This is a genomic window from Paenibacillus chungangensis (assembly GCF_042675905.1).
In the GTDB taxonomy this organism is placed as follows: domain Bacteria; phylum Bacillota; class Bacilli; order Paenibacillales; family Paenibacillaceae; genus Pristimantibacillus; species Pristimantibacillus chungangensis.
In genome coordinates, this window is sequence record NZ_JBHTJZ010000018.1 from 1 (window position 1) to 55,664 (window position 55,664).

The 55,664-nt window shown below is 52.6% G+C and carries 47 protein-coding genes, 3 tRNA genes and 1 other annotated feature; of the genes, 3 read left to right on the forward strand and 47 right to left on the reverse strand.

Features of this window, described 5'->3' with window-relative positions; translation table 11 throughout:
• The coding region (locus ACFQ2I_RS12805; protein ID WP_377564711.1) for a transposase at positions 1–635 on the forward strand (635 nt) is incomplete at its 5' end.
• A gap of 437 nt (positions 636–1,072) precedes the next feature.
• Here ACFQ2I_RS12805 and ACFQ2I_RS12810 read toward each other — a convergent pair.
• From ACFQ2I_RS12810 to ACFQ2I_RS12820, 3 genes are all read right to left on the reverse strand, one after another.
• Positions 1,073–1,158 (reverse strand) — tRNA-Leu (locus ACFQ2I_RS12810).
• Positions 1,159–1,178: 20 nt separating this feature from the next.
• Positions 1,179–1,255 (reverse strand) — tRNA-Ile (locus ACFQ2I_RS12815).
• Positions 1,256–1,292: 37 nt separating this feature from the next.
• Positions 1,293–1,369 (reverse strand) — tRNA-Met (locus ACFQ2I_RS12820).
• Positions 1,370–1,766: 397 nt separating this feature from the next.
• Here ACFQ2I_RS12820 and ACFQ2I_RS12825 point away from each other — a divergent pair.
• The gene (locus ACFQ2I_RS12825; protein WP_377564713.1) at positions 1,767–2,294 is read left to right on the forward strand and encodes a 2'-5' RNA ligase family protein; all 528 of its coding nucleotides are present in this window, start codon (positions 1,767–1,769) and stop codon (positions 2,292–2,294) included.
• 46 nt (positions 2,295–2,340) lie between these two features.
• On the opposite strand, the gene ACFQ2I_RS12830 is transcribed toward ACFQ2I_RS12825, so the two are convergent.
• The 16 genes from ACFQ2I_RS12830 to lspA all read right to left on the reverse strand — a co-directional run bounded on the left by ACFQ2I_RS12830 (position 2,341) and on the right by lspA (position 23,330).
• Positions 2,341–3,996 (reverse strand): ABC transporter substrate-binding protein, encoded by a 1,656-nt coding sequence (locus ACFQ2I_RS12830; RefSeq protein WP_377564715.1) that lies wholly within the window; start codon positions 3,994–3,996, stop codon positions 2,341–2,343.
• Positions 3,986–4,885, reverse strand: a complete 900-nt coding sequence (locus ACFQ2I_RS12835) for an ABC transporter ATP-binding protein (RefSeq protein ID WP_377564717.1) — start codon at positions 4,883–4,885, stop codon at positions 3,986–3,988. Before ACFQ2I_RS12835 ends, ACFQ2I_RS12830 begins: the two co-directional genes overlap by 11 nt.
• Positions 4,886–4,891: 6 nt before the next feature.
• Positions 4,892–7,753: an ABC transporter permease gene (locus ACFQ2I_RS12840; protein ID WP_377564719.1), complete on the reverse strand. Its 2,862-nt coding sequence runs from the start codon at positions 7,751–7,753 to the stop codon at positions 4,892–4,894.
• Between the two features lie 3 nt (positions 7,754–7,756).
• On the reverse strand, positions 7,757–8,830 hold the full coding sequence (locus ACFQ2I_RS12845; protein ID WP_377564721.1) for an efflux RND transporter periplasmic adaptor subunit: 1,074 nt from the start codon (positions 8,828–8,830) through the stop codon (positions 7,757–7,759).
• Positions 8,796–9,590 carry an ABC transporter ATP-binding protein gene (locus ACFQ2I_RS12850; protein WP_377564723.1) on the reverse strand — a complete coding sequence of 265 codons (795 nt, stop codon included), beginning with the start codon at positions 9,588–9,590 and terminating at the stop codon, positions 8,796–8,798. The genes ACFQ2I_RS12845 and ACFQ2I_RS12850 overlap by 35 nt, the downstream gene beginning before the upstream one ends.
• A 183-nt stretch (positions 9,591–9,773) precedes the next feature.
• The gene (locus ACFQ2I_RS12855; protein WP_377564725.1) at positions 9,774–11,501 is read right to left on the reverse strand and encodes a methyl-accepting chemotaxis protein; all 1,728 of its coding nucleotides are present in this window, start codon (positions 11,499–11,501) and stop codon (positions 9,774–9,776) included.
• A 120-nt stretch (positions 11,502–11,621) separates the two neighbouring features.
• The gene (pyrE, locus tag ACFQ2I_RS12860) at positions 11,622–12,269 is read right to left on the reverse strand and encodes an orotate phosphoribosyltransferase (RefSeq protein ID WP_377564727.1); all 648 of its coding nucleotides are present in this window, start codon (positions 12,267–12,269) and stop codon (positions 11,622–11,624) included.
• On the reverse strand, positions 12,262–12,996 hold the full coding sequence (pyrF, locus tag ACFQ2I_RS12865; protein WP_377564729.1) for an orotidine-5'-phosphate decarboxylase: 735 nt from the start codon (positions 12,994–12,996) through the stop codon (positions 12,262–12,264). The genes pyrE and pyrF overlap by 8 nt, the downstream gene beginning before the upstream one ends.
• A gap of 15 nt (positions 12,997–13,011) precedes the next feature.
• Positions 13,012–16,230 (reverse strand): carbamoyl-phosphate synthase large subunit, encoded by a 3,219-nt coding sequence (gene carB / locus ACFQ2I_RS12870; RefSeq protein WP_377564731.1) that lies wholly within the window; start codon positions 16,228–16,230, stop codon positions 13,012–13,014.
• Positions 16,217–17,362 carry a carbamoyl phosphate synthase small subunit gene (locus ACFQ2I_RS12875; RefSeq protein WP_377564733.1) on the reverse strand — a complete coding sequence of 382 codons (1,146 nt, stop codon included), beginning with the start codon at positions 17,360–17,362 and terminating at the stop codon, positions 16,217–16,219. Before ACFQ2I_RS12875 ends, carB begins: the two co-directional genes overlap by 14 nt.
• 43 nt (positions 17,363–17,405) lie before the next feature.
• A complete protein-coding gene (locus tag ACFQ2I_RS12880; protein WP_377564735.1) occupies positions 17,406–18,692 on the reverse strand; it encodes a dihydroorotase in 1,287 nt (428 codons plus the stop codon).
• A 43-nt stretch (positions 18,693–18,735) separates the two neighbouring features.
• Complete coding sequence (locus tag ACFQ2I_RS12885) at positions 18,736–19,635, reverse strand: aspartate carbamoyltransferase catalytic subunit (RefSeq protein WP_377564737.1); 900 nt, start codon at positions 19,633–19,635, stop codon at positions 18,736–18,738.
• Positions 19,632–20,207 carry a bifunctional pyr operon transcriptional regulator/uracil phosphoribosyltransferase PyrR gene (gene pyrR, locus ACFQ2I_RS12890; protein WP_377564739.1) on the reverse strand — a complete coding sequence of 192 codons (576 nt, stop codon included), beginning with the start codon at positions 20,205–20,207 and terminating at the stop codon, positions 19,632–19,634. Before pyrR ends, ACFQ2I_RS12885 begins: the two co-directional genes overlap by 4 nt.
• 288 nt (positions 20,208–20,495) lie before the next feature.
• Complete coding sequence (locus ACFQ2I_RS12895) at positions 20,496–21,731, reverse strand: LL-diaminopimelate aminotransferase (protein ID WP_377564741.1); 1,236 nt, start codon at positions 21,729–21,731, stop codon at positions 20,496–20,498.
• A gap of 152 nt (positions 21,732–21,883) precedes the next feature.
• Positions 21,884–22,828, reverse strand: a complete 945-nt coding sequence (locus ACFQ2I_RS12900) for an RluA family pseudouridine synthase (RefSeq protein WP_377564743.1) — start codon at positions 22,826–22,828, stop codon at positions 21,884–21,886.
• Positions 22,809–23,330 carry a signal peptidase II gene (gene lspA, locus ACFQ2I_RS12905; RefSeq protein ID WP_377564745.1) on the reverse strand — a complete coding sequence of 174 codons (522 nt, stop codon included), beginning with the start codon at positions 23,328–23,330 and terminating at the stop codon, positions 22,809–22,811. Before lspA ends, ACFQ2I_RS12900 begins: the two co-directional genes overlap by 20 nt.
• A gap of 180 nt (positions 23,331–23,510) precedes the next feature.
• Here lspA and ACFQ2I_RS12910 point away from each other — a divergent pair, with 180 nt between their 5' ends.
• Positions 23,511–24,224 (forward strand): TraR/DksA C4-type zinc finger protein, encoded by a 714-nt coding sequence (locus tag ACFQ2I_RS12910; RefSeq protein ID WP_377564747.1) that lies wholly within the window; start codon positions 23,511–23,513, stop codon positions 24,222–24,224.
• Here ACFQ2I_RS12910 and ACFQ2I_RS12915 read toward each other — a convergent pair.
• From ACFQ2I_RS12915 to ACFQ2I_RS13050, 28 genes are all read right to left on the reverse strand, one after another.
• Positions 24,221–24,598, reverse strand: a complete 378-nt coding sequence (locus ACFQ2I_RS12915) for a DUF5665 domain-containing protein (protein ID WP_377564781.1) — start codon at positions 24,596–24,598, stop codon at positions 24,221–24,223. The two genes, ACFQ2I_RS12910 and ACFQ2I_RS12915, sit on opposite strands and share 4 nt — an antisense overlap.
• 84 nt (positions 24,599–24,682) lie before the next feature.
• Complete coding sequence (gene ileS / locus ACFQ2I_RS12920; protein ID WP_377564749.1) at positions 24,683–27,772, reverse strand: isoleucine--tRNA ligase; 3,090 nt, start codon at positions 27,770–27,772, stop codon at positions 24,683–24,685.
• 52 nt (positions 27,773–27,824) lie between these two features.
• Positions 27,825–28,128: a binding site (T-box leader), on the reverse strand.
• Between the two features lie 50 nt (positions 28,129–28,178).
• The gene (locus ACFQ2I_RS12925) at positions 28,179–28,676 is read right to left on the reverse strand and encodes a DivIVA domain-containing protein (protein WP_377564751.1); all 498 of its coding nucleotides are present in this window, start codon (positions 28,674–28,676) and stop codon (positions 28,179–28,181) included.
• 113 nt (positions 28,677–28,789) lie between these two features.
• Positions 28,790–29,572 carry a YlmH family RNA-binding protein gene (locus ACFQ2I_RS12930; protein ID WP_377564753.1) on the reverse strand — a complete coding sequence of 261 codons (783 nt, stop codon included), beginning with the start codon at positions 29,570–29,572 and terminating at the stop codon, positions 28,790–28,792.
• A gap of 13 nt (positions 29,573–29,585) precedes the next feature.
• Positions 29,586–29,864: a YggT family protein gene (locus ACFQ2I_RS12935; protein WP_377564755.1), complete on the reverse strand. Its 279-nt coding sequence runs from the start codon at positions 29,862–29,864 to the stop codon at positions 29,586–29,588.
• Between the two features lie 8 nt (positions 29,865–29,872).
• Positions 29,873–30,343, reverse strand: coding sequence for a cell division protein SepF (locus ACFQ2I_RS12940; RefSeq protein ID WP_377564756.1), 471 nt, complete (start codon positions 30,341–30,343; stop codon positions 29,873–29,875).
• Positions 30,344–30,345: 2 nt separating this feature from the next.
• Positions 30,346–31,056: a YggS family pyridoxal phosphate-dependent enzyme gene (locus ACFQ2I_RS12945; RefSeq protein ID WP_377564782.1), complete on the reverse strand. Its 711-nt coding sequence runs from the start codon at positions 31,054–31,056 to the stop codon at positions 30,346–30,348.
• 8 nt (positions 31,057–31,064) lie between these two features.
• Entirely contained in the window at positions 31,065–31,913 is an 849-nt protein-coding gene (pgeF, locus tag ACFQ2I_RS12950; protein WP_377564757.1) for a peptidoglycan editing factor PgeF, read from the reverse strand.
• Positions 31,914–31,983: 70 nt separating this feature from the next.
• Positions 31,984–32,265, reverse strand: coding sequence for a YlmC/YmxH family sporulation protein (locus tag ACFQ2I_RS12955; RefSeq protein ID WP_377564758.1), 282 nt, complete (start codon positions 32,263–32,265; stop codon positions 31,984–31,986).
• Positions 32,266–32,452: 187 nt separating this feature from the next.
• Positions 32,453–33,235, reverse strand: a complete 783-nt coding sequence (gene sigG / locus ACFQ2I_RS12960) for an RNA polymerase sporulation sigma factor SigG (protein ID WP_377564759.1) — start codon at positions 33,233–33,235, stop codon at positions 32,453–32,455.
• A 91-nt stretch (positions 33,236–33,326) separates the two neighbouring features.
• A complete protein-coding gene (sigE, locus tag ACFQ2I_RS12965; protein WP_377564760.1) occupies positions 33,327–34,049 on the reverse strand; it encodes an RNA polymerase sporulation sigma factor SigE in 723 nt (240 codons plus the stop codon).
• A gap of 35 nt (positions 34,050–34,084) precedes the next feature.
• Positions 34,085–34,996 carry a sigma-E processing peptidase SpoIIGA gene (gene spoIIGA, locus ACFQ2I_RS12970; protein WP_377564762.1) on the reverse strand — a complete coding sequence of 304 codons (912 nt, stop codon included), beginning with the start codon at positions 34,994–34,996 and terminating at the stop codon, positions 34,085–34,087.
• Between the two features lie 220 nt (positions 34,997–35,216).
• Positions 35,217–36,341, reverse strand: a complete 1,125-nt coding sequence (gene ftsZ / locus ACFQ2I_RS12975) for a cell division protein FtsZ (protein ID WP_377564763.1) — start codon at positions 36,339–36,341, stop codon at positions 35,217–35,219.
• Positions 36,342–36,358: 17 nt separating this feature from the next.
• Positions 36,359–37,600: a cell division protein FtsA gene (ftsA, locus tag ACFQ2I_RS12980; RefSeq protein ID WP_377564764.1), complete on the reverse strand. Its 1,242-nt coding sequence runs from the start codon at positions 37,598–37,600 to the stop codon at positions 36,359–36,361.
• Between the two features lie 290 nt (positions 37,601–37,890).
• Positions 37,891–38,649, reverse strand: a complete 759-nt coding sequence (locus tag ACFQ2I_RS12985) for a cell division protein FtsQ/DivIB (protein ID WP_377564765.1) — start codon at positions 38,647–38,649, stop codon at positions 37,891–37,893.
• A gap of 84 nt (positions 38,650–38,733) precedes the next feature.
• Positions 38,734–40,017: a UDP-N-acetylglucosamine 1-carboxyvinyltransferase gene (murA, locus tag ACFQ2I_RS12990; protein ID WP_377564766.1), complete on the reverse strand. Its 1,284-nt coding sequence runs from the start codon at positions 40,015–40,017 to the stop codon at positions 38,734–38,736.
• Between the two features lie 15 nt (positions 40,018–40,032).
• A complete protein-coding gene (gene murB / locus ACFQ2I_RS12995) occupies positions 40,033–40,938 on the reverse strand; it encodes a UDP-N-acetylmuramate dehydrogenase (protein ID WP_377564767.1) in 906 nt (301 codons plus the stop codon).
• 249 nt (positions 40,939–41,187) lie between these two features.
• Positions 41,188–42,285, reverse strand: a complete 1,098-nt coding sequence (gene spoVE, locus ACFQ2I_RS13000) for a stage V sporulation protein E (RefSeq protein WP_377564768.1) — start codon at positions 42,283–42,285, stop codon at positions 41,188–41,190.
• 46 nt (positions 42,286–42,331) lie between these two features.
• Positions 42,332–43,780: a UDP-N-acetylmuramoyl-L-alanine--D-glutamate ligase gene (murD, locus tag ACFQ2I_RS13005; RefSeq protein ID WP_377564770.1), complete on the reverse strand. Its 1,449-nt coding sequence runs from the start codon at positions 43,778–43,780 to the stop codon at positions 42,332–42,334.
• Between the two features lie 102 nt (positions 43,781–43,882).
• Positions 43,883–44,839, reverse strand: coding sequence for a phospho-N-acetylmuramoyl-pentapeptide-transferase (gene mraY, locus ACFQ2I_RS13010; protein ID WP_377564771.1), 957 nt, complete (start codon positions 44,837–44,839; stop codon positions 43,883–43,885).
• 7 nt (positions 44,840–44,846) lie between these two features.
• Positions 44,847–46,262 carry a UDP-N-acetylmuramoyl-tripeptide--D-alanyl-D-alanine ligase gene (locus tag ACFQ2I_RS13015; RefSeq protein WP_377564772.1) on the reverse strand — a complete coding sequence of 472 codons (1,416 nt, stop codon included), beginning with the start codon at positions 46,260–46,262 and terminating at the stop codon, positions 44,847–44,849.
• A complete protein-coding gene (locus ACFQ2I_RS13020; RefSeq protein ID WP_377564773.1) occupies positions 46,259–47,746 on the reverse strand; it encodes a UDP-N-acetylmuramoyl-L-alanyl-D-glutamate--2,6-diaminopimelate ligase in 1,488 nt (495 codons plus the stop codon). Before ACFQ2I_RS13020 ends, ACFQ2I_RS13015 begins: the two co-directional genes overlap by 4 nt.
• Positions 47,747–47,864: 118 nt before the next feature.
• Positions 47,865–49,805, reverse strand: coding sequence for a stage V sporulation protein D (locus tag ACFQ2I_RS13025; protein ID WP_377564774.1), 1,941 nt, complete (start codon positions 49,803–49,805; stop codon positions 47,865–47,867).
• A 91-nt stretch (positions 49,806–49,896) separates the two neighbouring features.
• On the reverse strand, positions 49,897–52,221 hold the full coding sequence (locus ACFQ2I_RS13030) for a penicillin-binding transpeptidase domain-containing protein (protein WP_377564775.1): 2,325 nt from the start codon (positions 52,219–52,221) through the stop codon (positions 49,897–49,899).
• Positions 52,222–52,226: 5 nt separating this feature from the next.
• Positions 52,227–52,634, reverse strand: a complete 408-nt coding sequence (gene ftsL, locus ACFQ2I_RS13035) for a cell division protein FtsL (RefSeq protein ID WP_377564776.1) — start codon at positions 52,632–52,634, stop codon at positions 52,227–52,229.
• Positions 52,635–53,600 (reverse strand): 16S rRNA (cytosine(1402)-N(4))-methyltransferase RsmH, encoded by a 966-nt coding sequence (rsmH, locus tag ACFQ2I_RS13040; RefSeq protein WP_377564777.1) that lies wholly within the window; start codon positions 53,598–53,600, stop codon positions 52,635–52,637. It abuts the gene before it with no gap.
• Positions 53,601–53,646: 46 nt separating this feature from the next.
• Positions 53,647–54,084: a division/cell wall cluster transcriptional repressor MraZ gene (gene mraZ, locus ACFQ2I_RS13045; RefSeq protein WP_377564779.1), complete on the reverse strand. Its 438-nt coding sequence runs from the start codon at positions 54,082–54,084 to the stop codon at positions 53,647–53,649.
• Between the two features lie 128 nt (positions 54,085–54,212).
• Positions 54,213–55,346 carry a DUF4349 domain-containing protein gene (locus ACFQ2I_RS13050; RefSeq protein WP_377564780.1) on the reverse strand — a complete coding sequence of 378 codons (1,134 nt, stop codon included), beginning with the start codon at positions 55,344–55,346 and terminating at the stop codon, positions 54,213–54,215.
• Positions 55,347–55,664: the final 318 nt, after the last annotated feature.

The following is a 55,664-nucleotide window of genomic DNA, read 5'->3' on the forward strand; positions in this document are numbered from 1 at the left end:
AAGACTTCTATGATTTCTGGGAATCCCGTCAAATCGGGTATGTCGGCAAATTAAAATGGACCAGTCGTCTTGCCCAGCAAGTAAGTGAATGTAAACACTGGACGCGCTTTGTTGATGAGGATTGGATCATCGAAGGGATTGTTCTGTTCTACAAAGCAAGTACTTGGCTCAAGACGCGGCGTGTGGCTGTCATTCGAAAGATGCAGCGTTACGCTGATGATCATCCACTGCTTGAGCTGGATACGTTCTGGCAATATGAAGCTATGGTCACAACAGAAAGCTGGGAAGCCATCGACGTATGGCGATTCTATAACCAACGCTGCTGTATGGAAAACTACATCAAAGAAGGAAAAAACGGTTTTGCAATCCACCGTATCGCAACACAATCCTTTGCTGCGAATGAGATGGATCTCTTGCTGAAACTGCTGGCTTACAATCTGTTCGAGCGCTTTAAGCTTCAATGTTGTGATCCGATTCAACGATCATTTACCATTCAGCGGTTTCGTCGGGAATTTATCCAGTGTGCTGGCGTACTCGTTCGAAGCGGTCGTCAGTTTACCTTGAAGCTGGCTGAGTCGTTCCAAAACCGCTGGGCGTGGCTTCGAATGGAACGAAAAAGTATTTTATTGGAATGATTGATAATCCCAAAATAAGTATTGGAAACTCCGTTGCCCCTTCATGTGGGGAGGGGGAAGTTGTCTGCAATTTCTACAAAGACTCTAAACTTGTTGAAAAATCACCACCATAACTGGATGATGTTTCCTATCCCGCTTTTAGGAGAAGCTTGTACTTATGCACTTTCGTAATTCAGGTTAATATAACATTCCAGTTCCAAACTTTTAAAAAACCCCAAAAACTCCAAAAAAACTTCATTATTTTTCCTCCGTTTTATTTCTAGATGTAATTTTTTGATAAATACGAATGATATGATAATAAGATTCATAAAATTTCTTTTATCCATCCAGAATTAAGAAAGCAAAAAAGTGCGCCAATCTTTGGTAGAATGGTGTTTGACTAGATCATTCTCAACACAAAAGAAAAAACCTTGATTTCTCAAGGTTTCTTGCTTGTATGCCGAGGACGGGAATCGAACCCGTACGGTGGTCACCCACCGCAGGATTTTAAGTCCTGTGCGTCTGCCAGTTCCGCCACCCCGGCACGGTAAATCCTTCTACAAATGGTGGGCCCTGAGGGACTCGAACCCCCGGCCAATCGGTTATGAGCCGACCGCTCTAACCAACTGAGCTAAGGGCCCTCGCTTCTATAAATGAGTACACATTTAGTCGAAAGTTTGGTTGCGGGGGCAGGATTTGAACCTGCGACCTTCGGGTTATGAGCCCGACGAGCTACCGAGCTGCTCCACCCCGCGTCATCCAATATTTGCAGAAGAATTTTAACGGCGACATAAAATAATATACTATATAAACAGTCTTATAGTCAAGCATTTTTTTCTAATTTCGTTTATGGCAAGTATCTGACTCCGTATCTTCCCTTTTTGGACCGGAATATTTCCGCTTCTTGCGGACAATCATAGCCGTAAATCCACCAATCGTTTTCCATACGCCTTAACAAGCAACCGGCCTGAAATTTCGTATCATATAGCCGAAGCCAATAGACCCATCTCAACATTGCCCTCTCCCTCACTTGCATCTTATCGGTTAACAATTAGATTACCCAAATACAGTCAATTGCAAGCATGATTTGTTCTTAGCATAACAGCGATTAGGGTATACTATAAGAAAGTAATGAACGAAGGAGCTGATGGGATGCAGTACGGTATAGCTATCTTCCCGGATCGAAGTGTCCAGGACGAAGCGAATAATTGGAGAATACGCTACGATCCGCATTACTGCCATATTCCGGCTCATATGACGCTTCGCGATCCGGAAGAATGGAACAAGGCGACGCTTGAGGCGGCCATCCGGCATTTAGAACAAGTAGCTACCGCTTTTCAGCCATTCACTGTTCATTTTAACCGTGTTTCCACCTTTTTCCCGGTCAATCATGTACTCTACTTCGCCCTTGAAGACCCTACTCCCGTTGAGAATCTTCATAACGCTATATGTGGGGGGCCGCTCGCATTATACGAGGAACGATACGTATTCACACCGCATGTCACCATAGGCCAGAATATGGCTTCTGATGAGCTACATGATATTTACGGTAACCTCCGCTTGAGAGAATTGTCCTTGACTTCGCATATCGATCGGTTTCATTTGTTATACCAGACGGAGCAAGGCGGTTGGACCTCTTATCAGTCGTTTCTGCTTGGAGAGGCGCCTCAAGCGCAATGAGACAAAAATCCGCAAGCGCCGAAACGCTTGCGGATCGTGGTTCTACTTATTCAGAAGCATTGTTCATTGAAGCAGAATTTTCCACTGCGGAGTCATTCGTAACAGCTTCGTCAACCGTAGTCTCCTCCGATGCCGCTTCGCCGCTAGCTTCTGTAGCTGTATCTTCTGCTGGCATCTCTTCCGTTACTTCTTCCGTCACTCTCGGCATTGGCATCGGTTCAATAACGCCGCCCTCACCAGGCATGCGCTGAAGGATTTCATTGCCCCTCACTTCCCATTCCGCAAGCGCTTGACGGGTATCCATCTCGCCGCTCAACACCTTCTGGAACATCTCCCGGCCAACGTTTTGCACTTCCCATATGCCTGGATTGTCTTGATAGATCCTTTCCTCGTCGACAGAGGACGGCGGAATCGGCTTAAGCGTCGTGAATGCATCGACGTTGTAATCCATACCCGCGATTGGCTTCAGGAATTGCTTGCGTGCAACCAGTTCATGCAAGCTTCTGGATTTCAGCTTCGCCCAATCCTCACTGTTGGAGAATTTGATGAAATCCCATGCGCCTTCCGGGTTAGGCGCCTTTGCGTTGATTCCCATCAGCTGGCTCAGATATATATTGCCGCCAATGTCCGGAGCGCTTGAATGCGTCGGCACCGTAACGACATCCCAGTCTACCATTTCGAAGTTTTCAATCTTGTCAGCGCTATCGTTCGCCCTTCTGAGCTCATTGATATAATAATAGCCGTCGATCGTCATCGCAACTTTGCCCTTCAGGAACAGATCGCCACCGAATGGATCGTACTGATATGAGCCGTCACTGGAGGCCATTTTACTATACATGAGTTGCATGAACTCTTCATCAGGAACGATATCTTCTTGGTACAACTTGTGAACGGTATCCCACGCATTGGCCCAGCCATCGCTGTTCACCAGCATTTTCTCGCCTTTGTCATCCCACATTTTCAGCTGCAAGCTCTCGCTATAACTCATTACGCTACTGAAGCCGTCGTTACTCCAGCGATTGAACGAGAAGCCGAATATCCGGTCCTCCCCTTCGCCGCTGCTCACTTGGCGAGCCAGGTTTAGAATATCAGTCCACTGCATTTTATCCTGCGGCGGCTCAATATTGTTGTCGGCGAAAATCTTCTTGTTGTAATAAAGCGCAGAAGAAGTGAAGGTAGGCGTTAAGGCGAATATCTGATTGTCACCGGCTTGCTTGATGCCTTCTATGACGGTGTCTACGTAATCCGTCAAATCGAATTCATCCTTCTGAATATGCGGATCAAGCGGCTGTAGCAAGTTGTCTTGCGTAAATCTCCGAAGCATACTGTAATCGATGACGACGACGTCAACGGGATTGTTGCCGGTCATAAGGTTTTTCATTTCCTCGTAAGGATTGGGCCGCTCTACTTCTTCACCGGGCTTCTGCTGCATATAACGCTGATCGTCGTAATTGACGGCCGTGACGATCTCGAACTGGACATTCGGATTCATCATTTCATACATATCCGTATATTGCTGGCGGAAGTAAGGCTCATTGTCGGGACCGCCATAGAGCACCCCGATACGCACAACCTGATTCTCCTGCTTGCCTGGATCGTTGCCACCGCTGCATCCGGCCAGCAAGCCTGTCGCCAGGACCAGCGACATGCCCGTTGCCGTCCACTTCTTCCACTTTATTCCTGTGCTATCATTACTCTTCATCTCGTTCTCCCCCCAATGATTTAGGTGACGTTATAATAATGCGCTCCCCGTCGAACTCCATCGACGCCTTGTCTTTGATGCCTAGCTCCGACAAAAATTCCTTCGGAACCTGCAGGCGGCCAACGCGATCGACGACAACATAGGCTTCATGCACTTGCTGCAAGCCTTTGCCTGGTGTCTGAGGCAACTCGCCGCCCTCGCCGATATTAGGATTGCGCTTAATAAACTCCGTGCTGGTCAACCCGTCGCGAATCGCCACGACGCGATCCACCTTGCTGGCCAGCGTCATATCATGCGTAACAATGACGATTGTAACGCCCAGCTCCTTGTTCAATCGGCGGAATATGCCCATAATTAGATCTGAAGTTGTCGTATCGACTGACCCCGTCGGCTCATCGGCAAGCAGCAGCTTTGGGCGGTTCGATAAGGATATTGCAATGGCAACGCGCTGCTGCTCGCCGCCGGAGAGCTGGTGCAGCTTATTGTGCATACGCTCCTTCAGACCCACCCACTCCAGCAATTGCTTTGCATATTCGCGATCCACTTTGCCGGAGAGAATCATCGGCATTTCCACATTTTCCAGCGCAGACAGATAAGGCAGCAGGTTCCGGGCATTGTTTTGCCAGATGAAGCCGACCGTCTCCCGCTTATATTTAACGAGATCCTCTTCCGTAATTTTAAGCAAGTCCCAAGGCCCCACCTTCACCTGTCCGGCGGAAGGACGGTCAAGACCGCCCAGCGTATTAAGCAGCGTCGACTTACCGCTGCCGCTATTGCCGATGATAGCCATTAGCTCGCCTTCTTCTACCTTCAGGTTCAAGCCCTGTAGAGCTACGACTTCCAAATCTTCCGTCTTGTATATTTTTACAAGACCTTCGCAATCAATCATTTGCTTTTAACGCTCCTCTCCCATTTTGACTGCCTGATGGACCTTCAGTCTGCGAATGTGAAGGAACAGAAGCATGGCGCCGATAAGCATCATAAAGCCGACAACGTAGAATAGCTGATTCGTATCGCTTGCATTGAAGACGACACGGAACGGCGGCACTGTCTCCGCCACATTCTCCGTCGTCTGCAGGAACGGCAGGAACAGTAAGCTGACTGCCTTCCCGATTAAGACGCCAAGACCGATCGCAAGACCTGCTGTGAACAGCTGCTCCAGCAGCAACATCCCGGTTAATTGCTTGCGGGATAAGCCCATCGCACGCAATACACCGAACTGAACGACTCGCCCGGACAGATTGAAGAACCAATACAGCACATAACCGGCTAGCGTTACGATGACCGATACGAGGAATCCTAGACTCAATATACCGAATACACCGCCTCGGGTCGGATGCTTCGATTGCGTAATCAATTCACTGCGCACATCCTCGAAAGATGCGATCTCAATATTCGCCTCTAGAAGCTTCTCCACAATTGGGGCCGCCGGAGCGTTCGGCTCCATCTTCAGCCATACCTCGTAAGGCATGATCGGCAGCTGATCATACAGATAGTCCAGATTAGCAATCAGGAATGGCGCCTGATCCGGATAGAGAGTAGGCCAATAAGGCAAGATGCCCATGACGGTGAACTCAACCATGCCGTCCGTAAAGCCGACTGATATGATATCGCCTAGCTTCAGCTGATACTTCTCCGCAACGCCGGAAGGGATAATTGCTCCGTGCTCGTAAGTGCCCATATTGTTCAAGAAGATATTGGGATGGTACGGGAACAAATCGTTACGGAACCAAGCCACTTCTGCAAAATCAACATTGTCTATACCCAGAATATTGCCTTGACCGATTGATTTACCGGAGATTATGACATTGCCTTTCGTCTTCAGGACGCGGGCCGCATGCTCCACACCTTCAAGCGAACGGAATATCTCGAACGGCGGTTCGTTGTACAGAATGCGTGTCGGCGGGTTGCCCCCTTGATTGCCGGGATTGCCCTGGTTGCCAGGATTGCCTGAATTCTGCCCATCGCCTTGTCCGGGCGGCTTCGCTTCTGGGGTTCCATCCCATATCGTCTGAATGATAACGTCCGAACCGTATTTGTAAAGCGTTCGTTCTGTTGAATTCAGATCGATCGTACGCGCTGCCGAAGCATTGTATACGCCGAGCCCGAGCGTCAATACAAGCAATATCATAAGCGGATAATAGCCTTTCGACGAACGCGAGAGCTGTGTCAGCGTCAAGTACAGCGGCACGGGGAGAAACTTCCTGCCGAGCCAGTTGAACAGCTTGAGCAGCCATGGGAACAAGCGTAAGAAGAACAAGCCCAGCGCGAATATGGCGAGCGCCGGAACAAAGAACAGGAACGGCTGCACGTTCAGCTGATCCGTCGTCATTCCCGTCTGGAACGTCAGCATCTGCCTCTCATTGAACATATACCAGCCATAGCCCGCCGCGCCAAGCAGCAGCACATCGAGGAACCAGCGCTGCCATACCGGCTTGCGGTCGGAGCGAGCAAGCTCCTGCTTGTAATTCACGATAGAAGCACGAGCGTAGATAATGGCTGGAATGACGGTTGCCAGTATAGCGAGCACCACCGCTGAGACGCCTGCAATGATCGCCTCCGTCGAGAAGCCGACAGGTATCGACTTTCGGTTCACGAACGACAGGAAGCCGTCGGCCGAGCCGATGCTCTTCGCCATGAACCAGCCGATGAACGGGCCTGCCGCCAGCGCGATGGCTCCCAGCAATAGTCCTTCCAGCAGATAAATAAGAATAATCTGCCGAGTGCCGGCGCCGCGGCTACGCAGTACGGCGATATCGCTGCGCTGCTTGTCGAGCGATTGTCGCGCATTCATCGCGATAAAGAAAAATACCATGGCGATCATCGGCGCCGCCAGCGTAAACAGCAGCGTCTGCAGCTGCAAGCTCTGCTTCTTGAATTCCGTCAGCGTATCTGCGAACGACAACTCCACTCGCGTATCCTTCAGGCGCTGATACAATTCAATGTTCATTCGCTCCAGCGTCTTGCCCAGCGGCGTTAGCTGACTCGTCTGAATCTCAGATAGATCGAACGCATAATACCAGACCGCATTATGAATTGGGATATTCAATTGCTTCAGAAGCGTCTGCTGGAACGCTTCTTCATGAATAAGCAGCGAGCCCAGCATGCCTTCCAAGCCTTGATACCAATAAGGATCGGAGTCGTTAAGCGGAGTGAAGGCGCCGACAATCTTCACCCGGAGCGTCAAGTTAAGACCGCCGTATACGGGATATTCGAATATATCGCCGATATGCACATCGTTGCGATACATGGCTTCCTCCAGCATGACGGCTTCAATCAGATCTGTACCCCCTGCCCCGTCCTTGAACCATTGTCCCTGTGCAATCTCGACCTGCTCCTTCAGGCCAGACATTGACTGCAAGGACAGCAGCCGATTCCGTCCTGCATCGACCTTCGATGGATCTTCCGGCACCACCTCCGAGCTGCGGATCGAATAATTCTGAACGAGTGCGTCATAAGCGAACCCGACGTCTTGCGGAATCTGTTCGTTAATATACGTCTCCACTTCCGTCAGATCGGACAGCTCCGTCTTCTCGCCAGGTGTTGACTGATAGCGGATGAGCAGCGAACCAGCCGGCAGACCGGTGCTCTTCTCTTGCAGTTGCTTCGCTACCACACGCTTAAGCGCGCCGTCCGCGTACATCGGAATGCTTGTTGCGAACGCAACCGCCATAATCAAGCCCGCCAGCGTACTTAACGTCATCCATTTGGTGTTCCACATTTTTCGGAATAGAAATTTTAGCAGCGGGATTCCCATAAGCTATCGACCTACTACTTTCTGGCCGGGTTTCAGTCCTTGCAAGATTTCGACGTCCGTCGCAGTCTGCTGCCCCACTTCAACATCTACTTCTGCTTTGTTGCCCTCTTTGTCTATCACTTGAACATATGTACGAGATCCAATATTGCGCAGGGCAGCCGGCGGGATGACAATCGCATTCTCGGTCCGCTTCGTAATGACATGAATGGAGACCGGGGTACCTCGATTCAGATCCTTGGGCAGCTTCGGAATGTCCACAAGCATGAAGTCCTCGGGACGTTCCGGCTTATTATTGTTGTTCGGGTTCGGATAACCGTTATTGTTATCGTTCTCCGTCGACTTCACTGGCAGCTGCTTCACCTTGCCTTCGAAAGCCCCTACACCGCTAATGCTGACGAGAACCTCCATGCCCGGCGCCACCTTCTCCAGCTCCGTCTTGGTCAGCTTGGCCGCGGGTGTGATCAAGCCAGTGTCAGCGACGATCGCTACCGGGTCGTAAGCTTTAATGGAATCGCCCTTTTGCACGCTCAGAGATACAACGGTGCCGTCGAACGGCGCATACAGTGTTGCCTTGTCGATCTCCTCTTGCTTATCTACCAGTTGCTGACGTTTCTCCTCGAACGAGATGCGAAGCTCCTCGAATGCCATCGGGTCCATCTCGTCTCGCTTGCGCAAATTCTCCTTCATCGCATTTTCTTCCCGCTGGAAGGCGATCCTCTCCAGTCTGAGCGACTTTTCCAGATCAGAGACGTCCAATTCTCCGATAAGATCCCCCGTCTTCACTTTATCGCCGCTCTTCACATACAGTTCTTTCAGACGCGCGTCTTTCGTAAAGTACAGTGTCTCCTCCTCCATAGAGATCAGCTTGCCAATGACCTGAACTTTTGTTTCCAGCGTCTTTGTCTTCACTTCGTATTCTGGCTTTTGTGATATTTTCGGCGGGGTAATAATTGGAATCTGCTCCTCTTCTTTCTCCGATGGGAGCAACGAGCACCCGCTTGCGACTAGTAGGGATACACTCATAACGGCAATCAAGGAACGTTTATATAAACTTCCCGTCCACCATTTCATAGACATGGTCGGCAACCTCCATAATTGTAGGATCATGTGTAGTCATGCAAATAGATACATTTTCTGTTTCGATAATATTTTGAAATACCGACATAATTTGCGCAGACATTGCGGTATCCAGCTCTGCGGTCGGCTCATCCGCCAACAGCAGGATCGGACGATGAGCGATCGATTTGGCAATGGCAACGCGCTGCTGCTCACCGCCTGACAACTCAAAAGGACGATGATGCATGCGCTTCGCCAGCCCTACCAGCTCCAGGCATTCCTCCACGCGCTTCTTCCACTCCGATCGCGGCTTGCCTGCCATGCGGAGCGACAGCTCTACATTCTCGTAAGCGGACAACAGGGGCATAAGTGCAAACGCCTGGAAAATAAACCCCATCTCTCTACGCCTCACCAGCGTTCGTTCATCGTCACTCATCTTGCTGAACGGCAAGCCATTAAACCATATCTCGCCTTTGCTAGGCGTATCCAGACCGCCCAGACAATTCAGCAGTGTCGTCTTGCCGGAGCCCGATCTGCCCTTGAGCATCACCAGTTGACGCGGCTTGATATCCATCTGTATGCCCTTCAATACGTGAAGGGTGCTTCCGCCCACAGGGAACGACCGTTCAACCATGTTGACGGCCATCAGCTTCTCATTGGTATCGTTGCTAGCTCCCGACGCCCTTGCGCGATGCTCTTTCTCGGAGTGGTTACTGTGGTCACTGCGAGAACCCAGTTCATCAGCAGTATGGGTATCCTCTCTTTTCTTTGTATCGGTCATACTCTGCACTCTCCACCCCTTCTACTCTTCATTTCATAATTCTAATCTTACCACCATAGACGTTGATATGGCGCAAAAAGTTACTGCAACCGACAACAACTTGCGAACATTTTTTACGAATATTCGAAATAGGATGATAAAAGCTGTACAGAATGAGGATGCATTCCGTACAGCCGGAGTTTATTATTTCACTTTAAATTGATCTACCGCTTCGTTCAGCTGAAGAACGACCTCGTTGAGCCCGTCTGCCGACGCCGAGATACTTTCTATGAGCGCGAGCTGTTCTTCGGTAGCGGCAGCTACACTATCAGCCTTTTCCATATTGCGTGAAGCACTCGTAGCACTCTCCGCTACCGACGCGCTTACTTGCTCGGAGCCGGCCGACAACTGCTCGGTTATTGCCGAATTCTCCTGAAGCTGCTCGGATACTTTAGTAATCGCCGTAATAATAGAATGAAGATTTTCACTTACGTCGCCGAGCCTTGCACTGCTATTCTCTACCTCCTCCATCGTTCGACTCATATAGCCGGACGCATTGGATATGTCACTGCGCGTCATACTCACTAGCTGATCGATTCGTTCCGCAGACTGCAGCGAGCTGGCGGCAAGCTTTCGGATTTCATCCGCTACGACGGCGAAGCCCTTTCCATGCTCGCCTGCCCTAGCTGCTTCTATCGAGGCGTTCAATGATAATATATTCGTCTGGTTGGAGAAGGCCGTAATATTCTCCACGATCGTTCCAATATCCTTTGAGCGCTGCTCCAGCGTTCCAATCACGGTCGACAGCTTGCCAATGACGCTCTTCACTTCCAACATTTGCTCCGACAGGCCAGACAACACAGCTTGTCCTTGATCCGCTTGCTCAGTCGTGGCGCTAGCTTCATCCGCTACTGCGGAAGTGTTCTCAGCAATGCGGTTCACTCCTGCCGTCATCTCTTCAATCGCACGCGCGATTTCATCGGCGCCTCTGGCTTGCCGTTCCGAGCTGCCGGCTACTTCTTCGATCTGACTAGCCACATGTTCGGCGGCGGCCGACGATTCCCTGGACACGCTTGACAGCTTCCCTGCTGATTCATTGACGCGCGCCGTACTGTGTTTAATACCAGATATAAGATCCTTCATGGCGTCGATCATGCTGTCTACGGAACGGGATATGTCTCCCAGCTCATCCTTGGAATAATATTGTTCCGCTGTCGTAGTCAGGTCACCTTCACTCACTTTCTTCGTTTTATTCATGACATTTCTGACCGTGACCATTATCTTCCATACAACATATAACATAAATACAATTAATAACACGGTAACGACTGCCATCCCAATGAAAAAAGACAATTGTGTCCCCTTTAGCTGCTCGTCTATATCCGTTAGTGTATCATAAGCGTATTTGTCCAGCACTTCGCTGATCTGATTCATTCCTTCTCGGCCATTTTGAAAGTGCTCATCGTAAACGCTGGCCAGCAACTTCGCATTCCCGTCACCAGTTGCCTTTAGCACTTCCTCGTACCAGATCGTAAACTGATCAATCGACAGATCGAAGGTGTCTTGCAGTGTTTTACCGGAATTTTCATACGTAAGACCAAGGAGCTCGTGCTTATCCAATAACGCTTTCGCCTCTTCTACACGGTTGAAGACCTGATTCCGGTTCTCCGTCAAGTCAGCCAAATTCGCTTCCTGCTCCGATGCTTGAGCATTTCCTGATTCCAATCTCAAATAAGCGACATAGGCTTGATACATGTCACGGTCCGCATTTAATATAAGCGATTCCACCTTGGCAGTTGATTCGTATATCGAACTTGACATTTGCACGAATATCGCTCGGTTTTCCCCAAGGAGGTACAGCCCTGTAAACAAGTAAACCAAAATTGGCACCATGGCCAGCATTAACAATTTCACACGCAACGTTAATCTCACCCGAAAGACCCCTTTTCGTTAAAATTAATCCTGATATTTATATCGGAAATAATAAAAAAAGAGTGAACCCTGCTGATGATCATCAGCAGGGTTCACTCTCTTTTCGCTTGCAACGATTCGTTATTTACCAAATGACTGTGGATCTTTGCGCCACGCCTGCAGTGCGGCAACGTCGGATTCAGCCACTTTGCCCAGCTTCACCGCCGTATCAATCAACGCAGAATAATTAGAGAGCGTCTCCAGCGGCATATTTTCTTGCAGAAAAGCATCGGAAGCCTGCTGGAACTGATAAGTGAAGATTGCCAGCACTGCCAGCACTTCCGCACCTGCTTCGCGCACAGCGAGCCCCGCTTTCAACGAGCTTCCACCGGTGGAGATCAAATCCTCAATTACAACAACTTTTTGTCCCGCCATGATGCGGCCTTCGATCTGATTGCCCTTACCGTGGCCTTTCGCCTTATCGCGAATGTAAGCCATAGGCAAATTCAGCTTCGACGCCACCCATGCGGCATGAGGAATACCGGCGGTGGAAGTGCCTGCGATAACCTCCGCCTCGGGGTAACGTTCCTTAATGAGTGAGACGAATCCCTCCGCAATCATATCGCGGATGTCGGGATATGTCATCGTCAGACGATTGTCGCAATAGATCGGAGACTTCAGTCCTGACGTCCATGTGAAGGGCTCATTCGGCGACAGAGCAACCGCTTCTATGTCCAGCAAGCGCTCTGCAATTTTGTTCGGAAGCTCCGTCAACGTTGTACTACTCAATTCCGATCAACTCCTCCAGAATAGATTCAAGCGCCGCTCTCGGGTCCTGGGCCGCTGTAATCGGACGACCGATGACCATATAGTCGGTGCCTTGGCGCAGCGCTTCTCCCGGCGTCATAATACGCGACTGGTCTCCAGCCGCAACACCGAGAGGACGAATGCCTGGCGTGACCGTCTTGAAGGAAGCGCCGCATGCCGACTTCACGGCGATTACCTCGGATGGAGCGGCGACGACGCCGTCCAGCCCGCTGGCATGCGCCTGCTCCGCATATCGGAGAACGGCTGCCTCCACAGAACCGCTTATGCCGATCTCTTCGTTCATCATCGTCTTACTGGTGCTGGTAAGCTGCGTGACCGCAATGACATCAGGCTTCTTCTGCCCGGTTCCGATCGCCGCATCCACGCCTTCCAGCGCCGCTTCCATCATCGCTCTGCCGCCGGCGGCATGGACATTGAACATGTCCACGCCCAGACGCGTCACACTTCCCGATCCGCCCTTAACCGTATTGGGAATATCGTGCATCTTCACATCGAGGAACACATGATAGCCCTGTTCCTTCAACGATGCCACGAAGGAAGGGCCAGCAGCGTAGAACAGCTGCATGCCCACCTTCATGTAACAGGGAATGCCTTGCAATTGCTTGATCAGCGTCTCCGCGGCAGCCGAGTCGGGATAGTCAAGCGCGACCATAACCTTTTTGGCGGCTTGTTCTCTTGTCAATGCCATAGCTGATTCCCCCTCTTACTTCTGCAGAACCGGCATAGAGCGAGAGGAGAAGTTGATCGTCTCCAGCATGACCAGCAATGCGCGAACCGTATCCAGCGAGGTCAAGCATACGACGCCGTTCTCTACCGCTTCACGACGAATCCGGAAGCCGTCGCGCTGCGGCGTCTTGCCTTTCGTCAATGTGTTGACTACGATCTGCACGCTGCCTTCGCGCACGAGATCCAGAATGTTCGGCGAACCTTCGCTCAGCTTCTTCACTTGCGTCACATGCAATCCAGCTTGCTCCAGGGTGGCAGCCGTTCCGCCTGTCGCGTAGATCTTATAACCGATATTGGCGAAGCCGCGCAGCAATTCCGTCGCTTCTTCCTTATCCTTGTCAGCTACCGTCGCGACGATCGAGCCTGCGGCAGGTATTTTCATGCCTGCGCCGATCAATCCCTTGTACAGCGCCTTCGCGTATTGAACGTCGCGGCCCATCACTTCGCCCGTCGATTTCATCTCCGGCGTCAGGGTCGGATCGACGCGGCGCAGCTTGGCGAAGGAGAATACCGGCACCTTCACCGATACATATTCATCTTCAGGCCACAAGCCGTCCACATAACCGTTGTCCGCCAGCTTCTCGCCCAGGATGGCGCGCGTCGCCAGATTGGCCATCGGCAGATTCGTCACCTTGCTCAGGAACGGCACTGTACGGGAGGAGCGTGGATTCACCTCAATCACATACACTTGCTCGTTGTGAATGACGAACTGAATGTTAACCAGACCGATTACTTTCAATTCCTTCGCAATCTTGACCGTTACATCAACAATCTGCTTCTTGATCTCTTCCGACAGCGATTGCGGCGGATAGACTGCGATGGAGTCGCCAGAGTGAACGCCAGCGCGCTCCACATGCTCCATGATGCCAGGAATGAGAACCGTATCTCCGTCGCAGATCGCGTCGACTTCCGCTTCCTTGCCCAGCATGTAGCGGTCGATTAGAACAGGATGCTCCGGATTGATCTTGACTGCTTGCTCCATGTAGCTCAGCAGCTCCTGATCCGAATAGACAATCTCCATAGCGCGTCCGCCCAGGACGTAAGACGGGCGAACAAGCACAGGGTAACCAAGCTTCTGTGCGGTTACGACCGCATCATCAACCGTAGTGACCGTGCTTCCTTCAGGCTGAGCGATGCTCAGCTTGCGAAGCAGCGCTTCGAACTTCTTCCGGTCTTCCGCCGAGTCGATGCTCTCTAGGCTGGAGCCCAGAATACGAACGCCCGCTTTCGCCAGCGGCGCCGCCAGATTGATAGCCGTCTGTCCGCCGAACTGCACGATAACGCCGATCGGCTGTTCTTGCTCAATGACGTTCATGACATCCTCGAAGAACAGAGGCTCGAAGTATAACCGGTCGGAAGTGCTGAAGTCGGTCGATACCGTCTCAGGGTTATTGTTAATAATGACCGCTTCATAGCCGGCCTTCTGAATTGCCCATACCGCGTGAACAGTGGAGTAGTCGAATTCGATGCCCTGACCGATCCGGATAGGGCCGGAACCCAATACCAACACCTTCTGCTTGCTCGTCTCCGTCACTTCGTTCTCCACTTCATAAGTAGAGTAATAGTAAGGCGTAGTTGCTTCGAACTCGGCCGCGCAAGTGTCAACCATCTTGTAGACCGGCTTGATGTTGTTCTCCTGACGGAAGCTTCTCACTTCAGCTTCGATGGTATGGTTGCCGCTCGGGAAGCCTTCCTTGCGAATTTCTGCAATAGAGCGGTCAGAGAAGCCCATCCGCTTCGCCTCATACAACGTTTGGACAGACAGGGTCGCTTCCTTGCGCAGTCGATCCTCGAAGGCCACGATTGCGGCGATTTTGTCCAGGAACCACCAGTCGATGTTTGTTATATCTTGAATATCCTGAAGCGCATAGCCGCGGCGGAACGCTTCCGCGACAAGGAACATGCGCTCATCATCTGGTTTCTCCATACGATGGCGGAGCGTCTCGTCGTCCAGCTCTGCAGCTTCCTTCAGATGCAAGCGGTGTGCGCCGATCTCCAGTGAGCGGACAGCCTTGTGAATCGATTCCTCGAACGTGCGTCCGATCGCCATCACTTCGCCGGTCGCTTTCATCTGCGTGCCCAGCTTGCGATTGGCGTCCACGAATTTATCGAACGGCCAGCGCGGGATTTTCGATACGATATAATCCAACGTCGGCTCGAAGCAAGCGTAGGTCTGACCCGTAACCGGATTGACCAGCTCGTCAAGCGTATAGCCTACAGCAATCTTAGCTGCCATCTTCGCGATGGGATACCCCGTAGCCTTGGAAGCGAGCGCAGATGAACGGCTGACGCGAGGATTCACCTCGATGACATAATATTGATAGCTATGCGGATCCAGCGCGAACTGGACGTTGCAGCCGCCTTCGATATTCAGAGCGCGAATGATCTTCAGAGATGCCGAGCGCAGCATCTGATATTCGCGGTCGGACAGCGTCTGGGAAGGCGCTACGACGATGCTGTCTCCGGTATGAACGCCGACAGGGTCGAAGTTCTCCATGTTGCAGACGACGATACAATTGTCGCCCGCGTCGCGCATAACCTCGTATTCCACTTCCTTCATGCCTGCAATCGACTTCTCGATCAGACATTGGCTGATCGGGCTGTAGCGAATGCCGGAAGCGACCACCTCGCGCAGCTCTTCTTCGTCTGCGCAGATGCCACCACCTGTGCCGCCAAGCGTATAAGCAGGACGAACAATAATGGGATAGCCGATCTCATTGGCGAATGCAACCGCGTCTTCAACTGTTGTGACGATGTCGCTTTCAGGCACCGGCTGCTCCAGCTCACGCATCAGCTCACGGAACAAGTCGCGATCCTCCGCCTTCTCGATAGCCATAAGCTGCGTACCAAGCAGTTGTACATTCTCCTGCTCGAGAACGCCTGCCCGCGCCAGTTCTACCGCCATGTTCAGGCCTGTCTGGCCGCCCAGCGTCGGCAGCAGGCCGTCAGGACGCTCCTGACGAATGATTTGGGAGACGAAGTCTAGCGTAATCGGCTCGATATACACCTTGTCCGCCATATTCGTATCCGTCATGATGGTTGCAGGGTTGCTGTTGATTAAGACAACCTCGTAGCCCTCTTCCTTGAGAGCTTGGCACGCTTGCGTGCCGGCATAGTCGAATTCTGCCGCTTGTCCGATGACAATCGGTCCGGAGCCGATCACCAGAATTTTTTTCAGCTTATTATTTTTGGGCATATTGTAACTCTCCTTTCAGCGTCTCCGATAGCAAGACTTGACGAGGTTTTTGCGGGTTGTTGGCTTTATAATCTGCGATCATGTCCAAGAACTTGTCGAACAGATAGCTGGAGTCGTGTGGGCCGGGAGCCGCTTCTGGATGATACTGCACCGAGAATGCGGGATATTGCTTGTGCTTAAGTCCTTCAATCGTCTTGTCGTTATTGTTGATATGCGTAACTTCCAACTTCGTGTCGGAGATCGAAGATTCCAGAACGGTGTAGCTATGGTTCTGCGAAGTGATATAGCAGCGGTTCGTCGCCAGTTCTTTAACGGGATGGTTGCCGCCGCGATGGCCGAACTTAAGCTTGGTCGTATCCGCTCCGCATGCCAGGGCGAACAACTGATGCCCGAGGCAGATACCGAAGATCGGATACTCGCCCAGCAGCTCCTTAATCATCGCTATGGCATGCGGCACATCCTTCGGATCCCCAGGGCCGTTGGACAACTGGATGCCGTCTGGCGCCAGACGGCGAATCTCATCCGCAGTCGTATTGTGAGGAACGACAACTACATCACAGCCGCGCTTTGTCAGTTCGCGCAGAATGCCGTTCTTCGAACCGAAGTCGACAAGCACGATACGCGCGCCGTTGCCTGGGCTAAAGAATAGATTCTTCGTAGATGTACGGGCGACCTGATCTCTCATCTGGCTTGTAGCGGCCAGACGCTCTTGTAGCTCTTCCAGCTTCTCATTACCGGTCGTCAGCAGTCCCCGCATCGTTCCGTAATGGCGCAGCTTGCGAGTCAGCATGCGTGTGTCGATGTCGCTGATACCAGGAATACCATGCTCCTTCAGCAGTTGTCCTAGCGAATATTGAGCGCGCCAGTTGCTCGGTACGGGCTCATGACGGCGAACGACGAAGCCGTGAATAAAGGGGTGGATCGACTCGAAGTCATCGCGGGTAATCCCGTAGTTGCCGATGAGCGGATACGTCATTGTGATGATCTGCCCGCAGTAGGACGGATCGGAGAGCACCTCCTGATAGCCTGTAATCCCTGTATTGAATACAACCTCTCCTGCCATTTCGGTCTCTGCACCGAAGGACAGGCCGGTGAATAATGTGCCATCTTCCAACAATAGTCTAGCTTGCATCCCTTTCACTCCTCCAGTTGTTAATGATCTTCTTGATACTTGTCTATTCGCTCCATACCAATTTGCCGTCTACAATCGTCGCAATCGGCCAGCCCTTCAAGCTCCAGCCGCCGAACGGAGTATTCGTCCCTTTGGAGAGGAACGAAGTGGGATCTACAGCACGCTCGCTCGTCAGATCTACGATCGTCAGGTCGGCAGGCGCTCCAACTTCAAGCCGCCCCGAGTTCAGTCGGAATACGCGGGCCGGATCGGATGTCATCCGCTGCAGCAAGAAGCCGAGCGTCCAACGTCCCGTCTCTACGAATTTCGTATACAGCAGCGGGAATGCCGTCTCGAAGCCGACAATTCCGAACGGCGCCAGATCGACTCCGCGCGCTTTCTCCTCGGCGCTGTGCGGCGCATGGTCCGTTACGATCATGTCAAGCGTACCGTCCTCCAGCGCTTCGATGACCGCCTGCACATCGCGCGGCGAACGCAGCGGTGGGTTCATCTTCCAGTTCGCATCGTTCAGCCCCGGGATATCCTCATCCGACAGCAGCAGATGGTGAGGACACACTTCCGCCGTCACCCGAATGCCGACTTGCTTGGCTAGTCTGATCAGGCGTACAGATTGCTCCGTGCTGACATGGCAGACGTGGTAATGTACGCCTGTCGCCTCGGCCAGCAGCACATCGCGGCCGACGTGTATCGCTTCGGATTCATTCGGAATCCCCTTCATGCCGTGCTTCCGTGAGAATTCACCTTCCGTCGCCCATGCGCCTTTCACCAGTGAGTCGTCCTCGCAGTGAGCAATTACCGGCATATCCAGCGATTGTGCCAGTGCCATTGCATCCTTCATCATCTGTGCATTCTGCACACCGACACCGTCGTCGGTAAAGCCAATCGCTCCAGCTTCCTTTAAGGAAGCGAAATCCGTCAATTCCCGTCCAAGCTCGCTCTTCGTGATCGCTGCGTACGGAAGCACCTTGACTATCGCTTGGTCCCTCGCCTTGTCTACGATATAGCGCACCGTCTCCGCCGTGTCCGTAACAGGACGCGTATTCGGCATGCAAGCGATCGTCGTGAAGCCGCCCTTTGCCGCCGAGCGCGAACCGCTCTCGATATCTTCTTTATATTCGAAGCCGGGATCGCGGAGATGGACGTGCATGTCGATAAAGCCGGGAGAGAGCAGCTTGCCGTCCGCATCGATCGTCTCGGAGCCGCCCGCGTCGACAGACTCGGAACCGTTCACGATCGATGCGATTACTCCTTCTTCGATTCGTACATGCTTCCTCTCCAGCTCACTCCGCTCCTCGTTCCACACACTAGCATTCATGATCCATAAAGACATTCACGATTCCCCCTACCAGTCTTTAGTATGAACAAACTTTTATTTATCCGAACGCTCTTTCGATAACGGCCATTCTGACCGGTACGCCATTCTCCATCTGAGGGAAAATACGCGATTGCGGATGCTCGACAAGCTCGTCATCGATCTCCACATTGCGATTGACGGGCGCGGGATGCATGATGATCGAATGGCTTGCGATCTGTCTCGCCCGCTCCACCGTCAGGCCATACTGCTCGCGGTATTGTTCCGCGGAGGTGATCATGCCCTTCTCGTGCCTCTCCAGCTGAACGCGCAGCATCATGATCACATCGGCCTTCAGCGCTTCATCGATGGAGATATAAGGCGCATCCAGCTCCGGCGCGACCATATTCGTCGGTGCGCAGAAGCTAACCTTCGCACCAAGCTTGCGCAACGCGTACAGATTGGAGCGCGCAACGCGGCTGTGAAGAATATCGCCGACAATCGCCACATTCAACCCTCTTATATCGCCGAATTGCTTGCGCATCGTGTATAGATCGAGAAGCGCTTGAGTAGGATGCTCGTTATTGCCGTCTCCCGCATTGATCAGCGGTACTTTAATTCGCTCCGCTAGCTCCGCCAGCACGCCGATCGGCTTCAGCCGTATAATACCGACGTCGATGCCCATCGATTCCAGCGTCCTGACCGTATCATAGATGGATTCGCCTTTCTGCACGCTGGAAGCGGCCGCCGAGAAGTTAATGACTTCGGCTCCTAGCCGCTTCTCCGCCACTTCGAAGGAGAAGCGGGTGCGAGTGCTGTTCTCGAAAAACATATTTGCCGCGAACTTCCCCTTCAGCTTATCGTGCACCTTCTCGACATGTTGTTCCCAGTATGCCGCACGATCCAGTATGGACAGGATTTCGTCCGCATCCAGCTGCTTGAGCCCCAGCAGACTCCTCGTTCCCGTTGTTGTCATCGTCATTTGGCAAGCCCCCTCTGATGTTTAATCGTCACTCTGTCCATCAGGTCGATCTCACTTAAGAAAACCTGAATTTGCTCTTGCTTGGAGGTAGGTACGTTCTTGCCAACAAAGTCGGGTCTGATCGGCAGCTCACGATGGCCGCGATCGACAAGCACAGCCAATTGCACGCTCTGCGGTCTTCCGCTGTCCATAATTGCATCTAGCGCCGCGCGTATCGTTCGTCCCGTATACAGAACATCATCGAACAAAATGACTCTCTTGTCCCTAACTGACAGCTTTGCGTTATTCGCGGCGCCCGGTTCAGCCGCCGCTTCAACACACATGGAAGTGACTTCCAGTCGATCGTCGCGATAGGAGGTAATGTCCAGCTCCTGAACTGGCACCGGCTTGCCTTCAATTTCCGCTATGCGTTCCGCTATTCGCTCAGCCAGATAGATGCCTCTGGTGCGAATGCCGACGATGACACAATTCTCGATTCCCTTGTTCTTCTCGACAATCTCATGGGCAATGCGCGTCAGCGCCCGTCTGATTGCCGCTTCATCCATAATGATCAAGTGTTCAGCTTCCGTCATAACCGAGAACTCCCTTCTCTGGCTTGTTCACCATTGCCCGCCGGCAGCGTCGCACAAAAAACTCCTTGCGGCAAGCGCAAGGAGTTGTGAGATTCAGCCTGAAGAAACGCACCTTCCCCAGTACTCATCCATCAAGAGATACTGTGCGAAGACGCTTCGTTCTTCTTCTTATTGACCTGTGAATCACGCTACCTTGCCAGCCTCACGGGACTGAGTTAAAGGTACTGCTTCGTATCATTAGAATTATCCCACGTTCGACATGTTCTGTCAAGCTTAGATCCGTTACTTCTATAAGGCCAGCTTGCGGATGCGCTCCACTGCCTTCTCTGTATTCTCACGACTGCCGAATGCCGTAAGTCGGAAGTATCCTTGACCGCTCTGTCCGAAGCCGACGCCCGGCGTGCCCACAATGTTCGCCTCTGTCAGCAGCTTGTCGAAGAACGTCCACGAATCCAGGCCCTGCGGCGTCTTCAACCATAGATATGGCGCATTTACCCCTCCGTATACATCCAGTCCCAGCGATGCGAGTCCGTCGCGGATCGTCTCCGCATTGGACATATAAGATCGGACGAGAGACGCAATCTGCTCCTTGCCTTCGGGCGAATAGATTGCGGCAGCTCCGCGCTGTGTTACATAGGATACACCATTGAATTTCGTTGTATGCCTGCGGTTCCACAGGTCGTTGATAAGTACATCATTGCCGCTGGCGTCGAATCCCTTCAGCTCGCGCGGCACGACCGTATAGGCGCAGCGGACGCCGGTGAATCCGGCTGTCTTGGAGAAGCTGCGGAACTCAATCGCCACTTCCCTGGCCCCCTCCACCTCATAGATGCTATGCGGAACGTCAGCTTCCTGAATGAAGGCTTCGTATGCGGAATCGAACAGAATAACGCACTTGTTCGCCCGAGCGTAGTCGACCCATACCTTCAGCTCGTCTTTGGTAAGCGTCATTCCCGTCGGGTTGTTCGGATAGCACAAGTAGATCAAATCCACGTTGTCCTTGGGAAGACTTGGCTTAAACGCGTTTTCAGCAGTACAGTCCAAATATACAATATTGTCAAATCGCTTCGCTGCTTCATTATATTTGCCGGAGCGGCCAGCCATCACATTCGTATCCACATAGACGGGATAGACAGGGTCTTGAACGGCAATGATACTGTCCGCACTGAAAATCTCTTGGATATTGCCGACGTCGCATTTGGAACCGTCGCTGACGAATATCTCGTTACCAGCGAGCTCGACGCCTCTAGTCTTATAATCGTGTTCGATTATGGCGTTGATGAGGAAATCGTAGCCTTGCTCCGGCCCGTATCCGCGGAAGGAGTGAGGTGCGGCAAGTTCGTCGACTGCGCTATGCATAGCTTGAATGACCGCATTGGGTAAAGCTCTCGTCACATCTCCGATTCCGAGACTAATGATCTCCGCATTGGGGTTATCTGCGATATATTTCGTTCGCCGCTTGGCAATCTCGGAGAACAAATAGCTGCCCTGCAGCTCCAGAAAGTTTTCATTAATGTGCGTCATATTGGAATCACCTATCCTTATTCATTATTATCCTCATCATGTCAAGAATAACGCAGAAAGCGGTCTGCCATAATGAATAATATGAGCAAAAGTTTGCACTATTTGTTTTTGCCAAGCACACCACCGCATTCTTCGAACAGAAAAAAGAAAGCTTACGACTTGCGCAAGCTTTCCAACACATGCTTCATATCCTGAGGCATATCAGCCCGAAACTCCAACCGTTCCCCGCTTCGAGGATGGGTAAAACCCAATACACCAGCATGCAGAGCCTGTCCATCCAACACGACCGTCTTGCTCCTACCGTACACCGGATCGCCTGCAAGGGGATGGCCGATGTATTTCATATGGACGCGAATTTGATGCGTTCTCCCCGTCTCCAGCTGCAGCTCTACGAGCGTATAGCCAGCGAGCCGTTCCAACACAGCGAAGTGGGTGACGGCTTCCTTCGCTCCCCTGTCTGTCACGGTAAACATCTTGCGGTCATGCGGGTCCCGGCCGATTGGCGCATTGATCGTACCATTGTCATGCGGCAGATCGCCATGAATGAGTGCCACATATTTGCGAGTTACAGAGTGCTCCTTCAGCTGCTCCGCCAAAGAATGATGGGCCAGATCGTTCTTGGCAGCCATTAGCAAGCCCGTCGTATCCTTGTCGATGCGATGCACAATGCCAGGACGCAGCAACCCGTTAATGCCGGACAGATCTCGGCAATGATGCATCAATGCATTAACCAGCGTACCGGTCATATGCCCGGGCGCGGGATGCACGACCATGCCGCGCGGCTTGTTCACGATAATAACGTCGGAATCCTCATAGACGATATCCAACGCTATGGCCTCAGCCTGAATCTCCGCCGCTTCCGGTTCCGGCAGCTTCAGCTCCACACGATCGGATGTCGCAAGCTTGTAATTGGGCTTCACCGAAGATCCGTTCACTTGCGCCAATCCGCGCTTGACCCAATCCTGAACTGCCGTCCGGGATACGGATTGCTCATCCAGCATATCCGTCAGCCACTTGTCGATTCGCTCTCCGACATCCCCCTCTTGTATGTCCCATTCCATCACTTCGTCTTGCTCCTTATACCGTTTGCTGTTCATGATCCTCTTGCTCCTTGCCGTCGTCTCTTCTCATTCGAGCCTTTTCTTCCTTCATGCCAAGCAGCGTATCCAGCATAATAAGCCCTACGCCAATGACGATCGCGGAATCCGCAATGTTGAAGATCGGGAAGGTATAGCTTCCAAAATTGAATTTAAAGAAGTCCACCACTTCGCCGAACCGGACTCGATCGATGAAGTTGCCGACGGCGCCGCCAAGTACAAGCCCTAGCCCGATCATAAGCACCGGCTTGGCAGACTTTCTCATCATTTGTATGTACCATATCAGACCAATTACAATTATGACGGTAACAATGATAAAAAAAGTTCTCTGTTCCTGCAAAATGCCAAAAGCGGCCCCACGATTGCGGTGTGAAGTGATAAGAAAGAAATTACCGATTATACTTATTTCATCATCGATATTCATTTTTGTTTTCACGATCAGCTTGGTGATGAAATCCAATGCAAGCACCAATAAGCTGATCCAATAAAAGTAATAACGCATCCCATCACTCCTAAAGTCGGTAATCAATTCATCTAAGTGTATCATATTGGGCTGCCAACGAGCCAGCAAGCCTTCAGTCTTTCCTTCGACTTGTCCTTCCATGCATGTCCACTAGTTAAAGAGCTGCCTTGCGGTCAAACTAAGCTTGATTCACAAGCATGCAGAAGGAGGAGCTTCAAGATGAATGATCTATCACCTAATCAGCTCGACTTGCTGCGCAGCCGACTGAAGGATGAATATGAGGCGATACAATCCAACATTATGAAGTCCGAACATGACGGCCTTGCCCGCTCGCTTAGAGACGAGACGGGAGAGCTGTCTCCAATCGACAATCATCCCGGAGACTTAGGAACAGAGCTGTACGAGCGCGGTAAGGATATCGCCCTTCTGGAGCAGCAAGAACTTCACATGCAACGGATAGAGGCAGCATTAAGAGCAATTGAGGATGGCTCTTACGGCCAATGCGCCTCATGCGGCGAGCCGATCCCGTTCGAGCGGCTGAATGCGCTGCCCGATTGCTTGTATTGCATTCAGCATGCTCCCCGTTCCCTGCTGTCCGACAAACGTCCTGTGGAGGAGCAGTTCCTGCATCCCCCATTCGGCCGTACCAGCATGGATGAACATGAGTATAGCGGCTTCGACGGCGAGGACAGCTGGCAGATCGTAGAGAATTGGGGCAACTCCGATTCGCCCGCAATGTCGGAGAATCGGGACGCCCCCGATTACAATCATATCGCCATTGATGCGGAGGAGAATGACGGTTATGTGGAAGCGATGGAGAGCTTTCTTGCCACCGACATTACGGGCAGGCATGTAACCGTCATTCGCAATCGCGAGTATGACGATTATATACACAGCGATGAAGGCGATCATGGCCTTGATGCGGAAGCTTAATAGTTTTTTACATCAAGCTGCATTTGAACGATTCTGACGATATCCGCTATGTAGTCTCCGATTATGGGCAGATTAAGCGCACCCAGAATCTGTAGCACGTACAAAATAGTCGCTGCGAAGAACGTAAAGCCGATCGCAATACCGATTCCTCGGGCCATTCCCGCTAACAAGTTGCGCCACATAAGCTTGAATGGCCGATTCAGAAGATCGATATAATCCGCAATATGCGTTCGTTCCATCTGCGATGCGATATGCTGCATGCGCTTATTGAGCGCTCCGAGCGATTGATGCAATGCTCGGAAATCAGTCTCTTGCTCCTGCTCAGCTTGCTCTGTAAGCTTCACGTTATAGCCTTTTTGCCCTCTCTTTTTCATCATACCGGAAATCTCCTTTGCCACTCTACGGAAATAAGCCCGTTTCGCCGGCATGGCGGGCGGGCTTATTTCTATACTATATCCCTATTTCTTGATGAAAATGCCGATTTCTTTGTCACCTAGCGCGACGCGCTCCATTCCTCCTACTGACTGGTAAGCGACGCTGCGCACCAGCACGTTGTCCTTCAGCACGTCTTCGAAGGAGGCAAGCGCAGCCTCCAAGACGGAGTCAACATCCAGTACGAGGTCGATTCGCTTCTCGATCGGCAGATCCAGCTTCTTCCTCGTATCCTGAACGGCGCGAATCACTTCGCGCACCCAGCCTTCTTGCTCCAGCTCCGGCGTAATTTCCGTATTGAGGGCAACTGTCATGCCGTTCCCCGACGCGGAAGCGAATCCACTCTTCGCTTGCTTCTCCACAAGCAGCTCCTCAATCGCGATGTCCTTCGATTCTTCCGGCGAATCGAAGCGGAACGAACCGCCTCGTACGATTGCAGCGGCCTCTTGGGCTGTCAGAGCTTTGAGCGCATTCTGGATCGGCGACACCAGCTTCCCGTATTTACGTCCGGCCAGCTTCAGATTAAGCTTCAAGCTGAAATCAACAAATCCGCTGTCGGATGTCTCCACCTTGATGGATTTGACATTGATCTCATCCTTAATAATAGCCTCATATTCTTCAATAGCGAACTCCCGATCCAACGATACAATGAGCTCCGACAAGGGCTGACGCGTCTTGATTGAAGTTTCGTTGCGAACGTTGCGCGCAAGCTCGACGATGGTCCGCGCGCTTTCCATGTCGCGCTCCAGCTCCTGGTCGATCATTCCTTCGTCTACGGTCGGATAATCCGCAAGGTGAACGCTTCGCTCACCTCCAAGATTGCGATAGACGTCTTCGGACAGCATCGGCGTATACGGTGCCATCAAGCGGGCCAGCGTCAGCAGCACTTGGCGCAACGTGCCGTATGCGGCTACCTTGTCTTCGGTCAAGCCGCTTCCCCAGAAGCGGTCGCGGGAGCGTCTAATATACCAGTTACTCATCTCATCGACGAATTCTTCAATCGCCTTGGCCGGATTCAAGAAGTCGTTGGCATCCAATCCTTTGGTTACCGTCTTGATCAGGCTGTTGAGACGCGATGTGATCCAGCGGTCCAGCTTGCCGGTCGGCTTCGCTTCACCGTGCTGCTTGTAATCGTAACCGTCGATGGATGCGTAGAGCGTAAAGAACGCATGTGTATTGACGATCGTGTCGATTACTTTGGACTTCGCTTCGCCGACAATTCCGCGCGAGAAGCGCTTGCTGTTCCATGGCGCGCTGTCTCCAAGCAACGCCCAGCGGAACGCATCTGTGCCGAATTCGTTAATGATCTCCCACGGGTCGATCACATTGCCCTTGGACTTCGACATCTTCTGGCCGTTCTCATCCAGAATATGGCCTGTGGAGATGACAGCTTTATAAGGCGCCTTCCCATTGTACAGCGTCGATACGGCCAGCAGGCTGAAGAACCAGCCACGTGTCTGATCGATGCCTTCACATATGATGTCCGCCGGGTACTGCTGCGTGAATTCCTCTTCATTCTCGAACGGATGATGATGCTGGGCGAATGGCATGGACCCGCTGTCGAACCATACATCGATCACTTCCGGGGTGCGTCTCATGACCGCGCCTTCCTGGAACGGGCTCTTCAGCACGATATCGTCCACATAAGGCTTATGCAGCTCGATGTCCTCAGCGACTTCGCCGACTGCGCGCGCTCTCAGATCCGCTATGCTGCCCGGCGCATATTGCTTGCCTGTCGCTTCGCATATCCATACGTTAAGCGGCGTTCCCCAGTAGCGATTGCGGCTGATGTTCCAGTCGACAAGATCCTCCAGGAATTTGCCGAAGCGGCCTTCGCGGATATGACCAGGATACCAGTCTACGCCATTGTTATTGGCAATCAGCTGCTCCTTCACAGCCGTCGTCTCGATGAACCAGCTCTCCGTCGCGTAATAGAGCAGCGGAGACTTACAGCGCCAGCAGAACGGATAGCTATGCTCATAGCGCTCCTTCGCATACAGTAGCCCCTTCTCGCTGAGCATCTTCACAATGTCCACGTCGCAATCCTTGACGAAGCGGCCGGCCAGATCCGTTACCGCCTCGTCGTAACGGCCAGCGTTATTGACGACGCTAAGCATGCTTATACCATTCTGCCGCGCCACCCTGTAGTCGTCCTCGCCGTGTGCGGGAGCAATATGCACGATGCCCGTACCGCTCGTATCGCTGACGAACTCACCGGCAATGACGATGTGTCCCTTCTCAATCGGCACATAGCGGAACGGCGGCTCGTAAGCCTGACCGACAAGCTCTTTACCCGTCAGCACGGAGAGGATCTCATATCCCTCCTTCAGCACATCCTCCGCCAGATTTTTCGCCACAATGTACACTTCTCCGTCCTTACGCGCGCGCACATACTCCAGCTCCGCATGAACGGCAAGCGCTACATTGGCTGGCAGCGTCCATGGCGTCGTCGTCCATGCCAGAATATAATCGCCGGATTCCGCCAGCTTGAATTTTGCCGTTGCGCTGAGATCCTTCACATCCTCATAGCCTTGCGCGACCTCATGCGAGCTGAGCGTCGTCTGGCAGCAAGGACAATACGGGCTGACGCGGTGTCCGCGATACAACAAGCCCTTCTCATGAATGCTGGATAGAATATGCCAGACGCTTTCGATGTATTCATTTTTCAGCGTAATATAAGGATTGTCGAGATCCGTCCAGTAGCCGATCGCTTCCGTCAGCTCGCGCCACTGTTTTTCATACTCGAACACACTGTCCTTGCATTTTTTCACGAACGCTTCCACACCGTAGTTCTCGATCTCCTGCTTCCCTGAGATGCCTAGTTGCTTCTCCACACCCAGCTCCACGGGCAAGCCATGGGTATCCCAGCCTGCTTTGCGCACGACCCGATAACCGGCCATCGTCTTGTACCGACAGATGAAATCCTTGATTACCCTGCCCAACGCATGGCCGATATGAGGCGCACCGTTAGCGGTAGGAGGTCCTTCGTAGAATACAAAATTCGGCTTTCCTTCTCGGTTGGCGATGGACTGCTTGAATGTGTCCTCTTCTTGCCACTGCTTCAGTATCCGCAGCTCACGGCTGCGTGCGCGTTCCTTCACATCTACACGCTGCATCTCTCATAACTCCTTCCAGTATTTAAAAAAATAAAAAAAACCCGCCCCTTAATAAAGGGACGAGGTCTGCTCGCGTTACCACCCTTGTTCCGCATGCGTGTCCCGCTTCAATAGAAGCGGTGAATTCATCGCTATGCAAGCGACTATTCGCCATGCGGCGCTCTGGTCACGAACCGCCATGGATTCGTGTTCCCGGTAACGGGGGAATGCCGTCGAAGCTTACTGACCATGCAATATGGCGTTCCGCTTCGCTTCTCGGAGATGATATTCCGCAATAGCTCACACACCGGCTTTCAGCGATGACCGGCTCTCTGGGGAATGAGTCTAAGCGTACTCGTTCTCGTCGACGAAAGTGAAATGTAATGATTGATATTAGTTATAACGCAATTGTCCGTTTCTTGTCAAATCAGCCCCGCAGCAGCTCATGTCTGGCACTCTCGTCCGAATTATCGAGTGATTCCCAGCTGTCCTGCGACAGCAATTCAAGCTGCGCTTCCACAAGCGTGCGGAATCTTGCCCGATAGATAGAAGCCTGCTTCTTCAGTTCCTCCACCTCTAGAGCAATTTTGCGGGACTTGCTTAAGGAATCGTTCACGATGCGGTCGGCATTTTTTTCCGCTTCCTTGATAATCAGCTGCGCTTCCTTCTTGGCATTGTTACGCACTTCATCCGCAGCTTCTTGCGCCACAATAATCGTCTTGCTGAGTGTTTCTTCGATATTGGAGAAGTGATTCAGCTTTTCCTGAAGCGTTAGCATATTGTTTTGCAGCTCTTTATTCTCGCGAATGAGCGCTTCATAATCTTTGATGACCTGATCCAAAAACTCATTCACTTCATCCTCGTCGTAACCCCGCAAGCGACGCGAAAATTCCTTGTTATGTATGTCCAATGGCGTAAGCGGCATTGGCGCACCTCCTATAGACTTGGTCCATTCCTCTATTACAACGGCTTCCCTGAGCAAGCGCTGTCTTCTGAGATGACTCATTCGACAGGGATGAGCATTTTTCCTGCTGACAATTAAATAAATTTGCCGATGGCCAGCCGTATTTTGCCTTTTTTTGTCATACCGTCCACATGCAGCACCTTGAACCGGCCCAGCCCCTTCATGGATACGACATCGCCTTCGCGAAGGAGCGTCGAAGGATTCTCCTCCGTTCGCCAGTTCACCTTGCATCTTCCAGCACGTATCGGATCAACCACCTTGGATCGGCCCATCCTATACACATCGCTCGCTATGCCGTCAAGTCTCATGGAGGCGACGGACAGACTTGTCTCCTCCAGCTTCTGCTGAGCCGGCTTCAGCTTCTCCAGCGGCAGCAATTCTGTCAGCACATGGGTGCGATGCACTTGACGAAGGTGGATAAGCGTATAGTCCGCCATCTCCTCCGTCACGAGAATGTGACAAAAGCTGTCATGGGGATGAATGTCGCCTATACAATCCCGCTTCACGCCCAGCCCAAGTATTGCGCCAAGGAAATCGCCATGATCCAATGCGGAGAAGCTCGTCCCAGGAGCAGTCACTTCCAATACGGCGATTCCCGGCGGTTCGTCCTCCAGATGCCTGTAATCCGGCGCAATAATCGCCCGCTTCCGCTCCGCTCCGGGATGTCCACCTTCCAGCCTGACCGTCACATCGCCGTTGCGGTTCGCCAGCATAGTAACGATCTCCCCTTGTCTGGGGTCCAAAAAATCGGTCCGCCGCAGCTCGTGAAGCTGCGCGGACCGCTCAATCCATTCCTCCGCCCGATCAATAAAGGGCTTCTCCTCGGGATGGAAATGCTCGTATAGGGTTGATTTCATATCGTTATCTTCCTTAACCTACGCCCAGAAGGAATCCAAGCACCGAATATAATCCCAGCTTGATGAAATTCAGGGCAAAGATCGCAATAATGGGCGACAGATCCAGCACGCCGCCGATGGGCGGGATAAACTTGCGGAATATGCTCAAGTAAGGCTCCACAACCTTCGCAAGCAACTGCCCGATCTGGCTTTCGCGCGCATTGGGGAACCAGGACAGCAGGACGTAGCCAATGATCATGTAGGTATAGATGTCTAAAGCATAACGAACAAATTCCAGAATATAGTATTCCAAACCTTAGGTCACCTCATTTTGTTGTAATCGTGCTCTTCCGCCAGCATTTCCGTTATGGCGCCTTGAATTTCCACCGAATCAGGCGTGCACAGAAAAATTTGAGGTCCGAGCTTGGAGATGCTGCCGCTTAAAGCGTACACTGTCCCGCTTAAGAAATCAACAATTCGCAGCGCCAAGTCGCTGCGGACCCTTTGCAAATTGACGATCACGGCTCGGCGAGATCGGAGATGATCGGCAATTTCCTGCGCTTCGTCGTAGGAACGCGGCTCACTTAGCACAACACGCATATTTTTCTGCGAATGGATGCTGACAACATTGCTTCCATGCGCCCCCGAAGATTGGCTTTTGGCATGTTTACGCGCTTCAAAGGGAGTCATCTCAGCCTCTTGCTCCTCGTCTTGCGGCACACGTTGGCGCTCGACCACTTCCTCTTCCTCTTGCAACCCCAGGAAGTTCATAAATCGATTCATTACGCTCACGCTCATTCCTCCTCTTTCCCCATTAGGATGGTTCCAAGCCGTATCCATGTAGCTCCTTCTTCGATGGCAACCTCAAAGTCGTTGGACATGCCCATTGACAGGTGGCGAATGCCGCAGCCTTCGCCGTAACGAGCCTCTATCTCATCACGCAGCCGCCTGAGTGAGCGGAATACCTCTCTACACGCTTCCGGTTGAGATTCGAACGGCGCCATCGTCATTAATCCGATCGGCTTCACGGCGGGGTAATCGCTAAGACATTGTATGAATTCATGCACGTCTTCCCGGTTCATGCCATGCTTGGAAGACTCGCCGGAAACATTGACTTGAATAAAGCACGGAACAATGATGCCAAGCTTGATTGCTTGCTTATGTATAGCTTCTGCGAGCGAAAGCCTGTCCAAGGAATGGATGTATTGGAACTTTCCAACAACGTCTTTCACTTTATTGGTCTGCAAGGAGCCGATAAAGTGCCACACCGGCTTCTTCCCCTGTCGTTCCTCATCCCCGCTCAAAGCGCGCCACTTCTGCTCAGCGTGCTGCCAGCGGTTCTCTCCCAGATGTTCCAGTCCGAGCTCTAACGCCTCTTCGGCTGCAGCCAGCGATACATACTTCGTTACGGCGATAACGGAGATCTCATCCCTCTGCCGCCCCGATCGCTCGGCAGCTGCCGCTATTCGCTCTTCTACAGCTTGCATTCGTTCCTGCAAATTCATCATTTCATTCACCTTTCCGATAAGCCGATCCAGCTAACCATTCTGCCTGTGCGGCCGCCATCCGCCCGATGGGAGAAGAACAAGTCCCTCCGGCAGCTTGTGCACCATTTGCTTATTTCGATATGACTCGGCAAAATTCCTGCTTTTATCATAATCTGTCGGTTCAATTCTTTCAAGTTTATGTTAGCTTTCTCACCGATGAGCCGATCGAGGCATGATTCGGCCGTCTCATGACGGAATCCAAGCTCACGCATGACGGCATCAGCAGCCGAGATAACAGGACCGTCAACTTCATAGCAGCAAGAGCCGATCGAAGGACCGATGGCTGCCCGAATCGACTGCGGCTTCGTGCCGTAAGCCTCTCGCATCGCCTGTACAGTCTCTGAAGCGATGGATGCTACTGTGCCTCTCCAGCCGGCATGCGCCAGCGCAACGGCTCCGTTCTCCCCGTCATAGAAATAAAGCGGAACGCAATCCGCGTAATAGGAAGCAAGCAGAACTCCCCGCTCATTCGTCATAATAGCGTCTGCTCCCTGAATGGCATCCGCATGAAGCGTGCGGCCCTTCCCCCGCTCCTCCCGTGTCACCTTGCGCACCTCACAGCCGTGCACCTGCTCTGCGCAAGTCCATGCCTCGAAAGACCAACCAATGCTGTGAGCTAGAAGCTTGCGATTGCGTATCACGTCGTCCGCTTGATCCCCCACATGCAACCCCATATTATTGCTGTTCCACGGCTCTCGGCTTACCCCGCCCTGACGTCCGGTGAATCCCGCGGTTAGCCGGCTGTCAACTTGCTTCCAAGCCGGTATCAAAAAAAGCGAAGGCAATGATGAACTTGACGCTTGGAATGGTTCCATCCTCTCACCTCTGTCACTAGTGCGCTGTGAATTCCATTAATTCGCACGCTTGTTCTATCAGTTTAGCCTGTCAGGGGTTCATGTGCAAATCGTCAGCGTCTCCTTTAAGCTGTACCCTCTCATCCAGCCGCACCAATACAACATCCGTCCCGATCTTCACAATATTTTGCCAGGGAATGACAACCTCTGTACCTGCGCTTCCGAACAGCCCGAACATTTTGGCATACTGGGGCACGACGATGGAATCGATGCGGCCATGCCGCAAGTCAAGTTCCAAGTCCGTCACTTGCCCGAGCCGCTTGCCATCCACTATATTAATGACGTCCTTCGTTTGAAAATCGGATATTTTCATAAGAGACCACCACTTTTCTGCAGAATAATATCCCTTCCCAAGCTCTTATTATTACTATATGTGCCATTCGCCCAAAATGTCCTGCCCTTTGAAAATTACTCAATCACACCAGAACAACCTGGAACTATACTTTTTAACAACGAAAAAGAGGCCTCCACGAGCGGGAAGCCTCGGCCTCTTGTTCCATTCAAGTCTTCACATGCTTCTGCATCTGCCCAATAGCAGACTTCTCCAGACGGGATACTTGCGCCTGCGAGATGCCGATCTCGTCAGCTACCTCCATCTGCGTCTTCCCTTCGAAGAAGCGCATGGACAGGATCATCTTCTCCCGCTCATTCAGCTTGTGCATCGCCTCGCGCAGTGCAATCTCCTCTATCCACGAGACATCCTTATTGCGTTCGTCGCTGATCTGGTCCATGACATAGATGGGATCTCCTCCGTCGTGGTAGATCGGCTCGAACAGCGACACAGGGTCCTGAATCGCATCAAGCGCGAAGACGACGTCTTCTTTCGGTACATTAAGCGCCTCCGATATTTCGAAAATCGTCGGTTCACGCGAATTTTTGTTCGTCAGACTATCGCGTACCTGTAATGCCTTGTAGGCAATGTCCCGAAGACTGCGCGATACGCGTATGGGATTGTTATCCCGTAAGTAACGGCGGATTTCCCCGATAATCATGGGAACGGCATAAGTGGAAAATTTGACGTTCTGACTCAAGTCGAAATTATCGATCGCCTTCATAAGTCCGATGCAGCCGACCTGGAACAGATCGTCTACAAATTCTCCTCTATTGTTGAAGCGCTGAATGACACTAAGTACAAGCCGCAAGTTGCCGTTCACTAATTTCTCTCTTGCTGCCCACTCGCCTCGGGTTTGCAATGCCGTAAACAGTTCTCGCATTTCAACATTGGTCAGTACAGGCAGTTTCGCGGTATCCACACCACAGATCTCGACTTTATTACGGGTCAACGTGATTACCTCCCAAGGAGAAACATTAATGTACATTATCTCCCGGGGCACGTATTTTATTCTCTGAATGACAGGGTTCGACATTCGTGTGCTACACCATCTTGTTAAACTCCTTACGCAGACGCTTGATAATACGTTTCTCCAACCGGGAAATATACGATTGTGATATACCAAGCATATCCGCTACATCCTTCTGAGTCTTTTCTTCACCATCTGCCAGACCGAATCGAAGCTCCATAATGATACGTTCCCGTTCAGACAGCTTCTCCAGCGCCTTATGCAGCAGCTTTCTGTCCACTTGCTCCTCGATATTGCGATAGATTGTGTCGTTTTCCGTTCCCAGCACATCCGACAGAAGAAGCTCATTTCCGTCCCAATCAATATTTAGCGGCTCATCGAAGGAAACTTCCGTTCTCGTTTTATTATTGCGCCGAAGGTACATCAGAATTTCGTTCTCAATACATCGAGACGCATAGGTAGCCAGCTTGATCTTCTTCTCCGGATCGAAGGTATTCACCGCCTTTATCAATCCGATTGCGCCAATGGATACCAAATCCTCAATATGGATGCCTGTATTCTCGAACTTGCGAGCGATATAGACGACCAACCGAAGATTCCGTTCAATGAGCATGGCGCGAATCGCAGCATCGCCGGATGGCAGCTTCTGCAGCAAGTAATCTTCTTCTTCCCGGGTAAGCGGAGGGGGCAGCGCTTCGCTTCCGCCGATATAATAAATTTCTTCGCTCTTGAGCCCGAATAAAAATAATACACGGTAATAAAATAATTGAAAAAGCAGTTTATACTTGACGAGCATGGCCCATCCCTCCCCGATGAATTGTGCATGCCTTGTTACGTTTGTACCATTGACGGATGGATTATCGCTTGATATGCACCGTCTGATGCAAGCTTGCCGCCGTCCAAACCGATTAGTACCTTGTGTGTCTCATACACGATGCCCTCTCTTGTAATTTTGACCTTATCCGGCTTTAATGCCAACATGAATTGCGATCCGCGATTCACGCCGCGATATGGGATCAGACGCAGACGCTCCTGCCACTTGAAGGGCTCGTCGTGGAGTCCTGCAACCAGACGGTCTACTTGCGACTCCTGAATACTCTTCAGCCATGAGGCAGGCAATTCGTCTTGCCAACTGGATGCTTCCATAATCATCACCGGCGTACGAGACAGCGGGTCGTACAATTGATTGCCGGTATCGATTAGACCGGTGCATTCCCAACATAGATCGTCTATCATTACTTTTACATTTGCCAAATGAGTGTGCACCAGCTCCCGTTCCCTTTTTTGCGTCAAGACAGTGCGATAGATATATAGCCCTATACTGAACGCAGCGATGAAATAAAAAAAACCAAACTTCACTTCCGCTTGAACACTGCCGTCGGCGAAAGATATCGTTCTCCAAACCTCTCCCGAGCCCTGCATGAACAAATAATAACTACCAAGAATCGCTCCGGCGGCTACGAAGTTGACGCTATAGAACGCTCCTATCGTCCTCAAAAAATGCTGCAGCGAATGAAACCCGAAAGCGATCCACAGCATGGCAAGTGAAATGATGACCTTCACGACGACAGTAAACAGGAATGACAACGGTGGAAAAAGCATAAGTACAACATAGCAGGCGCCGAATGCTGCAGCGGCAAGAATACGGAACGGATTCGGTCTGCTGCGTCGAACCCATGCTGTCGTAAGCAGAATCACGCCGTCGAGCAGCAACTCGCGCAGAAACAAAATGTCAATATACAAAATAAAGAACCCCTTGGGAGAACGATTGAAACTAGTATATGGCAATCCTATTTCAAAGTCTGTCTATTTATGACGTCACGCCCACTCTTTTTTTGTCGACTTCTCGCCCATGACAAATAGCCCCTCAATGAGTTAGTGAGGGGAACCTGACAAAACAAGCTCTGGATGTGCGAAAACCTCCCCGGCAATGCCGGGGAGGTGGGATCATGCGTCTAATCCTCTATCTGTCGCCGCGTGGTGGCTTACGCAAAAATGCCGGTATCTCCAGCTGATCGCTGGAAAGACCTGTACCGAACGGCTTCACGTTGGAGGAACCGGCCGATTGTGTCGGCTTGGATTCACCCTGTTCCATCGTCCCACCGCCGGTGCGGCGCTGCTCAGACATAGCAGCTCTAGCTTCAAAGCCGGTGGCGATCACCGTCACCTTAATCTCGTCCTTCAAGTTCTCGTCGATGATAGCGCCGAAGATCATGTTCACATCCGGATCAGAAGCGGATATGACAATCTCTGCCGCTTCGTTCACTTCGTACAGCGATAGATTCGTACCGCCTGTAATGTTCATGATCACGCCGCGAGCGCCGTCGATTGATGTCTCAAGCAGCGGACTCATAATCGCCTTCCTAGCCGCTTCCGCCGCACGGCTCTCGCCAGTCGCTTCGCCGATTCCCATCAGTGCGGAACCGCGTTCCGTCATAATCGTCTTTACGTCAGCGAAGTCCAGATTGATCAGACCAGGCACGGCTATCAGATCGGATATGCCTTGCACCGCTTGTCGAAGCACATTGTCCGCTTCGCGGAACGCCTCCAGCATCGGCGTCTTCTTGTCCACGATCTCCAGCAAGCGGTCGTTGGGAATGACGATCAGTGTATCGACCTTCTCCTTAAGCGCCTCGATACCGATTTCTGCCTGGGCGGAACGCTTTCGACCCTCGAACGTGAACGGGCGAGTTACGACGCCTACCGTCAATGCTCCGCATTCCTTGGCTATCTCAGCAATAACGGCCGCTGCTCCGGTGCCTGTACCGCCACCCATGCCAGCCGTCACGAACACCATATCGGAACCCTTTAGCTGATTCATGATTATATCGCGGGATTCTTCAGCGGCTTTCTTGCCCACTTCCGGATTAGCGCCCGCTCCCAGACCGCGGGTCAGTTTATCCCCGATTTGCAGCTTGTGCTCCGACTTGGCCAGATGCAGCGCTTGCGCATCCGTATTGACCGTAATGAATTCCACTCCCTGCACGCCGTTCTCAATCATTCGATTGACGGCATTGCTGCCGCCTCCGCCTACGCCTATTACCTTTATCTGTGCGAGCTGTTCAAGCTCCAGGTCGAATTCCAACATCTCTCATAGTCCCCCAGTCAAATGAATTCATTAAACATATTTTTAATCCGCTCGAACATACCGGGTTTAGATGAAGCTGCGGGACCCGCTTTGCGGCTTGATGCTTTCTTCACAGAACCGGCTCCTCTTGCTCCCATATACTTCGATACATACTGTATCATCCCTACACCGCTGCTGTAGGAGGGATCCTTCACACCGATATAATCAGGCGTAGCAATACGAACGGATGATTCCAGCTCGCCTTGAGCAAGCTGAAGCGTTCCCGGAAGAGATACCCCTCCTCCGGTAAGCACATACCCGTTAACCTTGTCGCCGTAGCCCATAGTATGTATTTCTTGTGAGATCAGATGGAATATCTCCTGCATGCGCGGCTCGATAATGCTGGCCAGATCGCTCTGGGAGAATTCCTTCTCCAGATTGCTGCCCATGCGGGTCACCTTGAATCTTACATCTTCCGCCCCGTCTTCCACACGGGCGCAGCCATACTTTAGCTTGAATTTCTCCGCTTGATCGCTCTGCGTCCTGAGCCCGTAAGCAATATCGTTCGTGACGAACTCTCCGCCGATCGGCAATGTCGTAATGGCTGACAGTCCACCTTGTTCATAGATGGCGATTGTACAGGAGCTCGCGCCCAGATCAATCAGAGCGGTCCCAACCATCTTCTCATCTTTTGTCAGCGACATGACCCCGGAAGCGAGCGACAGCAGAATAACGCCGGAAATACGAAGTCCTGCTTTCTCCACACAGCGCATCAAATTATGTATAGCCGTCTTCGTGCCAGTCACAATTGTCGCTTCCACTTCCAGCCTTACGCCAATCATGCCCCGGGGATCCGAGATGCCCTCAAGGCCGTCTACCAGATACTGCTTCGGAACGAGATTGATAATCTCGCGTTCCGGCGGCAACGCGACAACTTTGGCCGCTTGCAGCACCCGCTCGATATCCTCTTCACCGATTTCTCGATCCTCATTGGATACGGCTACCACACCACGATTCGTCTGTAATCCGATATGATTGCCCTGGATGCCTACATATACATCAGATATTTGAATGCCTACCATGCGCTCGGCATGCTCAACGGCATTGCGGATCGATTGTACGGTTTGATCTATGTCGACGATTGCTCCCTTGCGTATGCCTTCCGAATCAGCAGATCCAACTCCAATAATATTAATGGCGCCACCATTCATCTCGCCAATAATAGCTCGAACCTTGGATGTACCGATGTCCAAACTTACGATGATGTCATTGCTGCTCAACTCGCGGCACCTCCGTTTCCGATAATATTGAGTGCAATTAATGTTGTATCATGATTAAGTCTATCTACATATTCAACGCTATTAATAATTTCCCTCTTTTTTCAACAAATTTTTATGAAACGATTCATCCCTTGTCGAATACGGTCGCACCGGCTTTTATCACCTTCGTCTCTTCTCGCTGCTATCGCCTGATACCCCGTTTTAGGGTATCTAAAATTCTACCATTCTTTGCGTGTATTGAGTAGTATCTTTTTGCTTAGAATTTCATCATAAGTACGAACATTTTTATGCTAATCCACATTAGCAGGACTCTCTTCCGCTCCATCGGTGTTAAAAGGCACGTACGTGTCCGCCAGCAGCATCGTAATTTTGCCAGGCTCCTGATGCTCGATCACCGCATGAAGCGCATCGATCTTGTCCGGCAGCACCGATACTGCTGTAATAACCTCGAACTTCGTGCGCGTGTACATGCGAATGCGGTCGGGGTAAGCCTTGGAAGGTACCGGGGATATCTCCGACAAATCCGCCAGTTGCTTCTCCGGGATGAGAGCCAGTTGCTTCGTCAGTTCCTTCTTCACGGGATCATTCTCCTTCCACCCCGTCAGAATGGGCTTGTCCACAAGCGTCTGCCGCTCGTCCGTGACCACTGCGCTCGTTCCGCTCGACAAGAGCGCTATCAACCCGCCCTCTGGCGCCAGCTCATAGGCCACGACAGGATATTCCTGAATCGTCATCTTGACAATGCCCGGGAACACTTTGACTACCTTCACGTCCTCTACGTGTGGAAGCTTCTTGACACCTTCCGCAATCGACGAGGATGGTGATTGGAAGAATGCATCGCCTACCTTGATGCCAGCCGCTTTCAGAATCGACTCATTGGTAGCAAATCGTGAACCGCTAATTTGTATTTCAGATATTTTGCTGATGGAAGAATTGAAGAATAGGACAGCAAGCAAGGCGAAAAATAGTAAAATGACGATAGCCAGCAGCCCTTTTTTGCCTTTGCGCTTACGCGCGGGTTCTTTTAGAACAGGCATTTGCGTGCTCATAACTTGTCCCTCTCTCCTCGATGCGTCGGCTTCCTCACTTGATGGCAGTCGCGCGAGGAAGCCGTTGTCGTTCTATCCTTTTCGCTATTGCGCATAGAATTGCTTGTTCTGCATAGTTGCATATCGGGTCATGCTCGCACCTAGCGATGTCATCATGTGCTCTATGCTCTCATAGCCTCGATCGATATGATGGACCTGTTCCACAACCGTCCGGCCCTGAGCCGCGAGACCCGCGATGACGAGAGCAGCTCCTGCCCGAAGATCCGTCGCCTCTACCGTTGCTCCATACAGCCTTGGCACGCCCCTGATGAATGCCGCATTTCTATCGACACGAATATCCGCGCCCATGCGAGTCAGCTCTTCGACATGCTTTAGACGTCCTTCAAATACCGTCTCCTTCATCATGCTTACGCCTTCGGCCAGCGACAGCAGTACCATGACTTGAGACTGCAGATCAGTTGGAAAGGCGGGATAAGGAGCAGTGACGATTCGCTCGACCGCCTCCAGCCTTCCAGCACTGCTAACCTTTATTATATCACCGTCCGTCACAATTGGAATACCCGCCCGTCTCAGAACGTGGATGAGGGAGGCCAGGTGGGCCGGCTGCGTATTGTGCAGCGTCACCTGCCCTTTTGTAGCTGCGGCAGCCACCATAATCGTCCCGGCTACGATGCGATCCGGAATAATGGTATAGCGGCACGGGTACAACTTCTCTACGCCCTCTATCGTGATTGTGTCTGTGCCTGCTCCCATCACCTTAGCGCCCATCGCATTGAGAAACCGCTGCAGATCCATTATCTCTGGCTCCCGCGCCGCATTAGTAAGCGTCGTACGCCCATTGGCCAGCACGGCAGCCATCATAATGTTCTCTGTTGCGCCTACGCTTGGAAAGCTCAGATGAATATCAGCTCCCCGCAATTTGTCGGCGCGGCATATAATACGGTTGCCCGTCTCTTCAATCTTCGCTCCCAGCATCTCCAGTCCTTGCAGATGGAGGTCGATCTTGCGTTCTCCGATCGCACAGCCGCCTGGGTGGTAGACTTGCGTTTCTCCGAATCTGGCCAGAAGCGGACCCATCAGAAAGATGGATGAGCGCATCTGCTTCATTAAGTGCTGGGGCACATGGGACTGATTGGCAGAAGTCGTGTCCAGCGACACCTTATCGCCTTTATGCTCTGCCCGGCATCCCAAATCGCGTAAAATGTTTAACATGACTTCGATATCGAGCAAATGGGGCACATCGTGAATGAATGTTGTGCCTTCCGCCAGCAAGCTGGCTGCCAATATCGGAAGGGCGGCATTTTTCGCTCCTTGGATAACAATGGTTCCTGAGAGAGGTTTCCCGCCTTCAATCACCAATTTGTCCAATGTCTCACCTCCGAATTACCGCTCGCCCACCACCAGTACTTCAGGCACGAGGGCAACGCCGAAGCGCTCCGTGACCGTGCTTTGAATATGGTCCATCAGGGCGAGAACATCTCTAGCTGTCGCTTGCCCGGTGTTCACAATAAAATTGGCGTGTAGCTGAGACACTTGCGCTCCACCGATCTGGAACCCTTTCAGTTCCGCTTCTTGAATTAGCCTGGCAGCGTAATCGCCAGGCGGATTACGGAATACACTGCCCGCCGTTGCCTGCTTCAGCGGCTGCGTTCTAAGCCTGCGCTCCTTGTAAGAAGCCATCGCTGAAGCAATCTCCAGCCGATCTCCTTCCGTCAGCTCGAAGGCGGCTTGCGTTACCATTCCCTTCATGTCTTGCAGAATGGAATGGCGATATGAGAAGCGCATGTCATCCCGGCCGAGAGTGACCAGTTCCCCTGTCTCCAGAACAACGTCGGCAGACTTGAAAATACGTGACACATCCGAACCATGTGCTCCGGCATTCATATAGACAGCACCGCCAACCGAACCCGGAATACCCCCTGCAAATTCCAGTCCGGTCAACCCTTTCTTGCCTGCCATGACCGACAGGGTTACAAACGAGTGCGAAGCGCCCGCAACGACTTCCGTCCCGTGAAATCGCACGTAATCCAACCCCTTATGCGGCTTGATGACAGCTCCGCGTATGCCCCGGTCGCCCACCAGCATATTGGAACCGCGCCCCAAACTCGTCCATGGGATGCCATGCTTTCTTAGGATTTTGATCGCGTCTGCGAGCTTCTCCCCTCCACCCGGAAGGATCATCAGATCAGCGGGTCCGCCGATTTTCCACGTCGTATGTTTCGAGAGCGGTTCATGCTCCAGAAGCTCCCCCACTCCCGCTGCATGCAATTCCGCTATTACTGCTTTCACTATGATTTCCTCCCTCCGTCTGCGACGAATGCCTATCCTCGGCGGCCCTAGAGCCGCATACATATTGCCAGTATCCGCGTCCATAAGAAGACGGTCACGAATATAGAGTATCATATGCCTCTGCATTCTGTTGTGTGACAGTCGCCCATTTCAGCTATCGTTTCTTCTCCGCTAGTACCAGCTATGTGCTGCGGGAATACGACCGTGAAGTGCGAAGCAGCCTTGGACATCCACACAATTACTTTGTATTTATCTTGCGTAACGGGAAATATTGAGCAGAATGCCCAGCGCCGTCAACAACAGCGTCAACGACGAGCCTCCATGACTCACGAGAGGCAGCGTGATGCCGGTGACAGGCATCAGACCGATGACGACACCGATATTGATTAACACTTGCACGCCTATAATTCCGGTTATGCCGACCGCAAGCAGACTGCCGAACGTATCCGGCGCCGCAATTGCAACGCGAATGCCTCGCCAGATAACGACGAGAAATAATAGAATAACGAGCGCTCCGCCGATGAAGCCCAGTTCCTCCGCCAATATGGAGAAGATGAAGTCGGTCTGAGGCTCCGGCAAGTAGCTGAACTTCTGTCTGCTCATGCCAAGGCCGAGACCGACGAGACCGCCGGGACCTATGGCGAACAAGGATTGAATGATTTGATAGCCGCCACCCAGCGGATCGGACCACGGATCAAGGAACGAGGTAATACGCTTCAGTCGATACGGGGCGGCAAGTATAAGTCCTACCATGCCCAGCACACCCGCTCCCGCCAGTGCTCCCAGATGTGCCAGCCTGGCGCCGGCTGTATATATAAGCAACACTGAAGCGCCCACCATGACGGCTCCCGTGCCAAGGTCGGGCTGAAGCATGATCAAGCCGAAGGCGAGACCAAGAAAGCCAAGAGGAGGCAACAGCCCAGCAGTAAACTGAGTAATCGTCCCCTGCTTATCCGTCAACCATTTTGCCAGAAATAGAATCATAGCCAGCTTCATAAACTCTGACGGCTGTATGCCGAAGGAGCTGATCCCAAGCCAGCTGCGCGCGCCGCCCCTGACTACCCCGACACCGGGAATGAGTACGATTACCAGCAGACCGAAGCAAATAATAAGCGCTGCAGGCGCCCACTTCTTCCAATTGGAATAATGAATGTTCATTGTAAATAGTAACGCACCGACACCCAATCCTGCAAACAGCAGCTGCCGCTTTACATAGTAGAATCGGTCCCCGTATTCGTGAAAAGCAAGCACTGCGCTTGCGCTATATACCATCACTATTCCAATCGAAAGAATAATCCCGATTGCAGCCAGCAGCCAAATATCGGGAGCGGATCGCGCTTTTGCCATAGCACATACACCTCTTGACATGGAGAAGTAGGGACAGGCCCCCTACTTATATGGTATGCGCCGATTTCTTAAACATGCCGCCCCTCTGCTCATAAGAGGGGAACATATCCCAGCTCGCGCAGGCTGGAGACAGTAAGACGATGTCCCCAGGCTCTGCCATGGCGGCAGCCTTTCGCACGGCGTGCTGCAAGGTTTTCTCGGCGTCCTCCTCAGGTTGCACCGATTCTACCCGCTCTAAACCCGCAAGCTGAGCGACGCTGACCAGCTTATCGCGCGTCTCTCCTAGTGCGACAAGTCCCCTCAGCCGATCACGGAATATCGGCAGCAGCTCCATATAGTCCGATCCTCTGTCGAGCCCGCCTGCTACCAGGACGATTGGCGCGGCCAACGAGCCGATCGACATCGTCGTCGCCATAGGATTCGTCGCTTTGGAGTCGTTATAGAAGCGTACACCGCCGCGTTCGCAGACGTACTCCAGCCGATGCTCTACACCCCTGAAGCTGCGAAGCGGCTCTGCGAGAGCTGCTGCCGGGGCTCCGGCTGCCAGTGCTGCGGCAATTGCGGCGAGCGCATTAGCCGCATTGTGGCGACCAGGCACGCCTAGCTCGGCGACGGGCATAATGCACGTCTCTCCTCCATTGTCGAGGCGCTCATCGCGATAGACGATCATTCGTTCCGGCTCGCTGGTCTCTTCCGGATTCGTTCCCGTTCCGCTGTCGTATGGCGGTTCTATATACACGCCATACGACAGACGAGTATGCAGTGAGAATGGCATTATCTCGGCTGTCAGCTCAGTGCCTATACTCCGGCAGACGGGATCGTCCCAGTTCAATACCGCTGTGTCACCGTCACGTTGATTGGCGAACAGCTTCCGCTTGGAAGCGACATAATCCGCCATATCGCCGTGATAGTCCAGATGAGTCTCCGATATATTGAGCAACAGAGCTACACGCGGCCTGAAGTCCATCGTACCTTTCAACTGGAAGCTGCTCAGCTCGGCTACTATCCAATGATTCTCCGACTTATCCGCGACCGCCTCACAGAGTGGCGTTCCGATATTGCCTGCAACGACAGGATGCATACCGGCAGCGCTGAGCAGTTCCCCGATCATCGTCGTCGTTGTCGTTTTCCCATTAGAACCGGTGATGCCGATAATCGGAGCCTTCGACAGCCAATAGGCAACCTCCACTTCCGTAACGACATCCACCCCCTGTGCAAGAGCTTCCTTAACCGGCGGCGCGCTATAAGGAATGCCGGGATTCTTCACAAGCAACGCCGTATCGCGATGGACCAGATTGTCGGGATGGTACCCGCATATGACGACAATACCAAGCGCCTCTAATTGCTCTGCTTCAGGACACTCTGCTCGTTCCTTGCGATCGTTGACCGTCACTTTCGCTCCCAATTGATGGAGCAGCTTCGCGACGCTTACGCCGCTTCTGGCCATGCCGAGTACGACAACATGCCTGTCCTTGTACATTGTTGGACGATTCATAGCTTCATTCCTTTCCAGAACATGTTCAGCATTCTATGCATGCTATGGACACATGAAGCGGCTCTCGAGAAGAGAACCGCTTGGCCAGTTCATATCATAGATTCAGATAACAAGCATTAATCCGGCCGCGGCGAACAGCAGGCCGACGAACCAGAATACAGATACGACCTTCCATTCCGACCATCCCACCAGTTCGAAGTGATGATGAATCGGGCTCATCTTGAATATCCGCTTGCCTCTCAGCTTGAAGGAAGCAACCTGCAGAATAACAGACAGCATCTCCAGTACGAACACGCCGCCGATGACGATAAGCAGAAGCTCCGTCTTCGTCAGCACTGCGACTGCCGCAATGCCGCCGCCGATGCCGAGAGAGCCCATATCGCCCATGAACACTTTGGCGGGATGCGCATTGAAGACAAGAAAGCCCAGGGCGGCTCCAATTAACGCCGCAGAGAACACCGCCGATTCGTGTGCGGACGCTTGCAGCGCCACTATCGTGAAAGCTCCGAAGGCGATGGCGCTCGTCCCCGCGAGCAGGCCGTCAAGTCCGTCCGTGAAGTTGACTGAGTTGCTGGCAGCGAACATGATAACGACAACAAAGGGATAATAGAACCATCCCAGATCGAAGCCCCAGCTCGTACCCGGCACCGTTATCTCCGTACTGTGACCCATATTGAACAACAGAGCGCATACGATAATGGAGAACAACAGCTGACCCAGCAGCTTTTGTCTCGCGGTCAGACCAAGGGAGCGCTTGAATACGATTTTAATGTAATCGTCCAGGAAGCCTACGAGGCCAAAACCAAGCGAAGCGGTCAGCAGCACCCAGAATTCCGGAGTCTTATCCGAAAATCGCAGAAAAGCGATCATAAGCGCCAGCATAATAATAATGCCGCCCATCGTCGGCGTTCCGCTCTTCTTCATATGGCTCTTCGGCCCTTCGTCCCGAATCTGCTGGCCGAACTTCAATCGTCTGAGCAGAGGGATGAACAATGGTCCAAGCAACACCGCTAATAAGAATGATACCCCAATTGAAAATAAGATGACCATCATGTCCATTCCGACCTTACCCCCTCTCCAGCGCTTCCACGATTTCTTCCATCCTCATGCCCCGAGAGCCCTTTACAAGTACCAGATCCTCGGGCAGCAGCTGCTGCAGCAGCCATCCCGCAAGCTCTCCCTTATCAGGGAAATGGCGGATAAGGCCGTCTCCCGCCGCTTCGGGCATCCGCTCGGCTGCTCCTTCAACAATGTGCGCCGCAAGCGGACCGTATGCAAGCACAGCTTCGGCCTTATCCGGTCCGATATAGGCGCCAATCTGCCGATGCAGCTCCGCTTCCAGCGGCCCCAGCTCCAGCATGTCGCCCAGCACAATCCAGCGGCGGCGGAAGCCCGGCAGGCTGCCGACCAGATCGATCGCCGCTCGCATTGCCGTTGGATTGGCATTGTAGGCGTCGTTCAACAGAATTGCTCCGTTCGCCGCTCGGCGCGGTTCGATCCGCATCCCGGTCAGCTTGAGTGACTGGAAGCCCTCCTTAATTCGCTCTCCCGGCACGCCGAAGTGGCGCGCGACGGCAATAGCCGCCAAAGCATTGCTAATATTGTGACGACCCGGTACTGCGATGCTCACGGCGCCAAGGCTGCTGGCCTCCCCTTGCAGCGAGGCCGTGAAGCAGCTGCCGAACGGTTCCAACGAGATGTCGCCCGCGGACCAGTCGTTCTCCCTTCCCAGGCCGAACGTGCGCAAGGCAATTCCATCTGGCAAGCGCATATCCTTAAGACCGCTATGTAGCAGCGGCTCGTCTCCGTTATAGAGCAGCAGTCCGCCTTCACCAAGACCAAGCGCAATCTCCAGCTTAGCCTTCGCAATGCCTTCGCGCGAGCCCAGCTGCAACAGGTGCGCATCGCCGATGTTGGTAATGATCGCGGCGTCAGGCTGGGCGATTCGCGTCAGCAACTCGATCTCCCCAAAGCCGCTCATGCCCATCTCCAACACAGCAACCTCGGTCTCCTCGTCTAGCTTGAGCAGTGTCAACGGCATGCCGATATGATTGTTCAGATTACCTTCCGTCTTCAGTACGCGGTAATGGTGCCCCAGTGCGGCGGCGGTCATATCCTTCGTCGTAGTCTTGCCATTGCTACCGGTAATGGCTATTACGCGTACCATTAATTCGCTGCGGTAGCTGGACGCCAGTGACTGCAGCGCAGCCAGCGTATCCTTCACGAGGATGAGTGGCATATCGCCGATACTCTCCGGCGCGGGACGCCCGCGTTCCCACAGCATCGCCTTCGCTCCGCTATGCATTGCCTGTTCCGCGAAGGCGTGACCATCGAATCGATCGCCGACGAGCGGAACGAACAGCTCGCCGCTTCCCTCCTGCCGCGTATCGGTCATGATGCCGCTCACCGTGAGTCCGCTATGTTTGCCGCGGTATACCGTGCCGCACATATTCGCTATTTGTTCTACCGTACGTGTAATCAATGTACTAATCTCCTTATCGCTTCTTTTGCCACTAATCGGTCATCGAACGGGTACGTAACTCCTCCTATCAACTGATAAGTCTCGTGACCTTTCCCCGCAATCAATACTACATCGCCGGGGCTTGCCATTTCAACCGCTTTTTCGATCGCTTGCTTCCGATCGGGCACGAGACTGTATTGCTCACGGGCCACATTCGCCTCCCGAAGCCCCGCTTCTACATCAGCAATGATCGCTAGAGGATCTTCACTGCGCGGATTGTCGGTGGTTATCACGATGACATCAGCATGCTTTGCAGCAATCTTCGCCATCAGCGGACGCTTCCCCCGGTCGCGGTCCCCACCACAGCCGAATACACATATAACTCGCTTCCGTGCAATTTCCTTCACAGCCTCTAGCACATTACCCAGCCCGTCGGGCGTGTGCGCGTAATCGACGATAACCGAGAAGCCTCGCTCCGTCTCGATCGACTCTACTCTGCCCGGGACGCCAGGAATTGCCTCAAGAGCGGCCTTGATCCCCTCCAGTTCAACTCCCTCAATCAACGCCGCCGTCGCAGCCGCGAGCGCATTGTATACGTTGAACTTGCCGGTCAATCGCATGCTGACATCAACTTCCCCAGCGAAGCAGATGATCCTGAAAGACGTGCCGGTAGCTCTAACGTCGACGTCCACAGCCCGCACATCCGCTTCCATTCCAAGTCCGTAAGTGATGACTTCCGCCGAAGTGAGTAATCTGAATCGGGCAGATGCGGGATCATCACCGTTAAGCACCGCATAGGAGCGCTCTGTCGCATTCAGCGAATAGCCGTTGCCAAGCCGTGAGAAGAACAGTCCCTTGGCGTCCGCATACTTCTCCATCGTGCCGTGATAGTCCAGATGATCCTGTGACAGATTGGTGAAGATTGCCGTTCGGAACCGGCACCCCTTCACCCGGCCTTGCTCCAGCGCATGTGAGGATACCTCCATGGCGCAATATTGCGCACCCGCATCTCGCATATCCGCCAGATAGCGCTGCAGAGCGTCCGCTTCCGGCGTCGTACCGCTCATCGCTTCGGAATTCCCTTCGAAGCGCCGCTCAATTGTGCCGATTACACCAGTAGGCATGTTGTTACCATTAAAGATCTGTTCAATCAGATAGGTTGTCGTCGTCTTACCGTTCGTTCCCGTCACGCCAATCAGGCCGATAGATCGGCTGGGATACGCATAGACATAATCGGCGATCATCGCCATGGCGAGGCGACTGTCCTTCACGATCAGCTGCGGCACCGGAACATCCAGCCTCCGTTCGCACACCACAGCCGCTGCCCCTTGCTTCACCGCTTCGTCCGCATAGGCATGCCCGTCTACTGTGTAGCCCGTTATACAGATGAACAGCTGACCAGGCGATACCCGCCTGGAGTCCTTCTCAATCCCGTGGAATTCCGTCTCGCCATCGCCTACCAACTTGGCCGTTAGAAGCAATTCCTTCAATTCCCGCAAGCGCATGGACCTCAATCCCTTCGCGAATACTCTGACGGGATACTATATGCCGCCCAGAGAGAACGCGTTAACAATGGAAGGGAAAAAATAAGGAGGCACAAAAGCGCAGCCTCTACAAGTATAGTCAATGTGAGTGCGATATATCATCCTCGTCGCCAAGATAAATACGGATCGTCGATCCGCGCTCCACCCGGGCTCCCGCGGCAGGCGCCTGACGAATAACATACTTGCCCGTACCCGCAGACGACAGATTATAATTCATGTTCAAGTCTTCATACAGCTCCACGACTGAACGGCCGATGAGATCAGGCACGGTGACAACAGGCGTCTCGCCATACCTGTACTGCCTGTCGATCTGCCCTTCACGCTTGGGCACCTGCAGGATCGACAGCGCATCCTCCATAATATTGCGGACGATCGGAGCGGCAACCAAGCCGCCGAACTGAATGCCTTGCGGATTGTCCACCGCAACGTAGACGACGATCTGCGGATCGTCGGCTGGCGCGAAGCCGATGAACGATACGATATGTTCGTTAGGTGAATAACGTCCGTTCACAACCTTCTGGGCTGTTCCCGTCTTGCCTCCTACCCGATAGCCGTCAATAAAGGCATTGCGCCCTGTCCCTTTGGCCACTACGCTCTCCAGCGCTTCCCGCACCTTCCTGGAAGCATCCTCGGAGATGACTGTGCGGACCGCTTCCGGCTCCGTCACTTTCACTGTCTCGCCTGTCTCCCGATTAATCCAGGACTTGGCCACGTGCGGCTTGTATAGCGTACCTCCGTTAATCGCAGCCGACACAGCCGTGATCTGTTGGATCGGCGTGACGGATACGCCTTGCCCGAACGCAGTAGTAGCTAGCTCTACAGGTCCGACCTGATTCAGTTTGAACAGGATGCCATTTTCTTCGCCGCTGATGTCAATACCTGTCTTGGTGCCGAATCCGAAGTCTTTAATATACCGGAACAGACTCTCCTTGCCAAGCCGATTGCCCAGTGCCACGAAGCCAGGATTGCAGGAGTTCTCCACTACTTCCAGGAATGTCTGGCTGCCATGGCCGCCTTTCTTCCAACAGCGTAGCCTTGCTCCGCCGATCTCCACTGCTCCGGGATCGAAGAACCGATCATTGTTCAGATCTACCTTGCCCTCTTCCAGCGCTGCCGCAAGCGTAATGATCTTGAAAGTGGAGCCCGGCTCGTAAGTCATCCATACGGGAAGATTGCGGTTGTATACCTCCGACGGCACTTCCTGGTATCGATCCGGCACATATGTCGGCCTGCTAGACATGCCCAGAATTTCGCCGTTGTTAGGATTCATCGCAATAGCGATGGCGCTGTCTGCCTGCAATCCCACCATCGCCTGATCCAGCTCGCGTTCCATAACGGTCTGAATGTTTTTATCAATGGTCAGTTGCAAGGTAAGTCCTTCTCGCGGTTCCACATACCTGTCTGTGGAATTGGGCATCTGCCTGCCCGCAGCATCAGACAAGAAAGAGACGTTGCCCTGCGTCCCTTGCAAGGCGTTGTCATATTTCGCCTCTAGTCCCGTCAGACCCTGATTGTCAATACCTGTGAAGCCAAGCAGATGGGCTGCGAGGCTCCCGTACGGATAATATCTCTTGTTATCCTCCGCCACCACAATACCAGGCAGCTGAAGATCGCGGATCTCATCCGCCTTCTCCATTGTCACCTTGCGGCCTCCAGGGCCGATTCTGACAATCAATTCCTTCTTCGCAACCAGCTTCAGCACAGCTTCCTGCGTCATATCCAGCAACGGCGCAAGAGCTGCAGCCGTCCCCTCGCGATCCTTCACCTGTGCAGGAATTGCCCATACCGTCGGCGTACTAATATTGTACGCCAGTTGAACGCCGTTCCTGTCCCATATCTCGCCGCGCTTGGCAACGTAAGGGATATCCCGCCTCCATGAGTTTTCGGCTCTCTCGGCAAGCTCCGCCCCCTGCCATAACTGTATATAGGCTAGACGCAAGCAAAGCGCCAGAAATGCAACGCATCCGACCAGCAAGACAATGAATAGACGGCGTCTGACCGTCACATTGGATACTTTCATCCTATCATCCTCCTCCAGCTCCCTAGCTTCGGAACGGTCTTAGACCGACTCATTCCAAGCCTATTCGGGACAGGCGGGGGATAGAACAGGCTTATTGCTCCACAATTTCTGTATCGTCGGACTCCACGGAAGGATCGGCATTATCTGCTGTGGACTCCGCCACATCTACTCCATCGTCTTGCGCCTGGCCGGAATCTTCTTCTTCTTCAGACGATGCTTCGCTTCCTTCCGATACTTCTTCAGATGCGTCACGGTATTCCTCGGAGCCCGGCGGCGGGGCAAGCTTGACTTTCACAATGCGCTCATCGCCCAGTTCCTCGACTTCCTGCGATCTAACATAACCTCCTCCTTCTGGAACGAGTCGCGCGCCGATAAGTGAGGTCAACTCGATCGCATCGCGCAGGGACACTCCTGTCAGGTCCGGTATCGACAGCTTATCCCTCTGCTCGGTAATCAGATAGACTCGCTGACTAGGATGGACGACAGATTCCGCTGCAGGAATTTGCTGCAGCACAGCACCTCCGTCCCCAATTACCTCGAATGCCATTTCTTTCGCATTGAGCTCCGCCTTCGCTTGTGACACCTTCAACGCAGTCAGCTTGGGAACGACAACCATCGTCTCCTTTACAGCTTCTTCACGCTGCACTTCATAGCTCGGCGGAACATCCAGCTTACGCAGGCTTTTCATCATAATCTCGCGGAATGCGGGAGCGGCAATCGCACTGCCGCCGCCGATATACGAATGAGAAGGCTCGTCTACAGCGATATAGATGACGATCTGCGGATTTTCCACAGGCGCATAACCGATGAATGAGACCAGGAATTTCGTCGTGGAATATTCGCCGTCGACCCACTTCTGCGCCGTTCCTGTTTTGCCGGCTACGCGGTACCCTTCGATATGCGCTCTTCTGCCAGTGCCCTTCTCCATATCGGATACGACTTGCTCTAAGTACTCGCTCGTTTGACGCGAGCTTTCCTCCGAGATCACCTGACGTACCAATACGGGCTCGATGACAGTCGTCGTCTTCGTGATGGGATCCTTGAAGCTCTTCACAAGCTGCGGCTGCATCAGCCGGCCGCCATTGGCGACAGCCGCCACGGCCGCGACCTGTTGAATGGGAGTAACTGCTACACCTTGTCCGAACGTGGCGTCCGCAACTTCCCGATTCCAATGGAAGCTGATGTCGCCCGCCAGTTCATTGCCGATCTGAATACCCGTTTTCTGCCCGAAGCCGAAGTTCGTAAAGTACTCGCGCAGCTTGTCTTTACCCAGTCGCTCGAAGCCCAGCTTGACGAACGCAACGTTGCTGGAATGAATGAGTCCGTCCAGGAACGTTATCTGGCCCCAGCCTACCCGATTGTGGTCGCGGATTGGCCTTGGCTCGCCCGGCACCGTAATGCTGCCTGACATATACATTTCATTGGGATTGAACACCCCTTCTTCTATCGCGGATGCCAGCGTTACGATTTTGAAGGTTGAACCGGGTTCGTACAATGATCCGACTGCATGATTGTAGAAGCTGGCATAATCGCTCTTACCGTACTCGTTGGGATTGAATTCCGGCATGTTGGCCATCGCCAGTATTTCCATCGTCTTAGGGTCTGCTGCTATCGCCGTAGCGCTTTTCGGCGAATACTTCTCCATCACCTCACGCAACGTTTCTTCCACAATATGCTGAATATCATTGTCGATGGTCAGTTGAATGTCCTGACCGTCCTTCGCCGGCTTGTAGTCTACCTCTCCGTTCGAGAGTTGCACCCTTTTGCCATCCTTCTCATATCGCATATAGCCATCCTCTCCAGTCAGCCGATCGTTGAAGTATGCTTCAACTCCAGACATATATTGACCGTCTAGGCTGATGTAACCAATGACCTGCGAAGCAAGCGTTTGGCGCGGGTAATAACGCTTGAGCGTCTCTTGCAGATAGATACCGGTATCGGGCGTCTTCTTCTCTTTTCTCAGCTCTACGATCAGCTCATCGCGGAACTGATAGATTTCATCAGCCAGCGCCTTCTCGATCTGCCAGCCTCCCTTGCGTATTTCCCGGTGGCTGTAATACTCCCCCTTCGCATTCTTGGCAGTTACATGCTCCATAAGATCATCCTTCGAGATGCCCAGAATGTCATGCAGTCCGTCGACAACCTCCTGCTCGATGCCGTGGCTAACAATCATCTTAGGATTAACGGCGACGTTGTAAGCGATCGTATCCATCGCCAGCACATTTCCGTTCCTGTCCGTAACGCTTCCCCTCTTGGCTTTCAACTCCTCCGAAGCCGACCAACGCACTTTGGCCATGTCATACCATTCCGCTCCTGAGACGACCTGGACGTAATAGATTCTTCCAATTAAAACAAGAAAAAGGAGGGTCATGACCCCTCCAAATAACAACGTGCGCAATTTGACTCGTTTCTCCATTGACGTCACTCCCTATCTTGCGGGGGCGTTTTAGTCAGATTCACATCGCGCTTTATCGTAATGCCGCCCTCTAACATGCTGATCATCCCTTGCTGCTCTGCCATTTTTCGGATCCGTTCAGGATCGCTTAGCATTTCCACTTGACGCTGCAGATCTGCTAATTCCGTATTCAGCGTTTGAGCTTCTGTGCTGACTCTCTTTATCTGAAGGTTCATATCATAGATTTGCGCATATCGAAAAATGATGACGCTGGCGATAGCGACACAGACGATTACCGTGAACAAGTAGAGTAGCTTCTCCCCGACAGGCAATGATTTTCGTTTAATGACTTTTCGTTTCGACTCGCGATAGACATGTCTCTCTTGCGGTTTTTGCTTCGGCTTCAGCGCCAGATTACCATTGACATACGCCACCTATAATTCCCCCTCTTTCCTTTTTTCCGCAATACGCAGCTTAGCTGACCGCGCCCGCGGATTCTGCTCGAGTTCTGCCTCGCTCGGTATGATTGGCTTGCGATTGACAAGTATCAGTTGTCCCTTGTTGTTGCACACGCACATTGGAAAATCCGGCGGACATGTGCATTTCTCCACATACTTGGTGAAAATACTCTTGCAGATTCGATCCTCCAAAGAATGAAACGTAATGACGGAAGCGCGACCGCCAGGCGCTAAACAGCGCACTGTCTGCTCCAACGCATCCTCTTCCGCTCCCAGCTCATCGTTGACGGCGATACGCAGCGCCTGGAAGGAACGCTTCGCAGGATGCCCCCCCGTTCTTCTGGTAGCCGCCGGAATCGACGACTTGATTAACTCCGCCAGCTCGCCGGTCGTCGCAATCGGCGCGACAGCTCTTGTCTTGATAATATTACGAGCGATATTGCGAGCGAACCTCTCCTCGCCGTAGCGGTCCAGAATACGGGCAATATCCCGCTCTTCCCAGCTATTGACGATTATATGGGCGGTCAGTTCGCCGTCCCGGTCCATGCGCATGTCTAGAGGCGCGTCATGATTGTAACTGAAGCCGCGTTCCGCTTCGTCCAGCTGCGGACTGGACACGCCAAGATCGAACAGTATGCCATCTACTTGCGGTACTCCGTCCCTCATCGGCACATCCAATTGGCGAAGCTCCTGCTCCAAATACCTGAAGTTGCTCTTCACCAGCGTTACTTTGTCCATATAAACCGACAATCTATCGCGTGCATTGTCCAGCGCCCAATCGTCCTGATCGAAAGCGATAAGACGGCCGCCGTCGCCGAGCCGGGAAGCGATTCGCTCGCTATGCCCCGCACCGCCCAACGTACAATCCACATATATGCCGGAAGGACGAATCGCGAGACCTTCCACCGCTTCTTCTAACAAAACTGTCGTATGCTGAAACAATGCTTTTTTTCCTCCCATTCCTAATGCTCATTCTAAGATGTACTTGCTAGAAATTAATATCCATATCCACCAGCTTCTCGGCAATCTCGTTGAAGGCTCCTTCCGATTGCTCGTAGTAGCCTTCCCAAGCCGACTTGCTCCATATTTCTACGCGGCCGGACACGCCGAGCACCATGCATTCCTTGTCCAGCTTGGCATAATCGCGCAGATTGGCGGGTATATTTACCCTTCCCTGTTTATCGAGTTCGCATTCCGTCGCGCCGGAGAAGAAGAATCTGGTGAATGCCCTTGCGTCGGATTTCATGAGGGGTAGCGACTTGAGCTTCTGCTCCAGAATGCTCCATTCGCTCATGGGATAGACAAATAAGCAGTTGTCGAGGCCGCGAGTGGCAATAAACGAGGTGCCAAGCGCTTCACGGAATTTAGATGGAATAATCAGGCGTCCTTTCTCGTCGATACTATGTTGATATTCACCCAAAAACATAATTCCGCTCCACCCCTTCCCCCTTTATCTCCACTTCAACCCACTTTCCCCCACTCAGATACAGTATTTCGCCACCTAAAATAAAAATCCTGCTCCATGAGCAGGATTTTCAAAATAATTTTCTATCATTAACTTTTTTGGATCGGTTCCTCGCCGTCTTCTCCGTCCGGTCCGCTGGAGCGGTCTTCATCTGCAGGGCGTTCCCGCCCGTCAATGACTGCTCCGTAGCCGATAGGCGGAGCAGCCTTCGAATCGCCCGTTCTCCGCCGCGCTCCGCGCCTGCCCGCCAGCCATGCAACGGCAATCACCAAGGCCGCGATAGGCAGGAACGGAAGGGTGGCGACCAGTACGATCAGAATGCCTTCCAGCACCTTTAGCAGAGCGCTCGTGCTGCCCATTAACACATCGTTCAGCTTTCCTCCAAGCGTCATCTTCTCTTCCGTAACAGCTGATGCCAGCTTCTGATCCTTCTGATAGATGCGAAGATGAATCGTAGAGAAGGCTACGTTGTTGTCCAGATATCGCAGTCTCCCTTTAATACCCTCAATAACTTCCTGCACCGCAGCAAGCTGGTTGGAGAATTTGAGCAAGTCGTCCGCCTTCGACGCTTTCTCCATCATCGCCAGCAGTCGTTCCTCTACCAGCAATTGACTCTTCAGCCGTGATTCCAGATCCACATATTCCTCCGATACGTCCTTGCCGGACACACTCTTCTCGACGGACAGATTGTCAATCTCCGCGATGCGGTCCAGGAAAGACATGAAGCCCTCGGCTGGCACCTTAATCGTATAAGATGCCGCTATCTCTCCGTCATGGCGGGTATCCTTGAATTCAAGAATGTACCCGTCGCTCATGTGGATATGATTGCGCAGCTCGACGGCGGCCGCGGGCAGTTCCTTCACTTGCATGACCAGATTAGCCGTATAAATAATTTTCGCGGTGAACATGCTGCGTTCGGATGACGATGTTCCTGACAAAACACCGCCGCCTCCGGCATTTCCGCCATTCGCCGAGCTCTGGACCGCGCCCCCGGCTTCTCGGTCAGCCTCCGTTTCCGCTTTCTCTTTCGTACTGAAAGATGCATCGGAAGATGCGGCAACATTCTTCATGTCAGCCATCTCCGACGACGCACTGCCGGAGTCGGCATTGTTGCTCGCATTGCCGCTGCAACCGCTGAGTAATGAACCCATAAGCGCAATGGCCAGCACTAAGACCAGCCACATACTCCCCTTACGATTTCCTTCTCTCTGTAATCCCGCCATACATATCCCCCCTGGACATAAGGTATAAGCTATAAGCTCGGCTTAGACAACTTTTCTATGTGTGTGGTCTGCCCAGCCGTCTTACATGTATGACGTCCCATGGGAGGAAAAGGTTACCGATATCTAAAGAAATCAGTTAAATTGGTAATTCGATATGTGATATACCCCAACAGGCCAGAACAAGACGGCGTGTATCATGCGTAACCCGCCGGGAATCGGGTAGGAGGCTACCCATTATTTGAGTAGCCGACCTCCCACACCACCGTACGTACCGTTCGGTATACGGCGGTTCCTAAGTTTACGTCAATACAGTCTTAT

Excerpts from the sequence above, each read along its gene's own strand:
- ACFQ2I_RS12825 (WP_377564713.1), top strand. The coding sequence starts at position 1,767 with ATGCAGTACGGTATAGCTATCTTCCCGGATCGAAGTGTCCAGGACGAA.
- ACFQ2I_RS12830 (WP_377564715.1), bottom strand. The coding sequence starts at position 3,996 with ATGAAGAGTAATGATAGCACAGGAATAAAGTGGAAGAAGTGGACGGCA.
- ACFQ2I_RS12835 (WP_377564717.1), bottom strand. The coding sequence starts at position 4,885 with ATGATTGATTGCGAAGGTCTTGTAAAAATATACAAGACGGAAGATTTG.
- ACFQ2I_RS12840 (WP_377564719.1), bottom strand. The coding sequence starts at position 7,753 with ATGGGAATCCCGCTGCTAAAATTTCTATTCCGAAAAATGTGGAACACC.
- ACFQ2I_RS12845 (WP_377564721.1), bottom strand. The coding sequence starts at position 8,830 with ATGTCTATGAAATGGTGGACGGGAAGTTTATATAAACGTTCCTTGATT.
- ACFQ2I_RS12850 (WP_377564723.1), bottom strand. The coding sequence starts at position 9,590 with ATGACCGATACAAAGAAAAGAGAGGATACCCATACTGCTGATGAACTG.
- pyrF (WP_377564729.1), bottom strand. The coding sequence starts at position 12,996 with ATGGCATTGACAAGAGAACAAGCCGCCAAAAAGGTTATGGTCGCGCTT.
- carB (WP_377564731.1), bottom strand. The coding sequence starts at position 16,230 with ATGCCCAAAAATAATAAGCTGAAAAAAATTCTGGTGATCGGCTCCGGA.
- ACFQ2I_RS12875 (WP_377564733.1), bottom strand. The coding sequence starts at position 17,362 with ATGCAAGCTAGACTATTGTTGGAAGATGGCACATTATTCACCGGCCTG.
- ACFQ2I_RS12880 (WP_377564735.1), bottom strand. The coding sequence starts at position 18,692 with ATGTCTTTATGGATCATGAATGCTAGTGTGTGGAACGAGGAGCGGAGT.
- ACFQ2I_RS12885 (WP_377564737.1), bottom strand. The coding sequence starts at position 19,635 with ATGACGATGACAACAACGGGAACGAGGAGTCTGCTGGGGCTCAAGCAG.
- pyrR (WP_377564739.1), bottom strand. The coding sequence starts at position 20,207 with ATGACGGAAGCTGAACACTTGATCATTATGGATGAAGCGGCAATCAGA.
- ACFQ2I_RS12895 (WP_377564741.1), bottom strand. The coding sequence starts at position 21,731 with ATGACGCACATTAATGAAAACTTTCTGGAGCTGCAGGGCAGCTATTTG.
- ACFQ2I_RS12900 (WP_377564743.1), bottom strand. The coding sequence starts at position 22,828 with ATGAACAGCAAACGGTATAAGGAGCAAGACGAAGTGATGGAATGGGAC.
- lspA (WP_377564745.1), bottom strand. The coding sequence starts at position 23,330 with ATGCGTTATTACTTTTATTGGATCAGCTTATTGGTGCTTGCATTGGAT.
- ACFQ2I_RS12910 (WP_377564747.1), top strand. The coding sequence starts at position 23,511 with ATGAATGATCTATCACCTAATCAGCTCGACTTGCTGCGCAGCCGACTG.
- ACFQ2I_RS12915 (WP_377564781.1), bottom strand. The coding sequence starts at position 24,598 with ATGAAAAAGAGAGGGCAAAAAGGCTATAACGTGAAGCTTACAGAGCAA.
- ileS (WP_377564749.1), bottom strand. The coding sequence starts at position 27,772 with ATGCAGCGTGTAGATGTGAAGGAACGCGCACGCAGCCGTGAGCTGCGG.
- ACFQ2I_RS12925 (WP_377564751.1), bottom strand. The coding sequence starts at position 28,676 with ATGCCGCTTACGCCATTGGACATACATAACAAGGAATTTTCGCGTCGC.
- ACFQ2I_RS12930 (WP_377564753.1), bottom strand. The coding sequence starts at position 29,572 with ATGAAATCAACCCTATACGAGCATTTCCATCCCGAGGAGAAGCCCTTT.
- ACFQ2I_RS12945 (WP_377564782.1), bottom strand. The coding sequence starts at position 31,056 with ATGAATTTGCAGGAACGAATGCAAGCTGTAGAAGAGCGAATAGCGGCA.
- pgeF (WP_377564757.1), bottom strand. The coding sequence starts at position 31,913 with ATGGAACCATTCCAAGCGTCAAGTTCATCATTGCCTTCGCTTTTTTTG.
- ACFQ2I_RS12955 (WP_377564758.1), bottom strand. The coding sequence starts at position 32,265 with ATGAAAATATCCGATTTTCAAACGAAGGACGTCATTAATATAGTGGAT.
- sigE (WP_377564760.1), bottom strand. The coding sequence starts at position 34,049 with ATGCTCGTCAAGTATAAACTGCTTTTTCAATTATTTTATTACCGTGTA.
- ftsZ (WP_377564763.1), bottom strand. The coding sequence starts at position 36,341 with ATGTTGGAATTCGACCTGGAGCTTGAACAGCTCGCACAGATAAAGGTA.
- ACFQ2I_RS12985 (WP_377564765.1), bottom strand. The coding sequence starts at position 38,649 with ATGAGCACGCAAATGCCTGTTCTAAAAGAACCCGCGCGTAAGCGCAAA.
- spoVE (WP_377564768.1), bottom strand. The coding sequence starts at position 42,285 with ATGGCAAAAGCGCGATCCGCTCCCGATATTTGGCTGCTGGCTGCAATC.
- murD (WP_377564770.1), bottom strand. The coding sequence starts at position 43,780 with ATGAATCGTCCAACAATGTACAAGGACAGGCATGTTGTCGTACTCGGC.
- mraY (WP_377564771.1), bottom strand. The coding sequence starts at position 44,839 with ATGGACATGATGGTCATCTTATTTTCAATTGGGGTATCATTCTTATTA.
- ACFQ2I_RS13020 (WP_377564773.1), bottom strand. The coding sequence starts at position 47,746 with ATGCGCTTGCGGGAATTGAAGGAATTGCTTCTAACGGCCAAGTTGGTA.
- ACFQ2I_RS13025 (WP_377564774.1), bottom strand. The coding sequence starts at position 49,805 with ATGAAAGTATCCAATGTGACGGTCAGACGCCGTCTATTCATTGTCTTG.
- ACFQ2I_RS13030 (WP_377564775.1), bottom strand. The coding sequence starts at position 52,221 with ATGGAGAAACGAGTCAAATTGCGCACGTTGTTATTTGGAGGGGTCATG.
- mraZ (WP_377564779.1), bottom strand. The coding sequence starts at position 54,084 with ATGTTTTTGGGTGAATATCAACATAGTATCGACGAGAAAGGACGCCTG.
- ACFQ2I_RS13050 (WP_377564780.1), bottom strand. The coding sequence starts at position 55,346 with ATGGCGGGATTACAGAGAGAAGGAAATCGTAAGGGGAGTATGTGGCTG.